General features: G+C 64.3%; 56 protein-coding genes and 1 pseudogene. 39 read left to right on the forward strand and 18 right to left on the reverse strand.

The genetic code is table 11. The features are described from left to right. Positions 1 to 122 (forward strand): annotated as a pseudogene (locus NJD74_RS17445) (IS3 family transposase); the annotation flags it as partial. A gap of 20 nt (positions 123 to 142) precedes the next feature. Further along, positions 143 to 994, forward strand: coding sequence for a hypothetical protein (locus tag NJD74_RS17450; protein WP_319624676.1), 852 nt, complete (start codon positions 143 to 145; stop codon positions 992 to 994). On the opposite strand, the gene NJD74_RS17455 is transcribed toward NJD74_RS17450, so the two are convergent. Beyond that, the gene (locus NJD74_RS17455) at positions 991 to 1,182 is read right to left on the reverse strand and encodes a hypothetical protein (RefSeq protein WP_319624677.1); all 192 of its coding nucleotides are present in this window, start codon (positions 1,180 to 1,182) and stop codon (positions 991 to 993) included. The genes NJD74_RS17450 and NJD74_RS17455 overlap by 4 nt on opposite strands. A gap of 98 nt (positions 1,183 to 1,280) precedes the next feature. Here NJD74_RS17455 and NJD74_RS17460 point away from each other — a divergent pair, with 98 nt between their 5' ends. The 3 genes from NJD74_RS17460 (at position 1,281) to NJD74_RS17470 (ending at position 4,183) form a co-directional block, all read left to right on the forward strand. After that, positions 1,281 to 2,075 (forward strand): hypothetical protein, encoded by a 795-nt coding sequence (locus tag NJD74_RS17460; protein WP_319624678.1) that lies wholly within the window; start codon positions 1,281 to 1,283, stop codon positions 2,073 to 2,075. A 696-nt stretch (positions 2,076 to 2,771) separates the two neighbouring features. Beyond that, positions 2,772 to 3,221 (forward strand): hypothetical protein, encoded by a 450-nt coding sequence (locus NJD74_RS17465; RefSeq protein ID WP_319624679.1) that lies wholly within the window; start codon positions 2,772 to 2,774, stop codon positions 3,219 to 3,221. Then, positions 3,218 to 4,183 carry a hypothetical protein gene (locus NJD74_RS17470; RefSeq protein ID WP_319624680.1) on the forward strand — a complete coding sequence of 322 codons (966 nt, stop codon included), beginning with the start codon at positions 3,218 to 3,220 and terminating at the stop codon, positions 4,181 to 4,183. The genes NJD74_RS17465 and NJD74_RS17470 overlap by 4 nt, the downstream gene beginning before the upstream one ends. 165 nt (positions 4,184 to 4,348) lie before the next feature. Here NJD74_RS17470 and NJD74_RS17475 read toward each other — a convergent pair whose 3' ends face one another. Continuing rightward, a complete protein-coding gene (locus NJD74_RS17475) occupies positions 4,349 to 4,921 on the reverse strand; it encodes a hypothetical protein (RefSeq protein ID WP_319624681.1) in 573 nt (190 codons plus the stop codon). Positions 4,922 to 5,297: 376 nt separating this feature from the next. On the opposite strand from NJD74_RS17475, the gene NJD74_RS17480 reads away from it, so the two are divergent. Next, complete coding sequence (locus tag NJD74_RS17480; RefSeq protein ID WP_319624682.1) at positions 5,298 to 5,912, forward strand: hypothetical protein; 615 nt, start codon at positions 5,298 to 5,300, stop codon at positions 5,910 to 5,912. A gap of 28 nt (positions 5,913 to 5,940) precedes the next feature. Here NJD74_RS17480 and NJD74_RS17485 read toward each other — a convergent pair whose 3' ends face one another. Both NJD74_RS17485 and NJD74_RS17490 read right to left on the reverse strand, forming a co-directional pair. Beyond that, positions 5,941 to 6,228, reverse strand: coding sequence for a hypothetical protein (locus NJD74_RS17485; protein WP_319624683.1), 288 nt, complete (start codon positions 6,226 to 6,228; stop codon positions 5,941 to 5,943). 34 nt (positions 6,229 to 6,262) lie between these two features. Beyond that, positions 6,263 to 6,742, reverse strand: a complete 480-nt coding sequence (locus NJD74_RS17490) for a hypothetical protein (protein WP_319624684.1) — start codon at positions 6,740 to 6,742, stop codon at positions 6,263 to 6,265. 360 nt (positions 6,743 to 7,102) lie between these two features. Here NJD74_RS17490 and NJD74_RS17495 point away from each other — a divergent pair, with 360 nt between their 5' ends. From NJD74_RS17495 to NJD74_RS17505, 3 genes are all read left to right on the forward strand, one after another. After that, positions 7,103 to 7,756, forward strand: coding sequence for a hypothetical protein (locus NJD74_RS17495; protein ID WP_319624685.1), 654 nt, complete (start codon positions 7,103 to 7,105; stop codon positions 7,754 to 7,756). A gap of 1,358 nt (positions 7,757 to 9,114) precedes the next feature. Beyond that, positions 9,115 to 10,122 (forward strand): hypothetical protein, encoded by a 1,008-nt coding sequence (locus tag NJD74_RS17500; RefSeq protein WP_319624686.1) that lies wholly within the window; start codon positions 9,115 to 9,117, stop codon positions 10,120 to 10,122. A 16-nt stretch (positions 10,123 to 10,138) separates the two neighbouring features. Continuing rightward, complete coding sequence (locus NJD74_RS17505; RefSeq protein ID WP_319624687.1) at positions 10,139 to 10,684, forward strand: hypothetical protein; 546 nt, start codon at positions 10,139 to 10,141, stop codon at positions 10,682 to 10,684. 1,062 nt (positions 10,685 to 11,746) lie between these two features. On the opposite strand, the gene NJD74_RS17510 is transcribed toward NJD74_RS17505, so the two are convergent. Further along, on the reverse strand, positions 11,747 to 12,121 hold the full coding sequence (locus NJD74_RS17510) for a hypothetical protein (RefSeq protein WP_319624688.1): 375 nt from the start codon (positions 12,119 to 12,121) through the stop codon (positions 11,747 to 11,749). A gap of 75 nt (positions 12,122 to 12,196) precedes the next feature. Between NJD74_RS17510 and NJD74_RS17515 the strand changes: the two genes are divergently transcribed. The 3 genes from NJD74_RS17515 (at position 12,197) to NJD74_RS17525 (ending at position 14,428) form a co-directional block, all read left to right on the forward strand. Then, the gene (locus NJD74_RS17515; protein ID WP_319624733.1) at positions 12,197 to 12,403 is read left to right on the forward strand and encodes a DUF4224 domain-containing protein; all 207 of its coding nucleotides are present in this window, start codon (positions 12,197 to 12,199) and stop codon (positions 12,401 to 12,403) included. A gap of 1 nt (position 12,404) precedes the next feature. Further along, a complete protein-coding gene (locus tag NJD74_RS17520) occupies positions 12,405 to 12,629 on the forward strand; it encodes a DUF4224 domain-containing protein (protein ID WP_319624689.1) in 225 nt (74 codons plus the stop codon). Positions 12,630 to 13,735: 1,106 nt separating this feature from the next. Then, positions 13,736 to 14,428, forward strand: coding sequence for an inovirus-type Gp2 protein (locus NJD74_RS17525; RefSeq protein ID WP_319624690.1), 693 nt, complete (start codon positions 13,736 to 13,738; stop codon positions 14,426 to 14,428). A gap of 13 nt (positions 14,429 to 14,441) precedes the next feature. On the opposite strand, the gene NJD74_RS17530 is transcribed toward NJD74_RS17525, so the two are convergent. After that, positions 14,442 to 14,990: a hypothetical protein gene (locus NJD74_RS17530; RefSeq protein WP_319624691.1), complete on the reverse strand. Its 549-nt coding sequence runs from the start codon at positions 14,988 to 14,990 to the stop codon at positions 14,442 to 14,444. 747 nt (positions 14,991 to 15,737) lie between these two features. On the opposite strand from NJD74_RS17530, the gene NJD74_RS17535 reads away from it, so the two are divergent. Together NJD74_RS17535 and NJD74_RS17540 are read left to right on the forward strand one after the other, a co-directional pair. Beyond that, positions 15,738 to 15,920, forward strand: a complete 183-nt coding sequence (locus NJD74_RS17535; RefSeq protein ID WP_070471869.1) for a hypothetical protein — start codon at positions 15,738 to 15,740, stop codon at positions 15,918 to 15,920. An 11-nt stretch (positions 15,921 to 15,931) separates the two neighbouring features. Then, positions 15,932 to 16,282 carry an outer membrane protein assembly factor BamE gene (locus tag NJD74_RS17540; RefSeq protein ID WP_070471870.1) on the forward strand — a complete coding sequence of 117 codons (351 nt, stop codon included), beginning with the start codon at positions 15,932 to 15,934 and terminating at the stop codon, positions 16,280 to 16,282. A 28-nt stretch (positions 16,283 to 16,310) separates the two neighbouring features. On the opposite strand, the gene NJD74_RS17545 is transcribed toward NJD74_RS17540, so the two are convergent. Together NJD74_RS17545 and NJD74_RS17550 are read right to left on the reverse strand one after the other, a co-directional pair. Further along, on the reverse strand, positions 16,311 to 16,874 hold the full coding sequence (locus NJD74_RS17545; RefSeq protein WP_319624692.1) for a hypothetical protein: 564 nt from the start codon (positions 16,872 to 16,874) through the stop codon (positions 16,311 to 16,313). A gap of 68 nt (positions 16,875 to 16,942) precedes the next feature. Next, positions 16,943 to 17,065, reverse strand: a complete 123-nt coding sequence (locus NJD74_RS17550) for a hypothetical protein (RefSeq protein WP_259462124.1) — start codon at positions 17,063 to 17,065, stop codon at positions 16,943 to 16,945. Between the two features lie 193 nt (positions 17,066 to 17,258). Between NJD74_RS17550 and NJD74_RS17555 the strand changes: the two genes are divergently transcribed. Next, positions 17,259 to 18,308, forward strand: coding sequence for a DUF5694 domain-containing protein (locus NJD74_RS17555; RefSeq protein ID WP_319624693.1), 1,050 nt, complete (start codon positions 17,259 to 17,261; stop codon positions 18,306 to 18,308). 32 nt (positions 18,309 to 18,340) lie between these two features. Here the strand turns inward: NJD74_RS17555 and NJD74_RS17560 are convergent, their stop codons facing one another. Further along, a complete protein-coding gene (locus tag NJD74_RS17560) occupies positions 18,341 to 20,542 on the reverse strand; it encodes a TonB-dependent receptor plug domain-containing protein (protein ID WP_319624694.1) in 2,202 nt (733 codons plus the stop codon). 121 nt (positions 20,543 to 20,663) lie between these two features. Here NJD74_RS17560 and NJD74_RS17565 point away from each other — a divergent pair, with 121 nt between their 5' ends. From NJD74_RS17565 to arcD, 4 genes are all read left to right on the forward strand, one after another. Next, positions 20,664 to 21,548 (forward strand): AraC family transcriptional regulator, encoded by an 885-nt coding sequence (locus NJD74_RS17565; protein WP_070471874.1) that lies wholly within the window; start codon positions 20,664 to 20,666, stop codon positions 21,546 to 21,548. 176 nt (positions 21,549 to 21,724) lie between these two features. Further along, on the forward strand, positions 21,725 to 23,191 hold the full coding sequence (locus NJD74_RS17570) for a SulP family inorganic anion transporter (RefSeq protein ID WP_319624695.1): 1,467 nt from the start codon (positions 21,725 to 21,727) through the stop codon (positions 23,189 to 23,191). Positions 23,192 to 23,436: 245 nt separating this feature from the next. Continuing rightward, the gene (locus NJD74_RS17575; protein ID WP_319624696.1) at positions 23,437 to 26,037 is read left to right on the forward strand and encodes a methyl-accepting chemotaxis protein; all 2,601 of its coding nucleotides are present in this window, start codon (positions 23,437 to 23,439) and stop codon (positions 26,035 to 26,037) included. A 108-nt stretch (positions 26,038 to 26,145) separates the two neighbouring features. Then, on the forward strand, positions 26,146 to 27,570 hold the full coding sequence (arcD, locus tag NJD74_RS17580) for an arginine-ornithine antiporter (protein ID WP_102789358.1): 1,425 nt from the start codon (positions 26,146 to 26,148) through the stop codon (positions 27,568 to 27,570). 80 nt (positions 27,571 to 27,650) lie between these two features. Here the strand turns inward: arcD and arsB are convergent, their stop codons facing one another. Both arsB and NJD74_RS17590 read right to left on the reverse strand, forming a co-directional pair. Next, the gene (gene arsB / locus NJD74_RS17585; protein WP_070471987.1) at positions 27,651 to 28,703 is read right to left on the reverse strand and encodes an ACR3 family arsenite efflux transporter; all 1,053 of its coding nucleotides are present in this window, start codon (positions 28,701 to 28,703) and stop codon (positions 27,651 to 27,653) included. 25 nt (positions 28,704 to 28,728) lie between these two features. Further along, positions 28,729 to 29,055, reverse strand: a complete 327-nt coding sequence (locus tag NJD74_RS17590) for a metalloregulator ArsR/SmtB family transcription factor (RefSeq protein ID WP_070471878.1) — start codon at positions 29,053 to 29,055, stop codon at positions 28,729 to 28,731. A 39-nt stretch (positions 29,056 to 29,094) separates the two neighbouring features. Here NJD74_RS17590 and arsH point away from each other — a divergent pair, with 39 nt between their 5' ends. Continuing rightward, positions 29,095 to 29,847 (forward strand): arsenical resistance protein ArsH, encoded by a 753-nt coding sequence (gene arsH / locus NJD74_RS17595; RefSeq protein ID WP_070471879.1) that lies wholly within the window; start codon positions 29,095 to 29,097, stop codon positions 29,845 to 29,847. After that, positions 29,844 to 30,278 carry an arsenate reductase (glutaredoxin) gene (gene arsC, locus NJD74_RS17600; RefSeq protein WP_070471880.1) on the forward strand — a complete coding sequence of 145 codons (435 nt, stop codon included), beginning with the start codon at positions 29,844 to 29,846 and terminating at the stop codon, positions 30,276 to 30,278. The genes arsH and arsC overlap by 4 nt, the downstream gene beginning before the upstream one ends. 30 nt (positions 30,279 to 30,308) lie before the next feature. Here the strand turns inward: arsC and NJD74_RS17605 are convergent, their stop codons facing one another. Next, on the reverse strand, positions 30,309 to 30,698 hold the full coding sequence (locus NJD74_RS17605) for a DUF2628 domain-containing protein (protein WP_019183610.1): 390 nt from the start codon (positions 30,696 to 30,698) through the stop codon (positions 30,309 to 30,311). A 194-nt stretch (positions 30,699 to 30,892) separates the two neighbouring features. Here NJD74_RS17605 and NJD74_RS17610 point away from each other — a divergent pair, with 194 nt between their 5' ends. The 6 genes from NJD74_RS17610 to hemC all read left to right on the forward strand — a co-directional run bounded on the left by NJD74_RS17610 (position 30,893) and on the right by hemC (position 36,992). Beyond that, a complete protein-coding gene (locus tag NJD74_RS17610; RefSeq protein ID WP_019183611.1) occupies positions 30,893 to 31,072 on the forward strand; it encodes a hypothetical protein in 180 nt (59 codons plus the stop codon). 495 nt (positions 31,073 to 31,567) lie between these two features. Beyond that, entirely contained in the window at positions 31,568 to 33,475 is a 1,908-nt protein-coding gene (gene mdoH / locus NJD74_RS17615; protein WP_070471882.1) for a glucans biosynthesis glucosyltransferase MdoH, read from the forward strand. A gap of 75 nt (positions 33,476 to 33,550) precedes the next feature. Beyond that, a complete protein-coding gene (locus tag NJD74_RS17620) occupies positions 33,551 to 34,216 on the forward strand; it encodes a carboxylesterase (protein WP_172838074.1) in 666 nt (221 codons plus the stop codon). A gap of 4 nt (positions 34,217 to 34,220) precedes the next feature. Beyond that, a complete protein-coding gene (locus tag NJD74_RS17625; protein ID WP_046273129.1) occupies positions 34,221 to 35,267 on the forward strand; it encodes a histidine kinase in 1,047 nt (348 codons plus the stop codon). Positions 35,268 to 35,277: 10 nt separating this feature from the next. After that, positions 35,278 to 36,006 (forward strand): LytTR family DNA-binding domain-containing protein, encoded by a 729-nt coding sequence (locus NJD74_RS17630; protein ID WP_019183615.1) that lies wholly within the window; start codon positions 35,278 to 35,280, stop codon positions 36,004 to 36,006. Between the two features lie 74 nt (positions 36,007 to 36,080). Further along, entirely contained in the window at positions 36,081 to 36,992 is a 912-nt protein-coding gene (gene hemC, locus NJD74_RS17635; protein WP_102789364.1) for a hydroxymethylbilane synthase, read from the forward strand. A 102-nt stretch (positions 36,993 to 37,094) separates the two neighbouring features. Here the strand turns inward: hemC and NJD74_RS17640 are convergent, their stop codons facing one another. Together NJD74_RS17640 and NJD74_RS17645 are read right to left on the reverse strand one after the other, a co-directional pair. After that, positions 37,095 to 37,871: a DUF481 domain-containing protein gene (locus tag NJD74_RS17640; protein WP_019183617.1), complete on the reverse strand. Its 777-nt coding sequence runs from the start codon at positions 37,869 to 37,871 to the stop codon at positions 37,095 to 37,097. A gap of 121 nt (positions 37,872 to 37,992) precedes the next feature. Next, a complete protein-coding gene (locus tag NJD74_RS17645; RefSeq protein ID WP_070471884.1) occupies positions 37,993 to 38,604 on the reverse strand; it encodes a hypothetical protein in 612 nt (203 codons plus the stop codon). A gap of 91 nt (positions 38,605 to 38,695) precedes the next feature. Here NJD74_RS17645 and NJD74_RS17650 point away from each other — a divergent pair, with 91 nt between their 5' ends. Then, positions 38,696 to 39,661, forward strand: a complete 966-nt coding sequence (locus NJD74_RS17650; protein ID WP_019183619.1) for a YafY family protein — start codon at positions 38,696 to 38,698, stop codon at positions 39,659 to 39,661. A 113-nt stretch (positions 39,662 to 39,774) separates the two neighbouring features. Further along, positions 39,775 to 40,569, forward strand: coding sequence for a MetQ/NlpA family ABC transporter substrate-binding protein (locus tag NJD74_RS17655; protein WP_070426001.1), 795 nt, complete (start codon positions 39,775 to 39,777; stop codon positions 40,567 to 40,569). 73 nt (positions 40,570 to 40,642) lie between these two features. On the opposite strand, the gene glpK is transcribed toward NJD74_RS17655, so the two are convergent. The 3 genes from glpK to NJD74_RS17670 form a co-directional block, all read right to left on the reverse strand. Then, positions 40,643 to 42,142 (reverse strand): glycerol kinase GlpK, encoded by a 1,500-nt coding sequence (gene glpK, locus NJD74_RS17660; protein WP_070471885.1) that lies wholly within the window; start codon positions 42,140 to 42,142, stop codon positions 40,643 to 40,645. A 47-nt stretch (positions 42,143 to 42,189) separates the two neighbouring features. Next, entirely contained in the window at positions 42,190 to 43,683 is a 1,494-nt protein-coding gene (gene glpD, locus NJD74_RS17665) for a glycerol-3-phosphate dehydrogenase (protein ID WP_319624697.1), read from the reverse strand. Between the two features lie 149 nt (positions 43,684 to 43,832). Next, the gene (locus tag NJD74_RS17670) at positions 43,833 to 44,465 is read right to left on the reverse strand and encodes an OmpW family outer membrane protein (protein ID WP_019183623.1); all 633 of its coding nucleotides are present in this window, start codon (positions 44,463 to 44,465) and stop codon (positions 43,833 to 43,835) included. Between the two features lie 192 nt (positions 44,466 to 44,657). Between NJD74_RS17670 and NJD74_RS17675 the strand changes: the two genes are divergently transcribed. From NJD74_RS17675 to lpdA, 4 genes are all read left to right on the forward strand, one after another. Continuing rightward, the gene (locus NJD74_RS17675) at positions 44,658 to 45,179 is read left to right on the forward strand and encodes a DNA-deoxyinosine glycosylase (RefSeq protein ID WP_319624698.1); all 522 of its coding nucleotides are present in this window, start codon (positions 44,658 to 44,660) and stop codon (positions 45,177 to 45,179) included. A gap of 200 nt (positions 45,180 to 45,379) precedes the next feature. Further along, a complete protein-coding gene (gene aceF, locus NJD74_RS17680) occupies positions 45,380 to 46,783 on the forward strand; it encodes a dihydrolipoyllysine-residue acetyltransferase (RefSeq protein ID WP_019183625.1) in 1,404 nt (467 codons plus the stop codon). An 81-nt stretch (positions 46,784 to 46,864) separates the two neighbouring features. Beyond that, positions 46,865 to 47,062: a hypothetical protein gene (locus tag NJD74_RS17685; protein ID WP_102789368.1), complete on the forward strand. Its 198-nt coding sequence runs from the start codon at positions 46,865 to 46,867 to the stop codon at positions 47,060 to 47,062. A 17-nt stretch (positions 47,063 to 47,079) separates the two neighbouring features. Beyond that, positions 47,080 to 48,891 carry a dihydrolipoyl dehydrogenase gene (lpdA, locus tag NJD74_RS17690; protein ID WP_319624699.1) on the forward strand — a complete coding sequence of 604 codons (1,812 nt, stop codon included), beginning with the start codon at positions 47,080 to 47,082 and terminating at the stop codon, positions 48,889 to 48,891. 336 nt (positions 48,892 to 49,227) lie between these two features. Here the strand turns inward: lpdA and NJD74_RS17695 are convergent, their stop codons facing one another. Next, entirely contained in the window at positions 49,228 to 50,046 is an 819-nt protein-coding gene (locus tag NJD74_RS17695; RefSeq protein ID WP_019183629.1) for a hypothetical protein, read from the reverse strand. A 542-nt stretch (positions 50,047 to 50,588) separates the two neighbouring features. On the opposite strand from NJD74_RS17695, the gene NJD74_RS17700 reads away from it, so the two are divergent. From NJD74_RS17700 to atpA, 6 genes are all read left to right on the forward strand, one after another. Next, the gene (locus NJD74_RS17700) at positions 50,589 to 50,957 is read left to right on the forward strand and encodes a hypothetical protein (RefSeq protein ID WP_026069845.1); all 369 of its coding nucleotides are present in this window, start codon (positions 50,589 to 50,591) and stop codon (positions 50,955 to 50,957) included. A 33-nt stretch (positions 50,958 to 50,990) separates the two neighbouring features. After that, entirely contained in the window at positions 50,991 to 51,785 is a 795-nt protein-coding gene (gene atpB / locus NJD74_RS17705) for a F0F1 ATP synthase subunit A (RefSeq protein ID WP_319624700.1), read from the forward strand. A gap of 66 nt (positions 51,786 to 51,851) precedes the next feature. Further along, positions 51,852 to 52,154: a F0F1 ATP synthase subunit C gene (atpE, locus tag NJD74_RS17710; RefSeq protein WP_017354883.1), complete on the forward strand. Its 303-nt coding sequence runs from the start codon at positions 51,852 to 51,854 to the stop codon at positions 52,152 to 52,154. 111 nt (positions 52,155 to 52,265) lie between these two features. Next, on the forward strand, positions 52,266 to 52,736 hold the full coding sequence (locus tag NJD74_RS17715; protein ID WP_019183632.1) for a F0F1 ATP synthase subunit B: 471 nt from the start codon (positions 52,266 to 52,268) through the stop codon (positions 52,734 to 52,736). 3 nt (positions 52,737 to 52,739) lie between these two features. Continuing rightward, positions 52,740 to 53,267 carry a F0F1 ATP synthase subunit delta gene (locus NJD74_RS17720; RefSeq protein ID WP_019183633.1) on the forward strand — a complete coding sequence of 176 codons (528 nt, stop codon included), beginning with the start codon at positions 52,740 to 52,742 and terminating at the stop codon, positions 53,265 to 53,267. A gap of 44 nt (positions 53,268 to 53,311) precedes the next feature. Further along, complete coding sequence (gene atpA / locus NJD74_RS17725) at positions 53,312 to 54,859, forward strand: F0F1 ATP synthase subunit alpha (RefSeq protein ID WP_019183634.1); 1,548 nt, start codon at positions 53,312 to 53,314, stop codon at positions 54,857 to 54,859. Positions 54,860 to 54,952 lie beyond the last annotated feature (93 nt).

Raw genomic sequence — 54,952 nt, forward strand, 5'->3', positions numbered from 1 at the left:
CCGCGAGGGCGGATGTGTTCGAATACATCGAGCGGTTCCACAACCCGAGGATGCGACGAAGGGTCGCCAGGCAAGACCAGAAGTTCTCAGCCCTTTTACAACCGTCCGTGATTTCGGGGTAGAACCCAAGGTAGGCCACGAGGTGGGAGCGACGTTCCTCACGAGGGATGCCGCGCATGGAGAATGGAAGAAGGTCTATGCCGCCCTCACTGCAGATATGGAATCGGCGGCAACCTCCCCTGAAGCCAAGCGCGCGCTGTCGCGTGCCAACAACTATTACAAGCTTCGCCAGATGAAGCTCGAGCAGATCGGCAAGATCGTGCAGAAAGAAGGCGGGCCGGAGGTCGCTTATCAGGCGATGTTCGCCGGTGCGAAGAACGGAGCGACTCCACTCAAGCGTGTGATGGACGCCCTTCCGCCGTCTGCCCGTGAGGATGTGACAGCTTCCTTCCTGCAGCGCATGGGGCGCGCGACCAAGGCAAACCAGAATGCGGCCGGAGACGCCTTCTCGATGGAGACCTTCTTGAGCAACTGGGCGGACCTGAGTCCTGAGGCTCGGAAGCAGCTGTTCAGCAATGCTCGTTTCGGCTCGGACTACGTCCAGAACGTCAGCAAGCTCGCGAACGTGGCTGAAGCGATTCGGACTGGCGGGAAGGTGTTCGCTAATCCCCCGGGGACCTCCCGCCAAGCCGCGCTCGGGGTGACACTGGGCGGAACTGCACTGATCTCTGGCCAACAGGCACTCCAAGGGAATCTTGGCCAGGCTGCGATCGTCCTGGCGTCGTCCTTGGCTCTAGCAGGCAGTAACAACTTGCTGGCCCGGATGATGACCAACCCCCAGACAGTTCGCTGGCTGGCGAAGAACACGGAGAGGAACACGGGCGACATCCAAGCCCAGCTCAACGGGCTTAGGCAGATCGGCGAGAAAGAAGACGACGATGAGGTTGTGGAATTGGCGAACCGGCTCGAGTCGGAGGTGGGGCAGGCCCGTTAACCGCCGAAGAACTTCAGGACGGAATAGACCAGTCCGACAATCGCCACCAAGGCCAGAGGGATGGCCACGACTGCCAATGCGATCGACCTGGAACCGCCCTTGCCATTCGGATATCTCTTACTGAAAGCCTCGCTCTGGACCGACCGCCAGCCTTGCTGAGGCGCGTACTTGTTGGCTTTCCAGTTCACGTGCTTCCCCAAGTCCAGATCCTTGGCCGGAATCGTAGCACCCCCGCTGCGGGGCCACCTCTTGGGCCGCAGCCTTGCTCAACGGAGTCGTAGACCAGATGAAAAAGGGCCTCAGGGAAAGCCAAGAGGGACCTAGCCACCGCGCAGCAACCCTGGAGGTGCCTGTGGATGGCGGGGAGACCATGGCTGGGAAGTCCGCCCGCTTGATTACCGAGGGGGTGGCCAGCAACGCCTTCGTAAGCATGATGTTCTGCCAGTACTCCGGGGTAAGTGGGGGCGACGAGCTTTCAGAACTCGTGAAGTCCACCCGACAGACTGTGGAGGCCAACGCCAAGGGCGGCACCGAGCAGGCGGAGGCACTGCTAACAAGCCAGGCCATTGCCCTCAACTCCGTCTTTCTAGAGATGAGCCGGCGCGCAGCGATCAACATGGGCTCACACCTCGGTGCGATGGAGACCTACATGCGGCTGGCCTTGAAGGCGCAGTCCCAATGCCGGACCACGCTGGAGTCACTGGCGGAGATCAAGAACCCCCGGGCGGTGGCATTCGTGAAGCAGGCCAACATTGCCAACGGCCATCAACAGGTGAACAACCATGCCCCGGAAAGTCCCGGGCAGGCACCGGAACGGAAGGGGCGCGCGGGAAGAAAAAGACAGCAGAACAAACTATTGGAGGACGTCCAAGATGCGCAGTGGTTGGACCCCAGAGCGGCGCCGGCGGCAAGCGCTGGCGATCCAGAGATGGCGACCGTGGGAGCGATCGACGGGGCCTCGCACCAGCGGGGGCAAGGCAAAGGTCGCCCTGAACGCCTGGAAAGGAGGGGAGCGCCCCGCGCTCCGCGAGCTCGCTCAGGTGCTGGCAGGGCTGCGGCAGTAGGCGGGGGCCAGGAATGAGTTCTCTAGCGGATATCCCAGCACTCCCTGCGGCAGCCGAAGCCTTGGATTCTTGGGACTGGATGGAGCGGATCCTAGCCGCCCATGAGCGGCAGCCAACGGTCTACCAGCACTTCGTGTACCACGAGGGGGGCTGCGGCGCGCCGGAAGGGGAACCCTGCACCTGTGGTCTGATGGCCGCCTTCTATGACGGGCGACACCTTGTAGTCGTGAATCCCGAGCTGCAGTGCTGGACGTACTTCGTCCACTAGCTGCGGCGGGATCAGCGATCGCAACTCTCGGGTTTGCACTGCGCAATTTTGTGCAGTGCTTTGAAATCAACCACTTGGATGGAAGGGAAGGAGGCGCCGGCCTCATCTTTACGGCTATCGCTGGCGCAAGGGCGAGGGAGGTTGATGCTGCTGCCGCTCAGTAAGCGCGTTCACGAACGGGTGGCGGGTCGCCAATGTGGGCGGGTCTCACTCGCTCCAGGCAGTCCATTCGCTGAACTTGCTAACGGCCCTAGCAGGAGGCCACCATTAGTGCTGAACGCGCGACCGATCTGGGGGACGAATTGCTGATTGGCGGACTGTAGATTGCCGGTTAGGATCACCTCGGCAAGGGGTGATCCCCGCGCGGCCGATAAGCCGTGGCGACTGGATCGAAGGACAGACCACAAGATGGAGAGTGCAGAATGGATGCACGAAGGATCAGAGCGTGATTCCTGCGCTGGATGACATTGGATTGCTGCCACCCGGGGTGTGGGAATGCACTTTGGCTGAGGCAGAAGCGGTTTTCGCTACTACGCCACATCGGCGCGAATTGTGGAAAGGCCTCCTCCAGTTCTTGGCCGATGAAGTTGAGCCGCATACGCCCGTTCCCGTCTGGATCGACGGCAGCTTCACGCGGCGTAAAGACCACCCATTGGACATTGACGTTGTGGTGGATTTTTCCGGCCTGCCTGAGGCAGTCGCCATGCCAATGGCGGTCTCTCTATACCTGCGTAATTCGAAGTTGAAGGCTACCTACAACGTAGACGCGTACCCTCGACATCCCGAGATTGCTAACGACTTCGCAGAATTCTTCCAGTACGCAGGGTCTAAGGCCGCGGCAGAATTCCAAATCGACAGCAAACACCCCAAAGGTATTCTGAAGGTCCAATTATGAGTGAGCGCACCCTTACACAAGCATTTCTGCGCGCGCACTTGGAAAATATGGCGTCTATGGCACAAGCGTCGGTCAAGTACGGGCTTGAAGCAACGCCCGCGCAGTTGGTTGACGGAATAGAAGGCGCGCTACTGGATCTCGTGCGGACCAGCCTGCCCTTGGATCACTTGCTTGAGACTTCCGACCTGGTGTTCCATGCCGAGGGGCCAGGTGTGCGGACAAATGCGCCCGCGCTATCGGCGTTCAACTGGCTGTCGCGCGCAACAGAGGCGGCTCTCCGCAAACTGTCTGGCGAGATGTTTGATCTTTCAGATCGCAATGCGAAACAGCTAGGCAGAGCGCTTGATCTGCGCCTAACCGGCATGGCGCCCGGCAGCCTCTATCTGGGGATCGCGCTTGAGTCTCCTCCCGCAGATATGATTCCGGCGGACGATGAGCCAATGTTTGTAAAGCTCCGTTCGACTTTTCGCGGTCTACCGGAAGCTACTACCGCAATTGGCGACGAAAGCATCAAGCCTGAAATTGGGGAAATGATTCCAGATGCTGCAGAGCGTGACGCAGTTCTTGCTGCTTTGCTTCGCCTTTCGCCAACAGGTAGGCAGGGTATTCACACTCTGGATGTCACGTCCCCTGGCCTGGCCCGCGGGACGCTCTCACAACGCGAGCGCGTCGTGCTGCGAGAGGCGATCAACCATCCACTGTTGGTGAATCGGAAAGCCGGGGCATTCGTCGGTGAGGTCCGGGAAGCTGACCTGGACAAGAATAGAATGCACCTTCGGGGTGTTCCGGGCGTCGGTAACCTGCGTTGCGTGTTGCCGGTAATGGATAAGTCACTCTTTGGGGAGACAGTGAGGGTGAGCGGGGAATACGAGTCGGACCGCACCGGAAGACCGCGTCTGATGCTGGTTAACCATGTGGAGATAGTGCGGCCGTTAAAGGAGCAAGTCGAGTTTCCTGCTTAGGCTCCGGTCTTGGATATTGTTCGGCCACCGCCCGACGGCGAGTCGTATCGGAACGGATTCTCGGTAGCTCCTCAACTGTCTGATATGAAAGAGCTTCCCGTCGCGACATCACCCTTACGTCAAGGCACCGATCTAAAACTGCCTTGCGAGTAGCTGGGTGATTTTTCAACTTCCAGTCTTAGTACTTTCGTAAGTGCTGGTCACCTTCTCAGCATTGAGTTTCGCCGGATTTGAGTGCCGCCAGAACTTGACTGTCCAGCCACTAACTTCTGTGAACTGAATGTACTTGCCGACTCGGCTCTCCAGCTCTTTTAGCAGGCCTTCGTACGCCTCTAGGTGTTGTGACTTCTTCTGGCGATTCAAAGCATCATGCATCTTGCCTGGGCCACCATGACCCTCGTGCTTTTGGATCTCTTCAAGGTGGAACTTGGCCGTATGTCCATGCTGCTGGATCTTCCCAAGTATCGAATAGACTCCGTCCTTTGCGTCAAATAGAAACTGGGACTCTCGATAAGCTTTCGTGATCGCGATGGAACGCTCCTTGACCTTTTCATGCTCATGCCAAAGTGCTTGGTAGTAATCGAGCGCAGCCTCGTACACCGCGAATCGTTTGTTGTACAGGTCGAGCCGAGCCTTTGCGCTTGAAATCCTCATCTGGGCGAACGCTACCCCGAAGGTGACAAGGCTGACCGCGAGGGCCGCGCCGCCCAGTAACACCGTTATCGAATCCTTGTCCAAAGCGATCATCCGTAGTGCCGATATCTACAATCTAGGGGCTGACATTCTGCTTGGCAACGGTCAAGTCTAGCTGTAAGGCGTTTGGCGACTGGCGCGAAGTCGTGGCTATCGATTCCCTGCCGCGATCGACCGATCGATCCAGGCCCTTTCGACATGTGGGTGACGTGGGAACCGTTGGCAGACGGATCGGAAGCCTTTTGTTGCGGGCTGAGCGGAGTGACGTCACCGTTATGTCACGCACTGCGCAACGAGTAGGGTGGCGCGCCGCCTGCTGGGAAATACTCGGCGATTCCCCTCTCCCCGATCTCGGCGACTTCGTTGGACAATGCCGCCCAATGCGGGCGATAGTCCGGCGACCTAGTCCTTGCGGCGACCCATGAGCATTCTCAATGTCCTAATGACGCCGGAGCGAGCATTCGTGGCGGTCGACACCCTTGCTCAGGACGCCGTCACTGGCGAGACATCTGAGGGGGCCAAGCTGCTGCTGATCCCCCAGCACAACATCGTCGTTGCCGCGCGTGGGTCCGGGCAGTTCTTCCTTCGTGTGTATCAGCTGTGCCTTGAGGCCAGCTTCCGGAACGCCTTCAGCATTGAGCAGATCATGCGGGAAGTCGGCCCCGTCATGGACCAGTTGTGGCCCAAGTACGTCCGGGCTGTTCGGGACGCCAACATGGACCTGGGTCAGCTTCAGTCCGAGATCGTAGTGGTGGGTTGGTCGAAGGCCCAGGACCGGATCGTCGGCACTGCCTACGCGAAGTCAGGGGTCGAACAACACGCACTTGTCGCCGAGCTGGTGGGGGGTATTGCCGCGCCAGGTCAGCCGCTGCGCGATCTCCCCGATAGCTTCCATCCTGACGCGATCCTCGCCGCTGGGTGCCGGCAAGCCGAGTACGTCAACGCTGAAGAAGGACGGCACGTAGCCGGGGGGCGACTCATTGCAGCCTACTTGCAGCGGGGCGAGGCCGTCGTGCGGGATCTGGGCGCCATCTAGGATCGATTGATGAGCCCGAGACTGGCGCCTACGCATCGCCTTGGGCATTGGGGTAGGGGCGCACTTCCGAAAGGGGCATCGGAACACTCTTTAAGCCGTCCGTAACCTTCAGTGCTCCCCTGGTTTCAGGGCGCACAATTTTCAGTAGTGCTTGGAAATCAATGACTTGGCGAATGGCAAGCCTGAGCCAGTGGTGCAGATGGCCAAGGACGGATTCATGTTTCTGGGCGCCTCTACGCGCGAGCCTCGAACGGTCGAAGGAGTTTTGCCAGGCCCGAAAGTAGGCGGATAAAGATGCCTCGAGCCTTTCAGCCATGACTGCCTTCGGCGTCTAGGCGACTTTGCCAGTCCTAACCCAACACCCCCTGCAGAAGCGGAAACGCCTTCTGCCAGTTGGCCAAGCCGGCATCCACCAGCTTCAGAGCGAGGTGTTTGGTAGCATCGGCGGGCAGCTCGCGAAGCTTGTACATGAAGGCCTGCTTCTTCTCCGGCGAAAGGTCTGTGGCCTCAATTTTTGCTGCCACAAGGTCCTTGATAGTGTCTTCGTGGACCCTGATGGTGACCACTCCGAGGATCGCGCCTAGACCTCCGTCATCTGCAAGGAAATCCATGCCTTTCGCAGTGACGGTGGCCTCAACCAGCATGTTGCCCTGATCTAGGGATCCGTACCATTTCCCTCGGACCAGGCCGTGTTCGTGAAGATACGCCACGTTTACGCGGACTGCCCCCGGAGCCTGTTGCTCTAAGAAGTCTGCGGCCACCGACGACGGGTAGTGAGCAGCCAGCTCAATGAGCAGGCGCCTCTGATACTCGCGATTAAGCAGCTCCATGCTCTCAGCCTAAGTGGTCGACGGTTTGACTATCCTTTCCGCTAGCTCGTTCAAGGGCGTCTTCGCCGGCGGTGCTCAACTCTCCGCATCAAAGACAGATGGCTCTAGTCGTTCATTTAAGCAGTTGATTTATAAGCAAAACTCAAAATTGAGTTTTGCGCATCACCGGACGCCTCCGCTACATCCCGCTCTAGCGCCTCAGAACTTGCCGCCCATTTCGCGACATGTACGCGCACGCGTACAGCGCTTTCGGACTGCGGCTTTATAGGATCCATCAGACGGAAACGTTCTAGTGACGTTCCTGACTGGCCCCACTCTACGATAGGATCGGGTCACAACGGGCGCCAGGAACGCTGAGCAATGTGGACACACTCAGTCGCCAAGGAAGAGTTTTTGGCTGGTAGCAAAGTTGCAGCGCAGATACTGTTCGACGCGATCAAGCAGCAAAGTAAGTCCTCGCAGACTAAGGCGATAGCTGCGCTTTGCCAGCCAACGCTAAGTTTGGATGACTTCAGTGCTGCGTCGGTCGAACACGTAGCATGCGAAATGCTCGCGGGATCGCTGATCGTGCTTGCCTACAAGATCATCGATCTGCATGGTGTCGCGCAAGCGAAGGGCCCAGGGGCCTTGCATTTCGAATCAGAGATCAACCGTTTAATCCGAGAGCACCCCGATGCTCGGATCAAGAAAGAGTTCAAGATACCTCCCCGACTATGCGTCGGCAGAGAAGTAGGTCACCTGCCGCTAGGTGTAATCGTCCATGGCGCAAGAAATCAGTACTGCCACTTTGGTGAGCATCGCCGCCTTGACCCACTGAACGAGCTCGTCTTCAACCATTTGCAGCAGCTCTATGCAGATGCAGAGTGGTTGAACTTCGATGCGAAGGACGGAGGCAGGATCCTCGCGTTTACCGCAACCTCTGCGCTGCACTGGACCGCCAATGGGAACGATGGGAGCACTGGGTTCGAGAGGTTCTGTGAGGACATGTCAGAGGTTATTGGGCAGCCTTATTGAGCTATGCCCATAGCGCATGACGCGTGGGGCACCTGTGAAGCTCTGCCGTCGACGCGTCTTTGTATAAGGCCCAAGCGAGCAGTCTGGATATGAAGATCGCGGCTGGCGAGTCAGGGGCAGGGCTATCGTCCCACCCCGAGGTCACCGCGGCCGGTCTTGACCGGACCACCATCAACATTAGGCCTGAACACGTCGATGCCTAGCTCAACCCGAACCCGGCCGACCTTGGCGCGCTCTACGCGATCTTCGACGACAAGCGGCACCCGTTCTACGAGAGTCGGCTGGCGGCGTGAAGCAGGCCCGACGCTGCTTTGCGCAGTTGGCCTATGGTCCCCGGGTGCGGCGCGGCCCATGATCTAGATGCTGAATCCGGGAGAGGCAGGCAGCTCAGCCCGCCTGCTGGGGCGCCTGAGCAGCGCCCCGCCGGCACCTTTGCATCCGCCTGACGCGCCGTCGCGAAATCTGAGACCCCGGTCCGTATCCTGCGCGCATGCTTCCGCCCTGCGACTTCACCGTCTTCAAGACTGCCCTTCAGCCGCAAGGCTGGGTGCAGCACGGCGAGCACTGGGGGCTGTGGTGGCGAAATCGTCAGATCGCCGGCGTGCAGCCAGACGTCCGGGGCGTACGGGTCGTGTTGGCCTGCAGGAAGCTGTGGCAGGACAAGGAGGTCCGAGCAGCCAGCATCGCCCAGGGTAAGCGCTACGCCGAACGGTGGTGTGCCGCCCGGGTACTGGAGGGCGTGCCACTGAAGGAGGCTGTAGCGCAGCTGGTGGCGCAGGATCGACCTCCCAAGCCCAGCCGAACGGAGGTGCAGCAACAAAGACGACTAGACGCGATCCCCAACCCGGAGCTGTAGCGGTGCCAGTCAGCCTGCGTTGCCTCCGTATCGGCGCGTGCGACCGTCGGCGGCGACAGTAGCAGCATGGGTCAGAAGAGCATCGGCAAGGCACACTGGGCGCGAGCGCGAGCGGCTTCGCTATGGCAGCAGGCCGACGACTTGGACAGGAATCACAGCGGCGACTGGCGGGCGAGGGCAACTCGGAGGCGGGGCGCCGCTCGACTGCGGACTGAGGCTCATCGGTTCGAATCGATCGCCCTCAGGCTGGACCCCGAGTTGGCCGAGCAGGCAGCCTAAGACTCTTCGATTGGCATTGGGATACGTAAACAAGCCTCGGCACATCCAGTCCCCGGAAAATATGGAAGTCTTCGGACGGGGCTGGACCAACAAGGACGCAATCTACCCATTGGCTGGCGGGCTCTGCAGAGGTAGCATCTCCCCTGGATGGCGGGCGCGCGCGGCCAGTAGGCGTGTTCAGCGGACGGCGGCCGGGTTAAAACAAGGATTACGGGGGAAATGGATGAAATGTAAGTCGTCAGTTCGCTGGTACGACGTCACGTCGTGCGGCTATTACAAACATGGGGAAACCGCAGCGCCTGTCTTTGGTGACATCTCTTCAATGCTCGCCGAGCTCGTGCATTTCGCTAAGGGCAAGAAACTTGCTCAAACGCGACTGCTTGGTAGTGACGATACACTTGGCACATATTTGGCTGGAATCTCCAGTCATGATGGTGTGTACGTGATATCTCTTTGGAATCAGGTGAGCGGAGACACGTCGAACGCGGTGAAGTCGCTTCCCGAGGACGCACTAGTGGGTCAAGCAAAAGCCGTCAAAACTAAGATCGCAAAAGGCAACATTCCAGGATATCCAACATACTTCGTTGTGCTTCCTGCCGAAGGAGTTGTGGGGACATTGAAGGTTCGGGATAATGTGCCTGGTCTTGATGCGTTCAAGCGATACGCGAATGAATTCCTATCCACTTCTACTCGGCAGACGGTAACGAAGCTGGCCAAAGGTGAGGTTGAGATTCTTGGTTATCGTCAGAGCAAGAAAGACGAGATAGCAAAGCTCCATCCGCGCATGGTGCTGCAGGTCCGCCGCGACAAGGATCGGGCGGCTTACATTCGGGAAAATGCCGAAAAAGTCAGGAAAGTGGTTCGCTCGCGTACTCTCAATGTCCTGGCCAACCCCTCGGACTTTACACTCTGGCAGAGTTTTCTCAAAGCAGTCGGCATGTCTTCAAAGCATGCAGGTAAGCACGAAATGCACGTTAAGCATCAGGTGGATGTGAACAATGATGCTCCCGCGATCATCGCGCTCGTGGACGAACATGAACACACAGTGGTTCCTAAAGACAATGATTTCGGGTTCGTCTTCACTGGACAAAGCGAGCCCCACTGGCTCAGCAACGCCCTTTGCAACACATCTTTTGAAATCGACGTCCCCGCAGTGAACGGCGTCTTTTTGGCGAGCGACCTTGCCGTGAAGATCGCAGCCAAGAAGGCTGCCATAATCGCAACCTTGTGAGTACGGGGATGCCCCCATGAATGCCACCGTCCGGATCGCGTTGGTCGCACTGTGCATTGTGACGGCGTGCGCAGGCTTTCTAATAGGTCGGGCAATACCATTTGCCCAGCAGTGGCCAGTATTTGAAGGGTTGCGAACAACTGCGTCCATCGTTTTTGCCGTAGTCGGGGCATGGATGGCGATTGCTTATCCTGAGCGTTTGAAGCTCAGCTTGCGGGGTGAATCTAAGGCCCAAGCGCCTATGCCGCGCATGTCGGCGTTGCTGACCCCGATTACACATTCGACGATCATCTTGGCAATTGTTCTCATGGTGAGCATCGCGGCCCCAATTGCCAAAGGGCTTCCCATGATGATGAGGACGCCTGAGTTGTGGCGGGGGATTTCGTTCTGCATCGCGGTTATGTTGACGCTATGGCAAGTAGCAATTGTCTTACTCACCCTCCGTCCTGCGGATACGCTGAAAGCTGCAGATGATGCTGCTCACGCCACGCAAGAGCGTCTGACTAGCGTCTTTGGCAATACGGACGTAGTTGAGGACGATCAGACTGAGCGTCGCGAATAGTCCATGGAATCGGTCGTGTTGTATTCCGCTTTTCGAGGCTGCCTTAGCTCGTCTTCTATTGACAGCTCGCGAACCTATTTGAATGAGGCGCTCACGTCACCGTGACGTCACCTCCCTTTGGCCTTCCGTCGCGCCGCAGGCCTGGCTTTGGAGGCTGATCGCGGCAGGATGCGTGCGGATCTGATCGTCCTCCGTTTCGAGCGTCGGTGAAGCGATCGGCAAGCGGATAGGCGGTACAGCTGCGAGCCTCGACTGGGCCCAGCAAGTATCAATTTCGCCGTCTCCATGGACTGAAGGCCACGAAGCCACCGATGATTCGCTGAGCGCGTGAGGGGAACGCCGTCGCAGGTCTCCATAGAGGAAGCCGGGATCGAGTCTGCGGCTGCGCAGGCCGGGCAACTTGCTCCTAGCAAGGTGCAAGTCGTGCCTGCGCCTGCGGCTGTACCTGATCCTCAGGATCCCGACACTTCCGCGCCCGCCGATGAGCCTCAGCTAAGCGCGGAGGGGGCTAAGCCGAGCCAGGCGTCCATCGAGGATGGGCCTAAGGCATCAATTCCGGGCGTGAGGAAGCTGAAGCTCTAACGGGAGCTCTTAAGACCAGGCCGCCTCTCGTAGCGCGCCAGCTTGGTCACCTGCTGTTGCGCGACACCCGGACCGCTGAGGAAAAGCTGGCCGCCTCGTTTAAGGAGTCAGCCAGGCGCAAGGGCAGTGGACGGGCGAAGTGGTGGGAGAAGGGAGCAAGCGGCTAAGTCGCGGGCTTCCTTTTAGCTGCAGGCTTCTTCTTGCCTTTCGAAGGGCCAAGTAGCCGGTCTAGTCTTTCATCTACCGTGTCGAGCGGCACTGGCGGGTGTGCGTATGGGAGGCTAGGGAAATGCACTGGCTCCAGCCGAGATGCAGCCCACCACGCATCCAGATCGACCGGGTGGATGCGATCAGACTTTGCGCCTTGGCCCAGACGGTACGCGGTCAGCTTCCCGGCATCGATGGCCCGGCGTAGCGTTTTGGTAGAACAAGCTGAGAGTTCCGCCGCTTGCGCAAGGGTCAGAAGCTTCCCGCCGTCACTCACTTTCGTCTCCCCATGGTCGGGTCCTCCTTCCTTTCATACCGCGCCAGCCTGGCCAACGCCTCTGCAGGGCCCGGCGAGCTGGGAGCGGGCGCGAGCCCGGAGGTGGCAGTTGTTGCCCATGGCCTGGCGTCGTGGATGGCGCGGTGCAGGCCGGCCTCCTCGTAGAGTTTCTTGCCCATGAAGTTGCGCGGCTCGATTCCGTATTTCGCGATGTTTGAGTCGAACTGGCTCCTGGACACCCCACAGTAGTGCGCGGCCTCTTCGACGGTTAGCCAGTCCTTGCCGGACAGGTCGAATCGCAATGCTGCCAATTGCTGCCTTAAGGTGGCAATCTCTGCCGCCAGCTGGGCCAAAGGTGCTGGTGTGTTCATCAGGTGTCCCTTATCGCTCTGGCCGAGAGTACCTCCCTGCGGCATGATCGGCACTGGTCGCTTAGGGGGCATCCGATGTCATGGGAAGTGCTGTCGCGCGCTGAGGTTGAGGAAATCAGTAGAACTCCGATTAGGTCTAGACAGCTGGACTTCTTCCGCCAGAACGGCATCCAGCATCACGTTGACGAGTACAACAGGGTCATCGTCCTACGCAAGGCGGTTGGGGCACCATTGACGGCTGACTCGCCCAGGCCGGCATGGCGGTCCAACAAGGCGGTATGAAATGTCAGAAAAGCTCTGCTTGACCCGCGACGAGATCAAGGCGCTGACGCGCACGCCCCAGAAGGCTCGGCAGCTGATGTTCCTGCGCCAGAACGGCATCCGGCACTACATCGATGGCCATGGGTGGCCCGTAGTCCTGCGGGCCGCAGTGGGCATCATTGAACCGGCTCCAGTGGCCAAGGTGCCTGAGTGGCGGTCTAACAAGACCGTCTCAGACCTGGACTGAAGCGGCGCCAGTCAAACAGATTTCAAACCCATAACACGATAGGGAGGGGCATCAGCCTCTCCTCTATGCCGGCGCAATGCCGGCTCCCTACTGACTAGGAGCCTATCGTGCTGATCGAACGATCCAATTCCCCTCTCGACTACCTGGCCGCCTTCGCGGTCGTCTTCATGGCTGGGGTCCTTTGCCGCGGCCGTCTCAGCTGAGGGCTGTAGGGAGCCTCCCATGGGGCTCCCGTCTCTGCAATCTGATTCCTCCCTCCGCGAAAGTTGGTTCCTTGGAGACTTGTGGTCCAGATAAATCAATGGGTTGCAGAAAGTTTTTTTTTACAGGGTCTACGCGTCTTCGTCAGGTTCGCGCCGGCAACTAGTCTTTGCCCATCGTCAACCGAGGACACCGCGGTGCAGCAAAATCAGCAAATGGCCCTACGCGTTCTACGAAGGGAGGAGGTGCAGAGGCGCCTGGGAATCGCCCGCTCAACTATCTACGCCTACTTGAATCAGCGTTCCGCGACCTACCGACCGGAGTTCCCCAAGCCGGTCTATCAGGGCACCTCTATGGGCTTCATCGAGCAAGAAGTCGATGAGTACGTTCTTGGCCTGATGCGTGCCAGAGGCAGCTAGCGCTACGACTCTATTTTTCAGTCGGCCACGGCCGGCTTAGCTCCTCCGAGTAGCACGTGAGGCCAACATGGCTTGGCGATCTGATGCTTTCGCTCGGTAAGGAATGAACGTTGTTTGTAGCAATCGGAGGTAGAGGTGCTCCAAATGGGAACAGCAGCAAACAGTACGGGATTGACCCGTCGGTCCTACATATGGACAAAAGACGGGTCGGTCCTACGCAGTGCTCAGAGTCACGCAACGTACGAGCTGAAGAACATCGTTGACACAATGGGCAAGTTGATGCGCTCGAAGGCGCCACTCTTCCAAGTTGTCCAACATCGCAAGGATTTCGTAAAGGAATCTCCACTGGGGATACGACTTCGTGGGTGCCTTAACGCCGATCTGGATCAGATTTCCAGGATCTTTCCTTCCCATCGACACAGCCCGCTGTACACGATCTTCAAGCGTTTTACTGCGCCGCTGCGACGTGCGGGCTTGGGACGCACGATGTTCGTTGAGGACGTTGAAATCATCAATGAAACGGTCGAAAGGATGAGGGCCTTCTTGAAGGGAGATGCCCTAGGCAAGGCGCTTGGGAATCTTAGGCGTTGTGAGAGGGCGAACCTGCGCACTAGCCGCCGTCTGCTGGCGGAGCTACGAGTCCGCTACTCAAAGGTCTTGGTGCTTCGCGTGGACCTTGGCTACTACTCCACTCACTCACCTGGCAAGCATATTCAGGGGCTGCCAATAAGCCTGGAGCAGGCTCAACTGCACCGAAACCGGCTACTGACCTACCTGCGGAGAGGCCCCCTCTCTGATCATCTGGCTGGCTACATCTGGAGGTTGGAGTTTGGAGTAGAGAAAGGGCACCACTACCATCTCGCGGTCTTCTTGAATGGGCAGGCTGTCGCTAAGGACATCGTCATTGCCGACATCATCGGTGCCTACTGGAAGCGTGAGGCTACTGGTGGGCAAGGCATGTACTACAGCTGCAACAAGAGCAAAGAGGCATACGCCCGGTGCGGGATTGGCATGGTGTGCCGAGTCGAGGATGAGAAATGGACCCACGTCGAGGAGGCAATCTCCTACCTGACTAAGCAGGATTTCTATTTGAGGTTCCGTCCGGGACCGAGGGTGCGGACATTCGGGGCAGGAGGGCCGTACGGGGGAAGCCGCCTCCACGCTGCACGAGATGCATGAGGGATGGCATTCGCTACTTGTTCGGCAGTTTGCTGTAAATCTCATCCAGTTCCGGGACTGCCTTTTTCACTCGATAGATCCAGCCTTCTCCTTGATCAGCTCCTTCCGCCAACGCATACAAGGCGTCCTTGAACGCTTGTTTTGATCTGAAGGGGCTTACCTTGTGTGCCCTCAACATCTGGGCGCGGACGGCCTCGTTCGTGGCCACTACCGATTTACGGGGAGCCCTTCCGCCCTTCGCGCCATTGACCTCACCTGCCCGTCTAAGGACGGCAGCCTCAGAACCCTCGTAAGCGGCCGATGCCACTCCAATCCGTTGGGCCAATGTGTCCTGCGCGCGCACTAGCAAGTACCAGGTATGCTCGATCGTGCCGGATGAGTGCAACTGTCCTGCGTGCTCGATCAATGACCGAATGCGATCGACTTCAAAGGGCTCCAGGAACACCTTGTAGGAGTGGGGGCCGTCATCCTCAATGTGAAACCGCAGTTCTGCCAAGACCTCTTGAAAGGACCACGGGAAAATTTGCTCTGCATGACCCTGTAGCTCCGCAACGGGCGCCATGGTGTCCTCCTTTTTTCTAACCATGTTCAGTCTCGCCCCTACGCGGTGTCCACTGGGGCCCAAGTCAGCAAGTGGGAACAGTGCGACTAAAGTGAGTCCGAAAGCGAGTCAATCCTTGGGTGTCTCCTAATGCAAGATATATATATCAATGGGTTGCAGTTCGATTGCGGTTGCTGGTGGGCCACCAATTCAACCGGGGTGCGGTAGTTCTCGTTGTCTTCGCCATCCTTGGCGGGTTTTTCGTCTGCGTTGCGGACGTTGTCTCTTCCGTCTTGACGGTCTTCCTCGCGCCGGCCGCTCCTGAGCAGTCTTGCCACTGCCACTGCCGTTGCCAGTGCCGCTGCGGCTGCCGCTGCCGCTCGTCGGAGGATTCATCTGATCAACTCCCACCAAACAGTGCTCAGCGGTAACTCTGGCGCAAAGTGATTTTCTCGCTCTGTCGTAGTGATCGGCCGGCACCAGAAACGTCTATTGCCTAGTGCGTACAGCGCAGCTGGGATCGCATGGAAGAAGGCGCCCTCATGGCGTCTGCGCTTGAGCAACAATAGGAATATACAAAAACAGAAATGCCGCGCATTCTGTTTTTGTTAAGTGCGCGTCAACTATCGTTCCGCCCCGTTTGACGGCGCCATGAGTGGCTTTGCCGATTTCGCGATGTGGTTTTGCGCATCGCTTCCTGTGCGCGTGGCGGTAGTGCAGCGCAGTTTTCCATCGGCCATATGTGGTGGCTGTCAAAGAGGTTGATTCATGAAGTTTCTCACTATCCCGGCAGCCCTTGCCGCGACATTGCTTGTGTCCGGTTGCACAACCAGCAGCTGGATCCAGGCGGCCGGTGGCGTGATGCAGGCAAAGGATGACTATGACAAGCAGGCGCGCAACCAGCGCATCCGCGACGCCAACGCGGCGGCAGCGCGTGCGCGCCGGCAGTGAGCGCCGCCCCCATGACCAAGGCGATCCTGCTGGCGTGTGGTGTCTGCGCGGGTCTGTCCGCATGCATGCCCAGCGTTCTTCAATATGACCGCGGCAATCCGGTCGTGATCAGTTCGCTGCAGCAGGGGGCGACCCGCGAGTCAGTCCTGAGCGCCGCGGGACGGCCGCTGGATGCAATGGTGGTGCCCGGCATCAACGGCGTCTGCTACAACTATCTCCTGCGCAACCGCGGCAACACCTCGCCCTACTATGTGGTCTTCAACGCGCAGGGGCGCGTCGTCAACGCAGGCTATATCGCCTGCGAGAAGGCTCTCGCCGCGGGGTACCTGGATTCCAGTGAGCCAATCAAGCCGCGCTACTGATTGAACGACAACGCGATGCGCACGCGCGTCATCGCAACAGCGATGGCGCTTGGTCGATCCGCCACGCACCATTCAACGCGAGCACCACCGCGAACCTTCCGCACAGCAACACGTCGGCCTCGTTGTTCTCGCGCAGGTAGCGATCCGCCCCCGGCAGCATGAGTACCTCCACATCGCCGATGAAGTCATACCGCTCGTGATGCCGGGCGCGCACCATCACGCGATACGGCCCGCGAAGTGTGCGCACTACCGGCCGGGTTCCTGCGGCCTGCGCCGCCTTGATCAGGTCGATCACGTTGCCGCGCGGCATGCGCCAAACGATGCGCTCGGGTTGGCCGAACCACTCCAGCGCTTTCACCTCGCGGGTGTGCAGTGCGCGCGTGGGTGGCATGCGACCTAATGCCAGTGCTGCGCGGCGGCTGCGCAACGCACTCCACAGCATGCTGCCCACGATGAACAGCGCGGCCGCCATCAGGTACACGAACACCAGCCCGAACCACGGTGAGCTGTTGGGGATACCGAACAGCATGGCAAAGAAGATGAGCAGCATCACCCCCGTGATCCACTCGACCGTGTTGTTTCTTGTCGCCATGCCGGATCCCTTGAGTCACCCCGCAACACCCGGGGAGCCGGCCATTCTGACCCGGCAGGGGGCGCTCGTCAGCGGTTGGGTGACTTCTTTCGCAGGCTGAGGACGACGATGGCGATCACCGCTGCGATGGCGACCGGGATGAGCATCAAGCCGCCGATGATGATCCAGTGGTAGATACTGAAACTGCCCATGCGTAAGACCTTCCGTTGGTTGCTTCAATCCTACTATCTTTGTCCGTAGGCGGCATCGGGAACTGGGTGCTGGAGCCCATAAGCCGGAAAGGACGCTCGCATAACGCCTTTGGACCCCTATGCCATCCGGCACGTGGCCGGCGCCGCATCTGCCTGCTAGAAAGGCTGTCACGGACTTCCCCGGGGGTGATGCATGAAGCAACGCGTGTTGTCGGCCTGCGTGATGGCCCTGATCCCGTTCTGCGCCCAGGCGCAGATCGACCTGGCAAACCTGGACAAGGACATGGTCGGCCCACGCACCCAGGTCCTCGTGCTGGGCAGCGTGCACCTGAGCGAGCACGAGGCCTTCGATCCCAAGGCGCTGGATCCGCTGCTGGACAGGCTGGCGGCCTTCAAGCCCGGCTACATCACCATCGAAGCCATCAGCGGCGAGCAGTGCGATCTGGCCAAGCGCCATGCGGCGGTCTACGGCGATGACTACTGCGCCAGCACGGACACCGCGAAGACGGCCACGGGATTGGAGGTGCCGGCGGCGATCGTACAGGTCAACAGGACGTTGGCGGCCTGGCCGGCTGCCCCCACCGCCGCGCAGCGTCGCCAACTGGCCGCCCTGTTCCTTGCCGCTGGCGAACGGGCGTCTGCCTACGTGCAGTGGCTGCAGCTGCCCGTGGCCGAGCGACGCGCGGGCGACGGCCTGGACGGCAGCCTCGTCGAGCTGCTCAAGCAGATTCAAACGCGCAAGAACGAGAGCTACCAGATCGCTGCGGTCCTGGCCGCGCGGCTCGGTCTGCAGCGCGTGTACGCCGTCGACGACCATACCGGTGACAATCACCAGATCGCCGACCGCAAGGCGTTCAGCGCCGCGCTCCAGCAGGCGTGGAGTGGGTATGGCCCCACGTTCGATGCCATGACGGAACGCGAAGCGGCCTTCATCGCGTCCAACGATCTGCTCTCGCTGTATCGCAGCGTCAACGATCCCGCGGCGCTGCAGGTGCTCGCCGAGTCCAACGTGCGCCCGACACTGGCCGCCGTGTCACCGCAGCACTACCCCCAGATCTGGGTGCAGGGCTGGGAAATCCGCAATCTGCGCATGGTCGCCAACATTCTCGAGGTTGTGCGTGACCACCCCGGCTCCCGCGTCCTGTCCATCGTCGGTGCCTCGCACAAGCCGTGGTTCGATGGCTGGCTGGGGCAGGTCTCGGGGGTGGATATCGTGGACACGCAGGAAGTGCTAAAGGAGTAGGAGGGCACCGCCCGCAGCGCCCTCCACCTGCCTCAGAACCGATAGCCGACTTCCGCACCGACGATGCGCGGGCGGTCGATGGGACCGTAGTAGTTGCCGTCACGGCCGAACGCCAGGTTGTCGAAGATCAACCCGTTGATGCGTCGCTTGTTGGTCAGGTTGTCGACGTACACGCGCGTGCTCCACGGTCCGGTTTCATAACCGAGCTGCACGCCGAGGATGGCCACAGCCGACTCGTAGGCGCGATTGCGTTCGTCCAGCGCCATGCGGCCATTGAACGATGACTCCACGCGCGCGAACAGCCCGGAGCGGTGCTGGTAGCGTGCGGCAAGATACGCCGTGTACTGCGGAGTGAGTTTGACGTCGTTGCCGGCCAGGCTTTCATTGGCGCCGACGAACAGCTTGCGGTACTCGGCGTCCACGTAGCCCGCGTTGGCGGTCAGCGTCAGGCCGGGCAGGACCTCCAGCGCGCCTTCCAGCTCCACGCCGCGCGAGCGGATGGACGCATCCGAGCCTACGTAGTCGGAGGAGATCGGCCGGCCGTTGGCATCGGTGGCCAGCTGGATTTCCTGCCAGTTGTCCGAGGTGATGTGGAACACCGCGCCACCGATATGCCCCCGCCCGCCGAGCACGTTCATCTTGAAGCCGAGCTCGTGGCTCCACATCATTTCCGATTCGTAGCGCAGCACTTTGTCGTTGACGACGTCACTCTGCGCGGCCGCCAGATTGAAGCCGCCCGGAATGTAGCCCTTGGCGGATGCGGCGTAGAACGAGAGCGTGTCGCTGGCGTCGTAGCGCAGTGACACGCGTGGCAGCGTGGCAGTGAAGGTGTGTGCGAGCTCGGCATCGCGATAGAACACCAGGCCGCCCGGGCCCAGATCGAGCGTGCCTTCGCGCTGCCGCGTCGAGCGCTTGGCCTGCTCATGGCGCAGGCCGAGGCTGGCGGTCAGTTTCGGCAGCGTGGGTGGCGTGTAGCTGGCCGTGCCGAACACGCTGTAGTCCTGGCCATCCGAGCCCTGCAGCGGGGCGAGGTCATAGCTGCCCAGGCCGCGAAGCGGGGGGCCGACCAGGGTACCAAGGATGGAATCCTTGTGATGCCGGTAGGTGGAGACGCCGGCGATGTAGGTCAGCGCCTGGTCGCTGGGCGAGCTGAAACGCAGCTCGCCGTTCCAGCTGTGTTGCTTGTCGTAGATGCGGCCGGCCAGCGCGGGTGTGGCGGTCATGTCGAAGTCGTAGCCGGCGGAGGTGTCTTCCTCCTGCCGGTAGGAGAGCGCGGCATCCAGGGTGCCGCCGGAGAGCTGCCACTGCGCGCTGGTGCCGGCGACGGTTTCATTCCTGGTGGTGCGCTTGGGCGCATCGTTGATGTAGGTGAAGTCACCCGCACGGCGGCCGCCGTTGTAGAGATCGCCATAGGTGCGGTTGTACAGCCCCACATCCAACGGCAGGTACTCATACTCGAACATCCCGGGCGCACGCGTGCCCAAGTGGTAGGCGATCGCGTTGATGGCCAGCGTATCGGTCGGCTCCCAGCGCAGCTTGCCCTGCAGGTAGGTCTCCTTGACCTTGCCTTTGACCCCATTGAACGGCGTGAGGTTCTTGAGGTGGCTGTCTTCGTCCGAGGCCATGAACGCGACCGAGCCGAACAGCCGGTCGCTGTCGCCCAGTCCGCCGCCGAGGAAGCCATCCACGCTGCTGCCATGGCCGTTGCCGAAGGAGGTCAGCCCGACATTCACCTCACCTTCGGTCGTCGCCGACGGTGCGCGCGTACGCACCAGCACCAGGCCGGATTCGCTGTTCGCCCCGTACAGCGTGCCCTGCGGGCCGCGCAGGATCTCCACCGACTCGACATGGTTCAACACCGCGTTGCTCAGTTCGCGGAACGGGATGCCGTCGATGTAGACCGAGGCGCGGTTGACCAGGAACGGGTTCGACTCGATCCCGCGGATGGAGATGAACATGTCGCTGAGCTGGCCCATCACGTTGAACTTCACGTTCGGCGCCAGCTTGTCGAGGTCGCGGAACTCGGTGACGTGCGCTTCCTTGAGCGCTTCGCGGTCGAGCACGGTGACCGACATGTCGCTCTTGAGGTACGGGGTATCGCGTTTGCTGCCGGTGACCACGATGCCGTCCAGCTCGGTGGCCTTGGCGGGTGGGGTGGACTGGGCCTGGGCGGGCGCACTGGGCAGCAACTGAAGCGCGGCGAGCACGGCGCCGGCAAGTACAGCGTGTTTCACGAGGAGCCTCTGGGGTGGTGGCGCGCACCACGGTGATGGGGAGGAATCGCAAATGTTATTGTGTAACAATGAGGTGCTGCCGCTCCATTCCCGGCAGGGCGGATCCAGAACTGGACACCTGATGACCTGCGCCACTGCCACGCCAGCGACAGCGGTGGCCGCCCGTGTGGCGGCCGAAGCCGGCCGTCCGCTGGACGCCTGCGTCGGCAGCGCCGACGGCTCGGTGCTGATGCTCCGCCATGCGTTTGCGGCGGCGCAGGGCACGATGGGTGAGGGTGGTGCGCTGCGCATCGGGCTGCTCACGGCGGGCGGCGGCACCCTGTATCAGCGCACGGCGCTCGGACGCATCGCGCAGCCCTGGTGCGCAGGCGCGTTCAATGTTGTGTTGCCGGACTGCCCAGGCGAATTCCGCAGCCCAGCGCTGGCGCTGCTGGGCCTGGCCATCGACGCGCGGCATCTGCAGGGGCACGACGTGCGCTTGGAGCAGCTGCATCGCGCAGCATCGGCGCTGCATGGGGACCCGGTGATCGCCTCGGTGATGGGGGCGCTATGGCACTGCGCTGAAGCGCATGCAGGCTCAGCCGCGTTCTTCGAGCACGGTGTCGATCTGGTGCTGAAGCGGTTGGCGGGACTTCCGGTTGCGTCGCCCCCGACGCGACGCGCGTTGTCGCCGGCGCACGTCAAGCGCGTGCAGGAACTGATCGATGCCCATCTCGGCGACGATCTGGGCGTCGCCCGCATGGCGCAGGAAGTCGGGCAGGAAGCCAGTGGCTTCAGTCGTGGCTTCCGGCTGGCGACCGGCATGACGCCCTACGCGTACCTCACCTGGCGCCGGATGGAAGCGGCCAAGCCGATGCTGCTGGCCGGCCGCAGCGTCACCGAGGTCGCCCTGGCGATGGGCTATGCCAACCCCGGCAAGTTCGCCGCGGCGTTCCGGCGGGTGACCGGGCAGCCACCGTCGCGCTGGGCAGGCAACGCGCGAGGTGAACTGGCTGGCCATGTTTGAGGCCATCGGAGGACTGCGCTATCCTGCGCGCCGCTTCCACTGCCCCGGCAGGACCCTTGTGATGACGCCACCCTGATACCGCGTTGACGACGCGCCGGCCCTTGCGCTGGCTCAGGGAGTGCTTTGTCTTCATCACACAACGCGCCGTGCGCATCGCCGGTGCGTGGAGTCTGTCCATGTCTGTGTCCTATCCGCTGCGCCAGCAATGGCTCGGCAACATCCGCGGTGATCTGCTGTCCGGCGCCGTGGTCGCCCTCGCGCTGATTCCCGAAGCGATCGCGTTTTCCATCATTGCCGGGGTCGACCCCAAGGTCGGTCTGTACGCTTCGTTCTGCATCGCGGTGGTCACCGCCATCGCCGGCGGCCGGCCGGGCATGATCTCCGCGGCCACCGGCGCGATGGCGCTGGTGATGGTCGATCTGGTCCGCGACCACGGCCTGCAGTATCTGCTGGCCGCGACGATCCTGGCCGGGCTGCTGCAGATCGTCGCCGGCGCGCTCAAGCTGGGTGCCCTGATGCGCTTCGTCTCGCGCTCGGTGATCACCGGCTTCGTCAACGCGTTGGCCATCCTGATCTTCCTTGCGCAGTTGCCCGAGCTGATCGGGATGCCATGGACGGTGTACGCCGTGTGCGCGGCCGGTCTGGCGATCATCTACCTGCTGCCGCTGCTGACCCGGGCGGTGCCTTCGCCGCTGGTGGCGATCGTGGTGCTCACCGGGCTGTCGATCTGGCTGGGCCTGGACATCCGCACCGTCGGCGACATGGGCGCGCTGCCGGACAGCCTGCCGACCTTCCTGCTCCCCGATGTGCCGCTCACCTGGGAGACCCTGCGCATCCTGCTGCCGGTCTCGGCCACGCTGGCGGTGGTGGGGCTGCTGGAGTCGATGATGACCGCGCAGATCGTGGAAGACATGACCGACACCCCCAGCCAGCGCAACCGTGAGTGCGCTGGACAGGGCCTGGCCAACATCACCGCCGGGCTGTTCGGCGGCATGGGCGGCTGCGCGATGATCGGGCAGTCGGTGATCAACGTCTCATCCGGGGGCCGCGGGCGGTTGTCCTGCCTGGTGGCCGGCGTGCTGTTGCTGCTGCTGGTGGTCTACGGCGCGGAGTGGGTCCGGCAGATTCCGATGGCCGCGCTGGTCGCGGTGATGATCATGGTCAGCATCGGGACGTTCCATTGGCGCTCGTTCGCCGAGTTCCGGCTGCATCCCAAGAGCTCCTCGCTGGTGATGCTGGGCACGGTGATCGTGACGGTCGCCACGCATGACCTGGCCAAGGGCGTGCTCACCGGGGTGCTGCTGTCGGCGCTGTTCTTCGCCCGCAAGGTCGGCCGGATGCTGGACATCGCCGATGCCGAAGCCGCCGACGGCAGCCGTGTCTACACGGTCAGCGGGCAGGTGTTCTTCGCCTCGGCCGGGCAGTTCGCGGCGGCCTTCGACCTGCTGCATGTGCCCGAGAGCGTGGTCATCGATCTGAGCAACGCGCACGTCTGGGACCTCAGTGCGGTCGGTGCACTGGAGCGGGTGGCCGGCAAGCTGCGCGCGCGTGGCGCTAGCGTGGAGGTGATCGGACTCAATGCCGCCAGCCAGACGCTGGTGGAGCGGCTGGGGCGTGGCGAGCGCGGCGCGGGCGTTCACTGAACACGGTCAGGAAGCGGCGCTAAACATCGGGCCGATCACGCCGTTATCCAGCTGAGTCCCTTCTCTGGGCCGGCGCCGTCAGGGTGCCGGCAGGTGGTATCTCCACAGAGCAGGGCGGTGGCATCGATCCCTGCTGGCCGCGCCGTGATGACACCGCGCGCGTGCCGGCCCGCAATGGACTGCGTGTTTCCGTGGCGGCGCACGCGTGCGTCCGCCGGTATGCCCTTTTTCCGGAACCGCCCCCCATGCCCGTGTCCCGCCCCACCGCGTCCAAGCGCCCTGGCAGCATCGCCAACCGACTGATGCTGGGTACTGCGTTGATCGCCATGCTCTGCTTCGGTGTCACCGCCGCGATCAGCTATCGCGAAGCCAGCGCGTCGCTGGTCGATGCCTCACGCCACACCATGCAGAGCGAGGCCCAGGCCGAAGCGCTGCGGGTGAGTGGTGATCTCTCCAGCGCCTTCGCCACCAGCCAGGCGCTGGCGCAGAACCTGCTGGTGCAGCGCGCCGCGGGTACGCTGTCACGGGCGACGGTCGCCGCCGTGATCCACCAGCAGGTGCAGGTACACCCGGAGTGGGTCGGGTTCGGCACGCTGTGGGAGCCGGAAGCCTTCGATGGCAAGGACACCGAGTTCGTCGGTGCCGAGGCACACGATGACACCGGCCGGTTCATGAGCTACTGGGCCTGGCACGACGGTGCGCCGATGCAGGATGCGCTGAAGGGCTACGACGTGCCCGGCGACGGCGACTGGTATCTCAAGCCAAAGGAGTTGAAGCGGCAGACGGTGGCCGAGCCTTATACCTACGAAATCGGCGGCCAGAAGGTGCTGATGACCACGCTGTCCACCCCGGTGATCGATGACGGCACCTTCCTCGGCGTGGTGACGGTGGATTTCGCGCTGGCCGCACTGCAGAAGCACCTGGCCGCGTTGCGCCCGATGGGCGAAGGCCACGTTGAACTGATCTCGCCCGGCGGCATCGTGCTGGCTGCGGAGGACCCGAACGAGATCGGCAAGCGTCGCGAGGATGCGGTGACCACGCAGGTGTTGGCCGCGGTGAAGGCGGACAAGACCTTCGATGCCTTCGAACCGGATGCGGCCGGCAACGTAAAGGCCTATGTGCCGCTGCGCATCGGTGGCAGCCAGGAGCATTTCGCGCTCGGTGTGATCGTGCCGCACGCGCTGATCACCGCGCAGGCACGTGCGCTGCTGTGGATCATTCTCGCCGTTGGCCTGGGCGCGGCGCTGGTGCTCAGCGGCAGCGTGTACGTGCTGCTGCGCCGCCAGGCGATCCGTCCGTTGGCCGATGCGGTACGCCTGTCCGCCGAGGTGGCCGAAGGCCGTCTGGACACGCCGCTGCCGCCCGCGCGCAACGACGAAGTCGGGCGCCTGCTCGAATCGATGCAGCGCATGCGCAGCCAGCTGCGCGCCGTGATGGCGGCGCAGGGCGAGATGGCCCAGCGCCACGACGCCGGTGAGTTGAGCTACCGCATGGACGCGCAGGCCTTCCCCGGCGAGTACGGCAAGATGGTGGAAGACACCAATCAGCTGGTTGGCGCCAACATCGCGGTCACGCGCCGTCTGGTCGAGGTGATGCAGCGCTACGCGGTCGGTGACCTGAGCCAGGACATGGACCGCCTGCCCGGCGAGCAGGCCGCGTTTACCGCGGCGATGGATACCACCAAGGCCAACCTGCGCGCCATCAATACCCAGATCGGGGACCTGGCCGGCGCGGCGGCGGTGGGCGATTTCAGCCAGCGTGGTGACGTGGTGCGCTTCGACCACGACTTCCGCGCCATGGTCGAAAACCTCAACACGATGATGCAGGTCAGTGATGACAATCTGCAGCAGATTTCCGCGCTGCTGCGCGCCATCGCAGCGGGTGATCTCACGGCACGCATGCGCGGTGAGTTCCATGGCGTGTTCGCCCGGATGCGTGACGACGCCGATACCACGGTCGCGCAGCTGACCGATATCGTCGGCCGCATCCAGCAGGCCACCGGCAGCATCAACCTGGCCGCCGGTGAGATCGCCGCGGGCAACAGCGATCTGTCGCGCCGCACCGAGCAGCAGGCCGCCAGCCTGGAAGAGACCGCCGCCTCTATGGAGGAGCTCACCTCCACGGTCCGGCAGAACGCGGACCATGCGGTGCAGGCCAACCAGCTCGCCGCCGGTGCTGCCGAGGTGGCCTCGCAGGGCGGTGTGGTGGTCGGCCAGGTGGTGACCACCATGGCCGGCATCGAGGCCTCGTCCAAGCGTATCGCCGAGATCATCTCGGTGATCGACGGCATTGCCTTCCAGACCAACATCCTGGCCTTGAACGCCGCCGTCGAAGCAGCCCGGGCCGGCGAGCAGGGCCGTGGTTTCGCGGTGGTGGCCACGGAAGTGCGCGCGCTGGCCCAGCGCTCGGCGGGCGCCGCCAAGGAGATCAAGACGTTGATCGACGACTCGGTGACCCAGGTCAGTGCGGGCTCGGCACTGGTGCAGACCGCTGGCCGCACGATGGAGGAGATCGTCACCGGCGTGCGTCGGGTCAACGACATCATGGCCGAGATCTCGGCCGCCTCGAAAGAGCAGTCTGCCGGCATCGAGCAGGTCAACCAGACCATCACCCAGATGGACGAGACCACACAGCAGAACGCCGCGCTGGTGGAGGAAGCCACGGCGGCGGCGCGTGCGATGGAGGAGCAGGCCCAGCAGCTGGGTACTGCGGTGGCGATCTTCCGCCTGCAGTCCAGTGCTGGCGCGGCCAGCACATCGGCACGCCGGGCCGCGCCCGCGCGCAGCACCGCGCGGATGCCGGCAGCGGCCGTGGCCGGAGACGGGGACGACTGGCAGACCTTCTGATCCTGCCCGGCGTGCCACATCCCATGGCGCGCCGGGTCGCGTGATTCACCGGATGCTCACCGCGCTGCATTGGTAATCGGCGCTATCCTTTGCAGGCATGGTGAGCACATGACCTCCCGTTCCGACCGGCTTGGCCTGACCGCGCTGACTGCCCTGGTGGTCGGGTCGATGATCGGTGCCGGCATCTTCTCGCTGCCGCAGAACATCGCGCGCAGCGCCGGCCCGGGCGTGGCATTGATCGGCTGGATGATCAGCGGGCTGGGCATGTTGATGCTGGCCTTCGTGTTCCAGAACCTGGCCAACCGCAAGCCCGAGCTGGATACCGGCATCTATGCGTACGCGCGGGCCGGGTTCGGCGATTACATCGGCTTCTCGGCAGCCTGGGGCTACTGGGTCTGTTCGCTGCTGGGCAACGTCAGCTATTTCGTGCTGATCTTCAGTGGCCTGGGCTATTTCGTGCCGGCCTTCGGTGAGGGCAATACCTGGCAGGCGGTGGCGTGTGCGTCCGTGCTGCTGTGGTCGATGCACGCAATGATCCTGCGCGGCATCCGCCAGGCCGCGCTGGTCAATGCCGTCGTCACCGTGGCCAAGATCGTGCCGATCGTGGTGTTCCTGATCATCGCCGCGGTCGGTTTCAAGGCCGATATCTTCACCGGCGACTTCTGGGGCACGGCAGAACTTGGCAGCGTGGGCGAACAGCTGCGCGGCATGATGCTGATCACGGTGTGGGTGTTCATCGGCATCGAGGGCGCCAGCATCTACTCGCGGCGTGCGGCCAGGCGCTCGGATGTCGGGCGCGCGACCATCATCGGGTTCCTGTGCGTGCTTGCGCTGCTGATGCTGGTCAATCTGCTCTCGATGGGGGTGCTGCGCCAGGACGCCCTGGCCCATGCACGCAACCCCTCGATGGCCTTCGTGCTGGAAGCCATCGTCGGGCCCTGGGGCGCCACCTTGATCATCATCGGCATGATCGTCTCGGTGCTGGGGGCGTTGCTGGCGTGGGTACTGCTGTGCGCCGAAGTGCTGTACGCAGCGGCGGGGGATGGCACGATGCCCGCCTTCCTCGGGCGTGAGAACGCGCGCCAGGTGCCGGCCAATGCGCTGTGGCTCACCAACGGGCTGATCCAGCTGTTTCTGATCATCACGCTGTTCAGTGCCGGCACCTATACCAGCCTGGTGCTGCTGGGCGCGTCGATGAGCCTGGTGCCGTATCTGTTCTCGGCCGGTTACGGCGCCCTGCTCGCACTGCGCGGGGAAACCTATGCCGGGCAGCGCGGGCTGCGGGCCCGCGATCTGCTGGTGGCCGGGCTGGCAACGCTGTACGCGCTGTGGCTGGTCTATGCCGGCGGGCTGTCCCAAGTGCTGCTGTCGGTACTGCTGTATGCGCCTGGCATCGCCATGTTCGCCGCCGCCAAGCACCAGCATGGGCAGCGGATATTCACCCGGGCCGAGCAGGTGATCGTGGCGGGCGTGATCGTTGTTGCCTGCTGGGCGGCGTGGGGTCTCTACCAGGGTCATCTTCACCTGGCCTGAGCGCGCCGGATCGGCTCAGCCTTCCCGGTTGCCGCGCGCCCCCCGTTCGGTCAGCAGATCGATCTGCTGTTGCTGCTGTTTCAGGTGGTGTCTGGGAAACCGCGACGTCCCAGCCGCAGCGCGAGGTGGACCAGCACGATCAGGACCGGCACTTCCACCAATGGCCCGATCACGGCGGCGAACGCGACCGGTGAGCCCAGCCCGAAGGCGGCGATCGCCACCGCGATGGCCAGCTCGAAGTTGTTGCCGGTCGCGGTGAAGGCGATCGCCGTGGTGCGCGGGTAGTCGCGTGCGATCCAGCGGCCCATGACGAAGCTCATCAGGAACTGCACGAAGAAGTAGATCGTCAGCGGGATGGCGATACGCACCGCATCCAGCGGAATGCGCAGGACGTCACCCCCCTTGAGGCTGAACATCGCCACGATGGTGAACAACAGCGCGACCAGCGTGATCGGGCTGATCGCGGGCAGGAAACGGGTTTCGTACCACGCGGCCCCGCGCAGCCGCAGCAGTACCCGTCGGCCAAGGTAGCCCGCTGCGAAGGGAATGCCCAGGTACACCAGCACCGCGCCGGCGATGGTCCATGTGCTGACATCGATCACGCTGCGCTGTAGCCCGAACAACGGCGGCAGCACGGTCAGGAACAGCCACGCATAGACGCTGAAGAAGGTGATCTGGAACAGCGAGTTGAACGCGACCAGGCCGGCCACGTACTGATTGTCGCCGCGCGCCAGCTGGTTCCAGACCAGCACCATGGCGATGCAGCGGGCCAGCCCGATCAGGATCAGCCCGGTCATGTATTCCGGCCGGTCGTGCAGGAACAGCGCGGCCAGCGCGAACATCAGCACCGGCCCCACCACCCAGTTCTGCAGCAGCGACAGCGCCAGCACGCGCTTGTCGGCGAAGACGGCGGGCAGGGCCTCGTACTTCACCTTGGCCAGCGGCGGGTACATCATCAGGATCAGCCCCGCGGCGATGGGCAGGTTGGTGCCGCCCAGGGTCATGGCCTCCAGCGCGGCGGGCAGGCCGTCGAACAGCGTCCCCAGCGTCACGCCAAGCGCCATCGCCGCGAAGATCCACAGCGTCAGCCAGCGGTCCAGGAATGACAAGCGGGAAGAGGCGGGCGTCGTCATCGCAACAGGCGCGGTCATCTAGGTGTCAGCGCGGCGGCGCGCATTGGCCGCCTGGGCCACAGTCCGCCTCGCCGGCGCAGCAGTTTTCGGTCAGGTAACCGATCAGGCCATTCATCGCCTCGAAATCGGCGCGGTAGCAGATGCTGCGTCCGCGTGGCTCGGCGTTGACCAGTCCGGCTGCGCTCAGCTCCTTGAGATGGAACGACAGGGTGGCACCGGGCAGGCCCAGTTCGGTGGCGATCTCGCCGGCCAACCGGCCGCCGCGGCCGGCCTGGACCAACAGACGGAAGACACTGAGGCGGGTGGCATGGCCGAGCGCGGCCAGGGCGTGGGTTGCGGTTTTATGTTCCATGTTTCTAGAATAATCGAACAAATCATCCGGAGCAACCCGATGTCCCGCTTGCCATACCTGACCGCTGCGGCGGTCGACATCCCCGATCCCGCGCGGTTGTCGACGCGTGCCAGTGACCATCCGCCGCGCATTCTGGTTCTGTTTGGCTCACTGCGCCCGCAGTCGTACAGCCGGCGGCTCGCCAGGGAGGTGGAACGTCTTCTGCAGCACTTCGGCGCCGAGGTCCGCGTGTTCGATCCGCACGAGCTGCCGATGGTCGACGCGGTGGATGCCGACCACCCCAAGGTCCAACAGCTTCGTGCCTGGTCGCACTGGTCCGAAGGCCAGGTCTGGATCAGCCCGGAACGTCACGGCACCCTCAGTGCGGTGTTCAAGAATCAGATCGACTGGCTGCCGTTGTCCGAAGGCAGCGTACGCCCCACGCAGGGCCGCACCCTGGCGGTAATGCAGGTGTGTGGCGGCTCGCAGTCCTTCAATGTGGTCAACGCATTGCGGGTGCTCGGGCGCTGGATGCGGATGGTGACCATCCCCAACCAGTCTTCGGTTCCCAAGGCTTGGCAGGAGTTCGATACGGACGGCCGGATGAAGCCCTCGGCGTACTACGACCGCGTGGTGGACGTGGTCGAGGAGCTGGTGAAGTTCACCCTGCTGGTGCGTGACCACAGCGACTACCTGACCGACCGATACAGTGAACGCAAGGACGACGTGTACGCGGCGCAGTTGGCCCGTACTGCCGGCGTGGTGGAGCCGGTCCCGCCACCGCCGCCGCTCGCCGTGGGAGACCGCGCATGAAGGCGGTCATCTATCACAACCCCGCCTGCGCGACCTCGCGCAATGTGCTCGCGCTGATGCGCCATGCCGGCGTCGAACCGGAGGTGGTGGAGTACCTGCGGACCCCGCCGGATCGCGCGCGTTTGATCGCACTGATCGCGGCGGCGGGGCTGCAGGTGCGCGATGCGCTGCGGGAGAAGGGCACGCCCTACGCCGCACTGGGCCTGGCCGATCCGGCGCTCGACGACGCGCAGTTGCTCGATGCGATGTTCGCGCATCCGATCCTGATCAACCGGCCGTTCGTGCAGACAGATCGCGGGGTGCGCCTGGCGCGGCCCTCGGAGACCGTGCTGGAGATTCTGCCACCGGTGCATGCTCCGTTCCGCAAGGAAGACGGCGAGGTGGTGATCGACGCCCAGGGCCGGCGCCCCACAAAAAAGCCCGGTCAATGACCGGGCTCTTCATCCACGCCTGCGCGCTGCTTACCAGCGCATGCCGGCGAAGGGGTTCCAGCTGGTGTCGCCCTTCACTTTTTCCAGGTAGTACGAATAGTTGGTGGTCAGCGCGATCAACACCGACCAGGCCACCCCGATCGCACGGCCGACCACGTCCGGCAGGAACGCCACGACGACCATCAGCACCAGAGTGATGCCCAGGATGGTCAGCGCCTTGCGCCACATGCCCACGATCAGCAGGTAGATCCAGCTGAAGAACAGGGCGTAGAAGTTGAAGTTGACCTTGATCTTCTGGCCGAACGGCAGCGTCTTGTACGCCGCCTTGAAGGTCGGCGTATTGGGGGCGCCGTGCTGTTCGAAGAAGTTGAAGCGGAACTGCCACTTGGGGCTGTAGGGGGAAGCAGTGTTGGAATCCATATCCGAATCGTTTGTTGAAAACGATTACATGATACCGACAAGCTCTTGATTGGCACCAATTTTTCGACGCTTCCGGCGACGCATGGAAGGGACCGCGGGCACCGTCACACATTCGTCCCGGTTTTCCGATAGGGTGCGCAATCCGCGCGGCCGGAAGCCCCGCGGGTCATGAGAAGTCAACGAGATGCCAGACCATGTCCATTGATGTGATGTCCCCCGAGCGCCCTGTGGCAGGACCGCAGATCACGCCGTGCCCGGTCGCCACCCAGGCGCAACACCTGCTTGCCCAGCTGCAGTTCTCGCAGGTGAGCGCGCGTGCGCTGTCGCGCCCGCCGGTCGACACCGACCTGGCCATCGCCGCCACCGTCGCCTGAGCCCAACGCGCCACTGCACGCCGGTGCGCCCGGTCGTCCAAACGCACGCCCGTTCCCCCGCCCACGGGATGGAAAACCGCGCAACATCGGCCCATCCGGCCCCGCACCCGGGCCGTTGGAACGGTGTCCATCGCCATGCGGGGCCTGGACCGGCCGCCTGCAAGATGAATGGGCAGAGGCCCATGGCACAGGGCCTGCGCGGCGGTGCCTGTGCGGGGCGCTCCACTTGTCTCGATCCAAAAGCTGAATGCGGAGAAATGCCCGGTCAGCCCTTCGCGCGCACCTTACATTTCGCGCCATAGACTGAGCCGCATTTTTCGTCTCAAGTCGGTTTGGAGAGTTCGTGGGTTCCGGTAGTCACAGACATACGCTGCGTGCCGGTCTCCGGCCCGCACCGACAGGACGCATGCGTGCCAGCGCGCACGCCGGGCTCAGGACGCCCCCTTCCGCACTTGGCACCCCCGGCCTGGCACGCCCTGCACAGGGACACCGCGCATGAGTACCCAGACCCTCAACGCCCCGCTGGATGCCGGCCGGGCGACGTTGCCGGCCGAGTCGCCGTTGCCGATGCCCGAGCAGTCGCTGCGCGAAGGCCGGCTGCAGGTGCCACGCCAGCGCACCTCGCCGCGGATGATCGGGCTGCGCCGTTTCTACATCCTGGGCGGCACCGCGGCGATGACCGCTGCAGCGAGCCGGATGATGTGGAAGGTGCTGGCCGTCAACGGCATCAGCGTGCTCGAGGCCTGCCTGCTGGTGCTGTTCGTGGGCCTGTTCGCGTGGATCGCACTGTCGTTTGCCGGCGCCGTGGCGGGCTTCCTGACCGCCGTGTTCGATCGGGGCTACAAGCTGGGCATCGACCCGGACGCACCGCTGCCGACCGTGCACACGCGCACCGCGCTGCTGATGCCCACCTACAACGAAGATCCGCGCCGGCTGCTGGCCGGCCTGCAGGCGATCTACGAGTCAGTGGCCGAGACCGGGCAGCTGGCGAACTTCGATTTCTACGTGCTCAGCGACACCCGGCGCGATGACATCGGGCAGGCCGAAGAAGCGGCCTACCGCGCCCTGTGCGATGCCGTGGGCGGCCATGACCGCATTTTCTACCGTCGCCGCGGCGACAACAGCGGGCGCAAGGCCGGCAACATCGCCGATTGGGTCCGCCGCTTCGGCGGCGCTTACCCGCAGATGCTGATCCTGGACGCCGACAGCCTGATGACCGGCGACACCATCGTGCGCCTGGTCGCAGGGATGGAGCACAACCCGGATGTCGGGCTGATCCAGACCCTGCCGGCGGTGGTCGGCGGGCGCACCCTGTTTGCCCGCATGCAGCAGTTCGGCGGGCGCGTCTACGGCCCGGTGATCGGCCGCGGCGTGGCGTGGTGGCATGGCGCGGAGAGCAACTACTGGGGCCACAACGCGATCATCCGCACCCAGGCCTTCGCCGAGCAGGCCGGCCTGCCGTCGCTGCCGGGCAAGGAGCCGTTTGGCGGGCATGTGCTCAGCCACGATTTCGTCGAAGCCGCGCTGATGCGCCGCGGCGGCTGGGCCACCCACATGGTGCCGTACCTCAAAGGCAGCTATGAGGAAGGCCCGCCGACCCTTACCGACCTGCTGGTCCGTGACCGCCGCTGGTGCCAGGGCAACCTGCAGCACGCCAAGGTGGTTGGCTCCAAGGGCCTGCACTGGGTCAGCCGCATGCACATGCTGGTCGGCATCGGTCACTACTTCACCGCGCCGATGTGGGCCATGCTGATGTTGATCGGCATCGCGATCCCGCTGTTCCAGGGCGGCATCGACCTCAATGAAGTACTGCATCTCTCGCCGGGCGTTTACTGGCGCCACCAGGACGAGACGCAGGTGATCCGCATGTTCGCGATCACCATGGTGGTGCTGCTCTCGCCCAAGGTACTGGGCTATCTGGCCATGCTGCTGGAGCCGGTGGAACGCCGCGGCTGCGGTGGCACGATCCGCGCCTTCATCTCGATGCTGCTGGAGACCATCCTTGCCGCGCTGATGGCGCCGGTGGTGATGTACGTGCAGTCGCGCGGCGTGGCCGAAGTGCTGGCCGGCAAGGACTCGGGCTGGGATGCGCAGCAGCGCGACGATGGCGGAGTGTCCTGGCTGGCACTGGCACGTGGCTATGGCGGGCTGAGCGTGTTCGGTCTGTTCATGGGGGCACTGGCCTATGCGGTCTCGCCCTCGCTGGCGGCGTGGATGGCGCCGGTGGTGATCGGCATGGTGCTGGCGATTCCGGTGGTGGGCTTCACCTCCTCGCGCACCGCCGGCGTGTGGATGCACCGGCTGGGCCTGATGGAAATCCCGGAAGAATCGGCACCGCCCAAGGTGCTGGTGCGCGCGGCCGAGCTGCGCCGTGCGGCTGTCGAGGCGCACCCGGCCGGCTGAGCCCTGCGTTGCCGCGATCAGCGCCCCATTGCAGCGGGGCGCGGTCATAATGCGGCTTGAACGTACTGGAGCCGCCTGATGCTGGATACCGTGGAAAACGAAACCGGCGCCGACCCGCAGTGGTCGGTGCTGTGGCTGCATGGCCTGGGTGCCGATGGCCATGACTTCGCCCCGATCGTGCCCGAGCTGGTGCGCCCGCACTGGCCGGCGATCCGCTTCGTGTTCCCGCATGCGCCGGTGCAGCCGATCACGATCAACAACGGCGTGCCGATGCGCGCGTGGTACGACATCGTCAGCATGGATTTTCGCTCGCGCGCCGACAGCGCCGGCGTGGATGCCTCGATCGTGGAACTGGAACTGCTGATCGAGCGCGAGATCGCCCGCGGCATTCCGGCCGAGCGCATCCTGCTGGCCGGCTTCTCCCAGGGCGGGGCGGTGATCCTCAGCGCGCTGCTGCGCCGCACCCGTCCGCTGGCCGGGCTGATCGCGCTGTCGACCTATCTGCCCGACCCGGCCAAGGCTGCGGCCGCGCGCGTGGCCGGTGCGATCAGCGTGCCGGTCTTCATGGCCCATGGCACGCAGGATCCGGTGATTCCGGTGGCGATCGCCGAGCACACCGCACAGACGCTGGGCGCGCTCGGCCTGCCGGTGGAGTGGCACACCTATACGATGGCCCACCAGGTCTGTGCCGACGAGCTCGACGCACTGGGCAACTGGCTCGAGGCGCGCTTGGCCGCCTGACGCCATGAACGACCCGCGCCAGCAGTCCTGGTTGCCCGAGCTGTGCCGCCTGCCGCGACTGGCGGCGATGCTCGGGTTGGCCGAGCTGGTGGTCGTGGTGGTGGCGCTGGCACCCGATGGCAGCCGCCACTGGACGCTGCCGGACTTCCTGTCCGCCAGCGGCTTCGCGTTGTGGCTGGCGCTGGCAGTGACGGTCAGCCTGTGCAGCGTGCGTGCCATGCTCTCGCGCCTGCCCGAGGTGCCGGGCATGGTGCTGGTGGTGGTGATGACCGGCCTGATCGCCGGCGCGTGCGCGGCGATCGTGCATGCGTTGTACGGGGTGATCGGCGGCGGCAGCTTCGCCCAGACCGTCGGCTTCTGGCGGTTCACGCTGGGCAGCGCGGCGATGACCGCATTGATCAGCGCACTGGCGCTGCGCTACTTCTACGTCAGTGATCGTGGCAGCGCGCAGATGCTGGCCAATGCACGGGCCCAGGCCGATGCGCTGCAGGCGCGGATCCGGCCGCATTTCCTCTTCAACAGCATGAACCTGATCGCCAGCCTGCTGCGCCGCGATCCGGACGTGGCCGAGCGCGCGGTCCTGGATTTGTCGGACCTGTTCCGTGCCGCGCTGGGTGCCGGCGATGGCGACTCCACCCTGCAGGCCGAGTGCGAACTGGCCGAGCAGTATCTGTCGATCGAATCGCTGCGCCTGGGCGAACGCCTGAAGGTGATCTGGCTGCGCGACGAGCCGTTGCCATGGTCGTTGCCGATGCCGCGGCTGGTGCTGCAACCGCTGGTCGAGAACGCGGTGCTGCACGGCATCTCACGGGTGCCTGCCGGCGGCACGATCGTGCTGGCGCTGTCCAGCGACGGCACCCAGCTGCGCATCCGGGTGCGCAACCCGGCGCCGGATCCGGCCACCCGCGGGCTGCCGCTGCTGCAGGGCGCAGGCCACGCACAACGCAACATCGCCCACCGCCTGGCTTGGCGCTTCGGCCCGGCCGCGCGGATGACGGGGGCGTGGGCCGACGGCTACTATGCTTGCGAAATCACGGTCCCGGTCCAGTGAGGAAACTGTATTGAAGGTGGTGATCGCCGACGACGAACCGCTGGCCCGCGAGCGCCTGCGCTCCCTGCTTGCCGACCAGGCCGGCATCGAGGTGGTGGCCGAGGCCGAGAACGGCGAACAGGCGCTGCATGCCTGCGCCGAACTGCAACCGGACCTGGTCCTGCTCGATATCGCCATGCCCGGCCTGGACGGGCTGGAGGCCGCACGCCATCTGGCGACCTTCGAACCCCGCCCGGCCGTGGTGTTCTGCACCGCGTACGACGCGCATGCGCTGTCCGCGTTCGAAGCGGCGGCCATCGATTACCTGATGAAGCCGGTGCGCCCCGAGCGCCTGGCTGCCGCCCTTGAACGGGCGCGGACCTTCCTGGCCGGCCGCAGCGGCCCGGCGACCGCCGCCAGCCAGCAGGCGCGCACGCTGCTGTGCGCGCGCCTGCGCGGCAGCCTGCGGCTGATCCCGGTCGAGGACATCCATTACCTGCAGGCCGAAGAGAAATACGTCGTCGTGCACCACGCGCGCGGCGAAGACCTGCTGGAAGAATCGCTGAAGTCGCTGGAAGAAGAATTCGGCACCCGATTCGTGCGCATCCATCGCAATTGCCTGGTCGCCCGGCACGAACTGGTGGAGCTGCGACGAAATGGCGCAGGCCAGGTCCAGGCGGTGCTGCGCCATGGCCACGGGCCGCTGGAAGTCAGCCGCCGCTGCGTGGCCAGCCTCAAGCAGGACCTCAAACACCTGTAGGCCACGGGGATCCCATCGGGCCTGGCAGGCGCTCACCGTTGGTCGATATGCCTCCGTGCGTCGATAATGGCGCCATGAAGACCCTGCGCATCGCCACCCGAAAGAGCCCGCTTGCCCTGTGGCAGAGCGAATACGTCGCCGACCGCCTGCGCCAGGTGCACCCGGGGCTGGAGGTGGTGCTGATCCCGATGAGCACCCGCGGCGATGAGGTGCTGGACCGCTCGCTGGCGGCGATCGGCGGCAAGGGCCTGTTCCTCAAGGAACTGGAACTGGCGATGCTGCGTGGCGAAGCGGATTGCGCCGTGCACTCGCTCAAGGACGTGCCGATGGAACTGGACGCGCCCTTCGCGCTGCCAGCCATGCTGACCCGTCATGACGCGGCCGACGGGTTCATTTCAAATCTGTACGCCTCGCTGGAGGCATTGCCGATCGGCGCCCGGGTGGGCACCTCGTCGCTGCGCCGCCAGGCCCAGCTGCGCGCGCTGCGCCCGGATCTGGAGTTGCAGGACCTGCGCGGCAACGTCAACACGCGCCTGGCCAAGCTCGACAACGGCGGTTACGACGCGATCGTGCTGGCGGTCGCCGGGCTGGAACGCCTGGGCCTGGGCCACCGCATCGTGGCGCGCCTGGCCGCCCCGGACTGGTTGCCGGCCCCGGCGCAGGGCGCGGTCACGGTGGAGTGCAACGGCGAGGACGCGGCGGTGATGGGCCTGTTCGCTGCGCTGGACGATGCCGACACGCGTGCCTGCGTGGAAGCCGAGCGCGCCATGAACCGCGCGCTGCACGGCAGCTGCCATGTGCCGGTGGCCGGCTTTGCGCAATGGGAGGGCGAGGATCTGTTCCTGCAGGGCCTGGTCGGCGGGGTCGCCGATGGCCGCATCGTGCGCGCGGAAGCGCGGGGCCCGGCCAGTGATCCGGAGACGCTGGGCCAGCGCGTCGCGCGCGGCCTGCTCGATGCCGGCGCCGGGGAGCTGCTCACGGTGTAGTGCCGGCCGCTGGCCGGCATTCCAGATCGCGCGAGGTTCCCGGGTAGCCGGCCAGCAGCCGGCACTACGTCACGATGGCGGGCGCACCGGCGCCCGCAGCGATTACTTGAACTTGTAGACCACGTTCATCGTGGTCAGCGTGTCGGTCTTGCGCTTGTCATCGGCGACGTCGCTGTTGTGACGCGCCTGCCAGCCGGCCTTCAGTGCCAGATGCTCGTTCATGCTCACCGATACGCCGAAATCGTTCTGCGCGAAGGTGTTGTACGAGCCCGATTCGACCAGCAGCGTGTTCACCAGGTCGGTGTTCGGGGTCAGCGTGTACTTGAGATCGAACAGGCCGCGGCCGATCAGGCCGGTACGGGTCGAGTCGTCTTCGGTGTTGTGGGTGCGGCGCACACCCGGACCGATCTGCGCGTCCATGTAGAACCGCTCGGCGTCGATGATCCGGGTGCCGTAACCGAGACCGAACGAGCTCTGGCGGTCGTAGGTGGCGAAATCGTCGCGCTCGTAACGCACCGTGGCGGTGATCTGGCGGTGTTCGCCCAGCTGCAGCGCACTGCCGGCGCTGCCGGTGTAGCGGTTGGCGGTGGTGTTGCGGCGGCGGATGGTGGTGCCGTCGTCGTTGGTATCGGTGTACTCCGAGCGCGAGCGCAGGCCGAACAGGTCCATGCTGTGCACCCAGTCATCATCGGTGTAGCGCAGGCGCAGACGACCGTTGAAGCTCTCGGTATTGCTGTTGCCGCGGGCCGAGGCAAAGCCCAGTTCGCCGCCACTGCCGCTCCAGGGGGAGGTCATCGCCGCCAGTTCGGCAACGTCCTGTGCATAAACCGCCGGGGCGCAGAGCAGCAGGGGAACAAGCAACGAAACGCGCAGGGACATCAACGGTTCTCCGTGATCGGACAAGGGGGAGGGACAACAAGGGGGGGATGATACTTGATGCGTTCCACGTCACATTCGGCGATGGGCCGGGGCTTTAGGACCCGTTCGGCCTCGCCCCTGTTCAGGGAATATCGATCCGCAGCGAGGCGTCGTCGAAGCGCGAGTAGGTCACGGTGATCCGGAACGGCTGCCCGTTGGTCTGGCCCTTGCGCTCGATCTGCACCGGCAGGCCCTGCACATTGACCCAGTACAGCAGGCCATCGGGCGCTGCAGTGGCGTGGCGCACCTCGTATTTGTGTGCGCGCTGGCCGCCGGCGCGTTCTTCGCCGAGGTCGCGCACCTGCAGCTGCGCCGGCTCCAGATCAGCGGGCAACGGATTGCGCCACTGGGCCAGCATCCCTTCGGGCACCGGGATCTGGCGCACTTCGCCGGCACGCTGCAGGAAGAAGGTGCCGCCGATGATGGTCTGCGGGCCATCCTCGGTGACGAGGCGGTAGCGGTCCGGGGCCACGTAGTCCATCTGCGCTTCCACCGCGCGCGGGCCCTGCATTTTCATCACCGCATGGAAGCTGCGCAGCTGGCCGAAGCGCTGGCTGGCGGCCAGCACCGTGCCGACCGGGTCGGCGGCCGGTGCGGTCGCGGCAGGCACCGCAGCCACGGGCGTTTCAGTGCGCCCGCAGCCGCTGGGCAGCAGGGCGGCGGCGGACAGGGCAAGGGCGGGCAACAGGCGCATGACGGGCGGCAGCAGGCGATGGGGGGCCCCACGATAGCCGAAGATGCAGCCGAAGCCGCCACAACGACGGCGACTCGGACATAATCGGGTCATGGACCGATATGAACGCATCAACGCCCTGCATCGCCTGCTCAAGTCCGCCCGTTACCCGGTAACGGTGGCGGCCCTGCAGGAAAAACTGGAGTGTTCCCGCGCGACTGTCTACCGCGACCTGGCCTTCCTGCGCGATGCGCTGATGGCGCCGGTGGAAGGCGATGGCGAGGCGGGCTTCCGCTACCAGGCCGACGAAAGCGACCGCTTCGAGCTGCCGGGCTTGTGGCTGAGCTCGGAAGAGCTGCACGCGCTGCTGGCCTCCCAGCACCTGCTTTCGCGGACAGGGGGCGGCGTGCTCTCCTCGGTGCTGGCCCCGCTGCAGCAGCGCATCGAAGGGCTGCTGGCGGCGCAGGCCGGTGTCTCCAGCTGGCCGGTCGACCGGGTCCGGGTGATTCCGCACCGCGGGCGCAAATTCGATGAGGCCAGCTTCCGCGCGGTGGCCTCGGCGGTGCTCGAGCGCAAGCAGCTGGCCTTCGAGTACCGGGCCCGCTCCACCGACGAGGCGACCCAGCGCACCGTGTCGCCGCAGCGCATGACCCACTACCGCGACAACTGGTACCTCGATGCGTGGGACCACGGCCGCGAAGGCCTGCGCAGCTTCGCCGTGGACCGCATCTACAAGGCGCGCGTGATCGATACCACCGCGCGCGATGTGGATGAGAGCGAGCTGGACGAGCAGCTCGGCGCCAGCTACGGCATCTTCTCCGGGCCGCCCAAGGGCTGGGCCACGATCGTCTTCAGTGCCAAAGCCGCGCGCTGGGTGGCCGATGAGCATTGGCATTCCAAGCAGCAGGGCCGTTTCCTGCCCGATGGCCGCTACGAGCTGAAACTGCCCTACAGCGTCTCGCGTGAGCTGCTGATGGACGTGCTGCACTACGGCTCGGACGCGGAGATCGTCGAGCCGGTGATGCTGCGCGAACAGGCCAAGGCCCTGCTGGCCCTGGCGCTGACCAGCTACGAGTAAGCCGGCCCGGCCGGCATCGGCTCATGCCGTGGGGTCATATGCCCCGGATTCCGCAAGGGCCGGGGCGTGCGGTATCGTGGGGCGTTGCTGCCCCTACGGATTCCGCTGCCCCCATGAAAAAGTACCTGCTGCTCCCGTTGCTTGCCGCCTCGCTGGCCCTGTCCGCCTGTGGCAAGCCGGCCCATGATTCCCAGAAGCTGGTGGTCGCGGCCACTGCGGTGCCGCACGCCGAGATCCTGGCCGTGGTCAAGCCGATCCTGGAGAAGGAGGGGCTGACCCTGGAGGTGCGCGTGTTCAACGATTACGTGCAGCCCAATGACCAGCTGGTGCAGAAGCAGGTCGACGTGAACTACTTCCAGACCGAGCCCTACCTGGACGCCTACAACCGCGACCGCAAGACCGACCTGGTCAAGGTGATCGGCGTGCATATCGAGCCCTTCGGTGCGTACTCGCGCCGCTTCAAATCGCTCGATGCGCTGCCCAACGGCGCCGATGTGGTGATCCCCAACGACCCGAGCAACAACAGCCGCGCGCTGATCCTGCTGCACAAGGCCGGCGTGATCACGCTCAAGGACCCGACCAACGCGTTGGCGACCCAGCGCGACATCACCGCCAACCCGAAGCAGCTCAAGTTCCGCGAGCTGGACTCGGCGATGCTGCCGCGCGTGCTGGACCAGGTCGATCTGGCCCTGATCAACACCAACTACGCGCTGGATGCCGGGCTCAACCCGACCCAGGATGCGCTGGCGATCGAGAGCAAGGATTCTCCGTACGTGAACTTCCTCGTTGCCCGCCCGGACAACAAGGACGATGCCCGCGTACAGCAGCTGGCCAAGGCCCTGACCGGCCCGGAAGTGAAGGCCTTCATCGCCGAGAAGTACAAGGGCGCCGTCCTCCCCGCGTTCTGACCGGCACCCGCGGTAGCGCCACGCCATGCGTGGCTGGCCGCGCCCCGCGCGGCAATGATCGCCGACGCGGGCGTCACCCCACGCGGAAGCCCATCGTCGCTTCCACCGCCTGCTGCCAGCCGCGGTACAGCGCCTCGCGCTGATCCGTCGGCATCTGCGGGGTGAAGCGGCGGTCCACCGCCCACTGTTCGGCGATCTCCGCCCGGCTGCTCCAGAAGCCGGTGGCCAGCCCGGCCAGATACGCGGCGCCCAGCGCGGTGGTCTCGGCCACCTGCGGGCGCAGCACCGGCACGCCCAGGATGTCGCTCTGGAACTGCGCCATGAAGTCATTGGCGATCGCACCGCCATCGGCGCGCAGTTCCTTCAGCTCGATGCCCGCATCGGCCTGCATCGCCGCCAGCACATCGCGGGTCTGGTACGCCATGGATTCCACCGCCGCGCGGATGAAGTGTTCCTTGGTGGTGCCGCGGGTCAGGCCGAACATCGCGCCACGCACATCGCTGCGCCAGTACGGTGCGCCCAGTCCCACGAACGCCGGCACCAGGTACACGCCACCGTTGTCGGCGGCGCGCTCGGCGTACGCTTGGCAATCGCTGGATTTGCCGAACATGCGCAGCCCGTCGCGCAGCCACTGCACCACCGAGCCGGCGACGAAGATCGAGCCTTCCAGTGCGTATTCCACGCGGCCATCGATGCCCCAGGCGATGGTGGTGAGCAGCCCGTTCTCGGATACCACCGCCTTGTCGCCGGTGTTCATCAGCATGAAACAGCCGGTGCCGTAGGTGTTCTTGGCCATGCCCGGCTCGAAGCAGGCCTGGCCGAACAGCGCGGCCTGCTGATCCCCTGCGATGCCGGCGATGGGCAGGTGCTGGTCGAAAAAGAACTGCGCCTGGGTGGTGGCATACACCTCGCTGGAGCTGCGGACCTGCGGCAGCATCGCGCGCGGAATGTTGAACAACGCCAGCAGCTCATCGTCCCACTGCAGCGCATGGATATCGAACAGCAGCGTGCGCGCGGCATTGGTCACGTCGGTGACGTGCGCCTGGCCGCCACTGAGGTTCCAGATCAGCCAGCTGTCGATGGTGCCGAACAGCAGCTCGCCGCGTTCGGCACGTGCCTGCGCGCCCTCGACGTGATCGAGGATCCAGCGGATCTTGGTCGCGGAAAAATAGGCATCGATCAGCAGCCCGGTCCTGCGCCGGATCAGCGGCTCGTGGCCGTCGGCCTTGAGCTGCTCGCAGATCGCATGGCTCTGCCGCGACTGCCATACCACCGCGTTATGGATCGGCTGGCCGGTGGCCTTGTCCCAGACCACGGTGGTCTCGCGCTGGTTGGTGATGCCGATCCCGGCGATCGTGCGCGGGTCCACCTGGTGGCGGTTCAACAGTTCGGTGATCGTGGTGTAGACGCTGGTCAGGATCTCGCGCGGATCGTGCTCGACCCAGCCCGGCTGGGGGAAGATCTGGGTGAACTCGCGCTGCGCGCTGCCGGCGATGCGCCCGGCACGATCAAACAGCATGGCGCGCGAACTGGTCGTGCCCTGGTCGATGGCGAGCACGTAGTGCTTGTCCATGGTCTGCTCCGTGGAATCGATGCCGTGAGGCGTGACAGACATACAGCCTACGGCATCGAAACGCGCGCCTGCACGGTGGCCGCCAGGGCCTCGCGCTGTGCAGCGTCCAGCCGCAGGCCGAGATGGCTGCGGCGCCACAGCACGTCCTCGGCGGTGCGTACCCATTCGTGCGTGATCAGGTAGTCCAGCTCGCGCTCGTGCAGGCCGCCGCCATGGTCCTGGCCCAATGCGTCGCGTGTCTGGGCGCCGGCAAGCAGGCCGCTTGCGCGCGTGCCGTAGCTGGTGGCCAGGCGCTGGAGCATGGCAGGGGACAGGTGAGGATGATCGCGCTGCAGGGTCTCAGCCACCTGTACCGCGTCGCCACCGTCGCCACCGGGCAGCGGTGGCCCGCCGGCCGTCCAGGCCGGTCCCATCGCCGGCAGCGAGGGTGACAGGCGCCCAAGCGCTTCCTCGGCCAACGCGCGGTACGTGGTGAGTTTGCCGCCCAGCACGCTCAGCAGCGGGGCGCCGGCGGTATCCAGCTCCAACCGGTAATCGCGGGTGACCTGCGATGCAGCGCGATGATGATCGGCCAGCAGCGGGCGCACGCCGCTGTAGCGCCAGACGATGTCCTCGGCCTCGACCGGCACGCGCAGGAACCGGTTCACCGCATCAAGCAGATAGGCCTGCTCCTCCGCGCGCGGTTTGACCCACGCCGGATCACCGTCGTAATCGGTATCGGTGGTGCCGATCAGGGTGAAGTCCTGCTCGAACGGGATCGCGAACACCACGCGCTGGTCGGGCTGCTGGAACAGGTAGGCGCTGTCATGTGCGAACAGGCGCGGCACCACCAGGTGGCTGCCCTGCACGAGCCGCAGCCCGAGCGGTGCATCCAGCCCCGCGCGCTGCAGCACCGTGCCGGCCCAGGGGCCGCTGGCGTTGACCACGCAGCGGGCGCGGATGCGCTGCACGTCGCCGCTGGCCGTACGCAGCACCGCCCACCAGTGGTCGCGGTGGCGGATCAACTGTTCGCAGCGGGTGCGGGTGCGGATATCGGCACCGCGCTCGTGTGCATCCAGTGCGTTGAGCACCACCAGCCGGGCATCGTTGACGCGGGCGTCCGCATACGTGAAGCCGGTCCGGTAGCCCGGCTGCAACGTCTCGCCGCGGGGATCGCGTTGCAGGTCGATGCGCTGCGAGGGCGGGAAATGCGGATTGGGGCGGCCCAGGTGGTCGTACAGCCACAGGCCGGCACGCAGCATCCAGGCCGGGCGCAGATGGCGCGCATGCGGCAGCACGAACGTAGTCGGGGCAATGAGGTGCGGGGCGAGCTGGCGCAGCGTTTCGCGTTCGTTGAGCGCCTTGCGCACCAACGCGACTTCACCCTGCTGCAGGTAGCGCAGGCCACCGTGGATCAGCTTGGTGCTGGCGCTGGAGGTGTGGGCGGCCAGGTCATCCTGCTCGCACAGACATACCGAGAGCCCGCGCCCGGCCGCATCCCGCGCGATCCCGGCGCCATTGATGCCGCCGCCCACCACCAGCATGTCGAAGGACTCGCGCATCGGTTCCCCGGGGCGGATCGGCGTGGTCCGCCGTGGTGGCCAGTGTCGGGCAGTGGTCGGCAACGCCCGATGAAAGTAGCGGGCCCCACAACGACAACGGGCCCGCAAGGGGCCCGTTGTGCGTACTGCGTGGTGCGGAAGAGGCGTGCTTAGAAGCGCGCGCCGATGCCGAAGCCCACGGTCCACGGATCCAGCTTGGCCTTGTCGCCGGTGCCTTCGCCGTTGACGGTCAGTTCCGGGCGCGAATGCATGTAGCGGGCATCGGCGCGGGCGAACCAGGTGCTGTTGATGTTCATGTCCACGCCGACGGTGCCGATCGCGCCCTTGGCGGTCTTCACACCGATGTGGCCGATGTCGCTGGCGAGGTCTTCATTGCTGAAGTTGGACTCGTAGTAACCGGCGCCCACGAACGGACGGAACACGTTGTCGGCCTGGCCGAAGTGGTACTGGCCGCTCAGCGCGATCGGCTGCTGCTCGACGGTGCCCAGGCGGGCGCCATCGGTGCCGCGCACGCGGTGGTCGAACTTGTCCGCTGCGCCCCACAGTTCCACGGCCCAGTTGTCGTTGATGTAGTAGCTGAAGCTCAGGGTCGGGGCCGGGCCACCGTCCACCTTGCGCACGCCGTCCAGCGGGTCATTCTTCGGCTGCAGCAGCGAGACGCCGCCGACCACGGCGAAGTGCTTGCCGGACGCGGTATCAACGGTGCTGTCCTGCGCGAAAGCAGCCGGCGCAAAAGCAAGAGCAGTCAGGGTAGCCAGGGTCAGAGTACGGATGGAGCGCATGGGGGAATCTCCTCAGGATGTTTTTGTTCTGGGCCCCGGTGTTGTGGGGCGAGGCAACCGTAGTCCCCGCAATATGAATCGCATCCGACGCGCGTTAAATTTTAGTTGTTTCCATTCAGCGATCAGTGCGAAACCGCTGTATTTCCGGGCGATCATGCAACCTCCGACATTCATGCATCTGGTGACCGTGTGATGGAAACAACACGCTGCATCGGCTTTCCTGCGCAGCTGAATGCAGGATGCCGCGTGCTGGTGCTCGGCTCGATGCCCGGCGTGGCGTCGCTGCAGGCCGCGCAGTACTACGCGCATCCGCGCAATCGTTTCTGGCCGTTGATGGGCGTGCTGTGCGGGATCGACGCAACGCTTGCTTATCCCGATCGCATGCATGCACTGAACGCGACCGGCGTGGGCGTGTGGGATGTGATCGGGCAGTGCGAACGGCGCGGCAGCCTGGATGCGTCGATCGTGCGTGGCAGTGAAATCCCCAATGCGCTGGGCGCACTGATCGAGGGGCTGCCCGCGCTGTGCGCGATCGCCTGCAATGGCGGCACCGCCTACCGCGCGTTCCAGCGGTTCATCGCGCCCGCGCTTGTCGGACGGGCGCAGGCGTTGCCGGTCTGGTCGCTGCCCTCCACCAGCCCCGCCAATGCGGCCTGGCCGCTGCCCCTGCTGGTGCAGGCGTGGCAGCCGCTGTTCGATGCCGTGCGCCGCTGAGGCGGGGACAGCGGCGGACAATACGGTACCGACTGGAAAATTCCGCTTTGCACTGTGCCAAGCCGAATGCGGCCAAAGCAGATGCCTGCAACAGCCTGTCCCGGGACAGGGGGGCGGAAAATTCGCCAAGCCGGTTGGCGCTGGCGCGCGATACCCCCACAATAGGCGATTCCCTACACCAGATTGCCGGAGTTTTCCCCATGGCCGAAATCAAGGAAGCACTTGTCCCCGATATCGGTGACTACAGCGATATCCCGGTAATCGAGGTACTGGTCGCCGTTGGAGATACCGTCAAGAAAGACCAGGGTCTGGTGACGCTGGAATCGGACAAGGCCACGATGGAAGTGCCGTCCTCGGTGGCCGGTATCGTCAAGGAAATCAAGGTCAAGGTCGGCGACAACCTCTCCGAGGGCAAGCTCGTGGCCCTGATCGAAGTCAGCGAAGAGGCCGCCGCGCCGGCCGCTGCGGCTGCCCCGGCCCCGGCCGCCAAGACCGAAGCGGCCGAGACCGCGACCAAGGTCGAGCCCGTCGCCGCCCCGGCCGAGCCGGACAAGCTGGCCGCCCGTGACATCGAACAGTCCGCCGCCAAGCCGACCCAGCCGGCCCCGGCCGCTGCTGCCCCGTCGGGCGGCTCGCCGACCAGCCCGCCGGTCGCCTTCAACGCCGACAGCGTGCTGCCGCAGAAGGTGCCCTACGCATCGCCGGCCGTGCGCGTGTTCGCCCGCGAGCTGGGCGTGGACCTGAACCAGCTGAGCGGCACCGAGAAGGGTGGCCGCATCACCAAGTCCGACGTGCAGAAGTTCGTCAAGTCGGCCCTGGCCGGCGGCGGCGCCGCCGCTGGCGGCACGGTGGCGGCCGGTGGCGGCCTGAACCTGCTGGCCTGGCCGAAGGTCGACTTCAGCAAGTTCGGTGAGGTCGAGGTCCAGCCGCTGTCGCGCATCAAGAAGATTTCGGGCGCGAACCTGGCCCGCAACTGGGCGATGATTCCGCACGTCACCCAGTTCGAGCAGGCTGACATCACCGAGCTGGAAGCCCTGCGCGTGGCCCTGAACAAGGAAAACGAGAAGGCCGGCATCAAGCTGACCATGCTCGCCTTCCTGGTCAAGGCCAGCGCCGCGGCACTGAAGAAGTTCCCGGAGTTCAACGCTTCGCTGGATGCCAGCGGCGAGAACCTGACCCTGAAGAAGTACTTCAACATCGGCTTCGCGGCCGATACGCCGAGCGGCCTGGTCGTGCCGGTGATCCGCGATGTCGACAAGAAGGGCGTGGTGCAGATCGCGCAGGAATCCGGCGAACTGGCCAAGAAGGCGCGTGATGGCAAGCTCGGCCCGGCGGACATGAGCGGTGGCTGCTTCTCGATCAGCTCGCTGGGCGGCATTGGTGGCACTGCGTTCACCCCGATCGTCAATGCGCCGGAAGTGGCCATCCTGGGCGTGTCCAAGTCGTCGATCCAGCCGGTCTGGAACGGCAAGGAGTTCGCGCCGAAGCTGATGCTGCCGCTGTCGCTGAGCTATGACCACCGCGTCATCGATGGCGCGCTGGCCGCCCGCTTCACCACCTACCTCTCGCAGGTGCTGGCCGACATGCGGCGCGTCCTGCTGTGAAGCAGGGCCTGGTCCTGGCCGGGCTGCTGATGGCGCTGCCGATGGTGCAGCGAGCGCAGGGCGCCGGTGCTGGACGATAACGTGCGGTCCTCCACCGTGGAGGGCCAGCGTTACAGCGGCACCGGCCTGGCGTGTGGTGCGGGCCGGCGGATGATGAAACAGGTGGCGCTGCCGATCCAGGCCAGCGACACCAGGGAAAAGAAGCTCGACCGTCGCTGGAAAGATCTGGACGAGTCGCTCGAAGAACTGCAGCAACTGCTCGGCGGCAAGGCCGGCTGAGCACCAGGAGAACACGAATGGCCGCAATTGAAATCAAGGTTCCCGACATCGGCGATTACAGCGGTGTGCCGGTGATCGAACTGCTGGTCGCCGTGGGTGACACGGTGAAGAAGGACCAGGGTCTGGTCACGCTGGAATCGGACAAGGCAACGCTGGAAGTGCCCTCGTCGGCTGCTGGCGTGGTCAAGGAAATCAAGGTCAAGCTCGGCGACAACCTCTCCGAAGGCGATGTGGTGCTGCTGCTGGAGGCTGAGGGTGAGGCGGCTGCAGCGGCCGCGCCGGCCAAGGCCGAGGCACCCAAGGCCGACGCACCGGCCAGCAAGCCGCCGGTGACCCCCTCGCACCGCGCCCCGGCCGAACCGGCCGCGCCGCAGCCGGCGCTGTCCTCGGGCAAGCCGGCCGACATCGAGTGCAAGATGGTGGTGCTGGGCGCCGGCCCGGGCGGTTACACCGCTGCCTTCCGCTCGGCCGATCTGGGCGTGGACACCGTACTGGTGGAACGTTATGCCAGCCTCGGTGGCGTCTGCCTCAACGTGGGCTGCATCCCGTCCAAGGCGCTGCTGCATGCCGCCGCAGTGATCGATGAAGTTGCCCATGCCGGTGATTTCGGCGTCGAGTTCGGCAAGCCGACCATCACCCTGGACAAGCTGCGCAGCTACAAGGAAAAGGTGGTCACCCAGCTGACCAAGGGCCTGGCCGGCATGGCCAAGCAGCGCAAGGTGCGCACCGTGCAGGGCCTGGCGAAGTTCGTCTCGGCCAACGAGCTGGAGATCGTCGGCGACGACGGCAAGACCCAGCTGCTGCGCTTCGAGCAGTGCATCATCGCCGCCGGTTCGCAGGCGGTGAAGCTGCCGAACTTCCCGTGGGACGACAAGCGCGTCATGGACTCCACCGATGCGCTGGAACTGGCGGACGTGCCGGGCAAGCTGCTGGTGGTCGGTGGCGGCATCATCGGCCTGGAAATGGCGACCGTGTACGGCGCGCTGGGCAGTGAAGTGACCGTGGTCGAGTTCATGGACCAGCTGATGCCGGGCGCCGACAAGGACCTGGTCAAGCCGCTGGCCGATCGCCTGAAGAAGCAGGGCATCGTGGTGCACCTGAAGACCAAGGCGACCGACGTCAAGGCCGACAAGGCCGGCATCACCGTGTCCTTCGAAGCCGCCGTGGAAGGCGAAAAGCCGGGTCTGGAGGCAACCACCTTCGACCGCGTGCTGGTCGCCGTGGGCCGCTCGCCGAACGGCAAGAAGATCGATGCTGAGAAGGCCGGCGTGCAGGTCACCGACCGTGGCTTCATCCCGGCGGACCGCCAGATGCGCACCAACGTGCCGCACATCTTTGCGATCGGCGACATCGTCGGCAACCCGATGCTGGCCCACAAGGCCACGCACGAGGGCAAGCTGGCCGCGGAAGTGGCCGCCGGCGAGAAGAAGGAATGGGTGGCGCGCGTGATTCCGTCGGTGGCCTACACCAACCCGGAAATCGCGTGGGTCGGCGTGACCGAAACCGAAGCCAAGGCCAAGGGACTGAAGGTCGGCGTAGCCAAGTTCCCGTGGGCCGCCAGCGGCCGCGCGATCGGCATCGGCCGTACCGAGGGCTTCACCAAGCTGATCTTCGACGAAGAGACCCACCGCATCATCGGTGGCGCGATCGTCGGCGTGCACGCCGGTGACCTGCTGGCCGAGATCGGCCTGGCGATCGAGATGGGCGCGGAGGCCGAGGACATCGGCCACACCATCCACGCCCATCCGACGCTGAGCGAATCGGTGGCAATGGCCGCGGAGATCTACGACGGCACGATCACCGATCTGTACATGCCGAAGAAGAAGTAACTGGTCGATCACCGCTGTTGGTGGTGGCTCCCGTTCAACGAAAAACCCCGGCGAATGCCGGGGTTTTTTGTTGCTGGTGTTGTCGATCCAGCTTCGCTCGGGCGCCTGGCGCTCTCCTGCAGGCCACCACCGGAACTTGTCGGGGCGGTACGGATACCCTGTGGGGCGAAATCAAGGAGGAGGTGACGGCCACAGGCCGTCGCCGGGGGACATTCGCCCGACAGGGTATCCGTGCCCGCCACCCGATCACCATGCTGTTGCCCCACCCCGCAACCCAAAAAAAACGCGGCCCCGATATCCCGGAGGCCGCGCTTGGAGAGAGGTGTTGCGAGGGGCTTAGAAGACGAAGCTGACGCCTGCCACCGGACCCTTGAACTCCTGCTTCAGACCGATCGTGCCATCGCTGCCGGTCTGATCGACGTCGAGCTTGAACCAGTCGTAGCCGGCGAACACGCCGAAGTTCTTGGTGAAGCGGTAATCGACGATCGCATTGGCACGGCTCAGGTCGCCGTCGTAATCGTCGAAGTTGCCCCACTTGGTGTTCAGGTACTGGCCCTGGAAGGTGATCATCCACTTCTCGGACGGGGTGAAGCTCAGGCGTGCACCAACCACCGGGGCGACACCGTCGGCCTTCTCGTCCAGGAACTCGCCCTGGTACAGATCACCGACATCCGCGTAAGCCTTGGTGCTCACCTTGGCGTACTCGGCACCCAGCTGCAGGCCGAGGTCGAACTTGTCGGTGTCCACGACCGAGTAGTCGTAGACCAGGCTGGCGACCTGATACTTCAGCTCACCCTTGATGAAGCTGCCGGCCGGCACGTTGGTATCGCCGAAGCTCACACCCTGGTCGAGGGTCTCGCGGCGATCCTTGTCGTACTTGAAGTAGTTGAACAGCAGGCGCTGGCGGTTGCTGATGCGGAACATGCCGTCCACGCGCGGCTCCCATTCCTTGCCACCGAGGCCGAAATCTTCGGAGAAGCCCACATCCTGGCCAGCGATGTTGGTGTTGCCGCGGATCGTGTTGTCCGAATCGATCTGCATCGCACCCAGGCGCAGGGCGAAGCGGTCATCGCCTTCGGCAGCGTGGGACGGAGCGGCGTAGGAAAGCGCGGCCAGTGCGACTGGCACGGCAAGCAGGGAGAGCATCGGGCGCATCGGGGGTCCTTGCGGTGGTTCTAGTGATGTGGCGTCACATTGCCCACTGCGACGTCCACCATTCGTGAAGGTATGGTGGAGGCTGTGTGTACCGTTCATGCACTTTGGCTTACCGAAGGGCGGTTTGCTGGCCGGTTCCCGGGCCAGACCCCGTTACACGCGCTACCCGCCGGCGTTGTTCGACCCGGCCGCCAGCGCCGCAGGCCGCAAAAAGAGGGTGGCCCCGGAGAGGGCTTCGGGGCCACCCTGTACTGGCCTGCGCGCGGGACGCCGACGAGGATTCAACGGCAGGCTGGTCGTTATGACCGGACCGTGCGACCAAAGTTCAATATGCTGCACCGCCGCATCGCGTGTCCCTTTGCGCAGTGGGATTGGCCCGGTGGTGGAACAGGTTCGCAAGAGCCGCCAACGGCGGGCTTACATCCGGGATGAACAGGCAGCGGTTGTCTCTCAAATTGTCCCATTGCTATAATTTGGCGGCTCGACGAGGCGCTAGCTTGCGACCTCGGCCTTTCCTACTCACAACCATGCAGGACATTCACGTGCTGAACTCCGTTGACGCGGGTCGGCGACTGATGCTGCGCGCAGCGGTTTACCCGCTCGTTGCAGTGGCTGTCCTGGCTCTGGCCCTGCTGCTGTGGGGAGGCCCGAAGGCAGCCCTGGGGGCGTTGCTCTCCGGCGTGGCGGTTTCGGCGGCCGGCTGGGTGGCTGCGCGGATGGCGCTGGGGGGTGGGGTGCAGGCCGCAGGCTCGGCGATGACCCGCCTGATTCTGGCGGTCGTGGCAAAGTGGGTGCTCGTATTCGGCGTCCTGATGGTGGGTTTCCTGGTCTTCAAGCTGCCTGCATTGGCGCTGCTGGCCGGTATCGCCGTCGGATTGATGTTCCAGGTCCTGGCTCTGGCCAGGCGCTGATCCAATTTTCATTTAACTCAAGGTTCCGGACACATGGCAGGCGAGGCGCTGACACCCACCTCCTACATCCAACATCACCTGCACAACCTGACGTTCCATATGCAGGAAGGTGGTTTCTGGGCGATTCACGTCGACACCATTGTGACTTCGGTCCTGATGGGCCTGTTGATGGTGTTCGGCTTCTGGATGGCAACCCGCAAGGCCACCGCCGGCGTCCCGGGCAAGTGGCAGGCATTCGTCGAGATCTGCCTGGAATTCGTTGACCGCCAGGCCAAGGACACCTACCACGGCACCAGCAAGCTGGTGACCCCGATCGCGATCACCCTGTTCTTCTGGATCCTCATGATGAATCTCATCAAGATGATCCCGGCCGACTTCATCGCCATGCCGCTGGAAGCCCTCGGCGTGCCGTACTGGAAGCCGGTCCCCACCGCTGACGTCAATGCCACCCTGGGCATGTCGATCAGCGTGTTCTTCCTGATGCTGTTCTTCGCGCTGCGTTCCAAGGGCCTGGGTGGTTTCACCAGGGAATTCCTGACCGCGCCGTTCGGCAAGTGGATGATGCCGTTCAACCTGATCCTCAACATCGTCGAGTGGCTGAGCAAGCCGATTTCGCTGGCGATGCGACTGTTCGGCAACATGTTCGGCGGCGAAATCGTCTTCCTGCTGATCTGGGTGCTGGGCGGTGCGGGTATCGCCGGTGCCATCGCAGGCGGTGCATTCGGCCTGGGCTGGATGCTGTTCCACCTGCTGGTGATTCCGCTGCAGGCGTTCATCTTCATGATGTTGTCCATCGTGTACCTGAGCCTGTCGGAAGACGCTCACTGAGTTTCGCTTCACCCTTCATCCGTTTGTTTCTAAACCCTTAGCTATTCAAAGTTCCAGGAGAAAACCATGTACTTCGCCGTCCTGACCAACCTCGCCCAAGTCCAGAGCTCCACCGTCCTCGCCGTCGGCATCATGATCGGCCTGGCCGCGCTGGGTGCCGGTCTCGGTCTGGCCATCATGGCCGGTAAGTTCCTGGAATCGGCTGCCCGTCAGCCGGAACTGATTCCGGTTCTGCAGGTCCGCATGTTCATCACCGCCGGCCTGATCGACGCCGCGTTCATCATCTCGGTCGCCGTCGGCCTGCTGCTGGCCTTCGCCAACCCGATGATCGGCGAGTTCGTTGCACGCCTGCCGCAGGTTGCTGGTTAATCCAGCAACAGCGAAACGATCAGGCGCCGTGTGCGCCTGATCGCGGATGAAGGATCGGATGCGCCGCCAAGGCGGCCCATCCACCCCGTCACCCCCGATTGAGCGAACCCCATGGATATCGGTTTTACCCTCGTTGCCCAGGGACTGGCGTTTGCCGGTCTGATCTGGATCATCGCGACCAAGATCTGGCCGCCGTTGATGAACGCCATCGAAGAGCGTCAGCAGAAGATCGCTGAAGGCCTCGCCGCTGCCGACCGCAGCCAGAAGGATCTGGCCCAGGCGCAGGAAAAGGTCAACGATGCACTGAAGGATGCGCGCACCAAGGCCAACGAGATCATCGATCAGGCCCACGCACGCGCCAACCAGATCGTTGATGCCGCCAAGAATGAAGCCATCGTCGAAGCCAACCGCCAGAAAGACCTGGCCCACGCCGAGATCGAAGCTGCCGCCAACCGTGCCCGTGAAGATCTGCGCAAGCAGGTGTCCGCCCTGGCCGTGAGCGGTGCCGAAAAGCTGCTCAAGCGCGAAATCGACGCCAACGCCCACAAGGCGCTGCTCGACGAGCTGGCCTCGGAGATCTGATCGATGAGCCAGGCCCTCACGCTTGCACGCCCGTATGCCCGCGCCGCGTTCGCGACCGCGCGCGACGAAGGCACGTTCGCGCCGTGGTCGGACGCGCTTGCGTTCTCCGCCCACGTAGCTGCCGACCCGCGCGTGGCGGCCTTGCTGTCGAACCCGGAACTGGACCGCGACGATGCCGTCGCGATGCTGGTGCCGGAATCGTCCAGCGAGACCTTCGGTCGCTTCCTGGCCATCCTGGCCGATGCGCACCGTCTGCCGCTGCTGCCGGAAATCGCCGGCATGTACGACCAGCTGCGCGCTGAAGCCGAACACGTGGTCAAGGCCACGGTGACCTCGGCCACCGAACTGTCCGGCGCCGAACTGGACGCCATCAAGGCCGCGCTGCGCAAGCGCTTCGGCCGCGAGGTGGACGTGACGACCGCGGTCGATGCGTCGCTGATCGGCGGTGCCGTGATCGACGCCGGCGATGTGGTCATCGATGGCTCGCTCAAGGGCAAGCTGTCGCGCCTGCAGACCGCGCTCGCTAACTGAATTCATTTAACGTCCGGCGTGATTGCCGGCACTAGGACTTGACGATGGCAACCACGCTCAACCCCTCCGAAATCAGCGAACTGATCAAGAACCGCATCGAGAAGGTCAAGCTGGCCGCGGAATCGCGCAACGAAGGCACCGTGACCAGCGTGTCCGACGGCATCGTGCGCATCTTCGGTCTGGCCGACGTGATGCAGGGCGAAATGATCGAACTGCCGAACAACACCTTCGCCCTGGCCCTGAACCTGGAGCGCGACTCGGTCGGCGCCGTGGTCTTGGGTGGCTATGAGCACCTGCGCGAAGGCGACGTCGCCAAGACCACCGGCCGCATCCTGGAAGTGCCGGTCGGTCCGGAAATGCTGGGCCGCGTCGTGAACGCGCTCGGTGAGCCGATCGATGGCAAGGGCCCGATCGCGGCCAAGGCCACTGCGCCGGTGGAGCGCGTTGCGCCGGGCGTGATCTGGCGCAAGTCGGTCGACCAGCCGGTGCAGACCGGTTACAAGTCCGTCGACTCGATGATCCCGATCGGTCGCGGCCAGCGCGAGCTGGTCATCGGTGACCGCCAGACCGGCAAGACCGCCCTGGCCATCGATGCGGTGATCAACCAGAAAGAAACCGGCATCAAGTGCGTGTACGTCGCGATCGGCCAGAAGGCCTCGACCGTGGCCAACATCGTGCGCAAGCTGGAAGAGAACGGCGCCCTGGCGCACACCGTGGTGGTCGCTGCGACCGCGTCCGAATCGGCCGCGATGCAGTACATCAGCGCCTACTCGGGCTGCACCATGGGTGAGTACTTCATGGACCGCGGCGAAGACGCGCTGATCGTGTACGACGATCTGTCCAAGCAGGCTGTCGCCTACCGCCAGATCTCGCTGCTGCTGAAGCGCCCGCCGGGCCGTGAAGCCTACCCGGGTGACGTGTTCTACCTGCACTCCCGCCTGCTCGAGCGCGCTGCCCGCGTGTCCGAAGAGTATGTGGAGAAGTTCACCGACGGCGCCGTCAAGGGCAAGACCGGCTCGCTCACCGCGCTGCCGATCATCGAAACCCAGGCCGGTGACGTCTCGGCCTTCGTGCCGACCAACGTGATCTCGATCACCGACGGCCAGATCTTCCTGGAAACCGATCTGTTCAACTCGGGCATCCGCCCGGCCGTGAACGCCGGTATCTCGGTGTCGCGCGTCGGTGGTGCGGCCCAGACCAAGATCATCAAGAAGCTGTCCGGCGGCATCCGTATCTCGCTGGCCCAGTACCGTGAACTGGCTGCCTTCGCGCAGTTCGCCTCGGACCTGGACGAAGCCACCCGCAAGCAGCTCGAGCGCGGTCAGCGCGTCACCGAGCTGATGAAGCAGAAGCAGTACGCCCCGATGTCCATCGCCAACCAGGCGCTGTCGATCTACGCCGTCAACGAGGGTTACCTCGACGACGTGCCGGTCAACAAGCTGCTGGCGCTGGAAGAAGGTCTGCATGCGCACTTCGCCAACACCCAGGGCGAGCTGATCAGCAAGATCAACGCGACCGGCGGCTGGGACAATGACATCGAAGCTGCCTTCAAGAAGGGCATCACCGAGTTCAAGACCACCGGCAGCTGGTAATACCGGTCCTGTAGAGCGGAGCGTTGCTCCGCTGGGCTGAAAGCAGCGGAGCAACGCTCCGCTCTACGTCAAACGCGGGGCCTGTGCCCCGCG

This window comes from Stenotrophomonas sp. RG-453 (assembly GCF_033843685.1).
Classification (GTDB): domain Bacteria; phylum Pseudomonadota; class Gammaproteobacteria; order Xanthomonadales; family Xanthomonadaceae; genus Stenotrophomonas; species Stenotrophomonas bentonitica_A.

What these genes read in the sequence shown, in the direction of transcription:
- NJD74_RS17480 (WP_319624682.1), top strand. Translation starts at nt 5,298, where the DNA reads ATGAGCATTCTCAATGTCCTAATGACGCCGGAGCGAGCATTCGTGGCG.
- NJD74_RS17675 (WP_319624698.1), top strand. Translation starts at nt 44,658, where the DNA reads ATGGAAACAACACGCTGCATCGGCTTTCCTGCGCAGCTGAATGCAGGA.
- NJD74_RS17550 (WP_259462124.1), bottom strand. Translation starts at nt 17,065, where the DNA reads ATGGGCAGTTTCAGTATCTACCACTGGATCATCATCGGCGGCTTGATG.
- arsH (WP_070471879.1), top strand. Translation starts at nt 29,095, where the DNA reads ATGTCCCGCTTGCCATACCTGACCGCTGCGGCGGTCGACATCCCCGAT.
- NJD74_RS17575 (WP_319624696.1), top strand. Translation starts at nt 23,437, where the DNA reads ATGCCCGTGTCCCGCCCCACCGCGTCCAAGCGCCCTGGCAGCATCGCC.
- NJD74_RS17555 (WP_319624693.1), top strand. Translation starts at nt 17,259, where the DNA reads ATGAAGCAACGCGTGTTGTCGGCCTGCGTGATGGCCCTGATCCCGTTC.
- NJD74_RS17640 (WP_019183617.1), bottom strand. Translation starts at nt 37,871, where the DNA reads ATGTCCCTGCGCGTTTCGTTGCTTGTTCCCCTGCTGCTCTGCGCCCCG.
- arsC (WP_070471880.1), top strand. Translation starts at nt 29,844, where the DNA reads ATGAAGGCGGTCATCTATCACAACCCCGCCTGCGCGACCTCGCGCAAT.
- NJD74_RS17530 (WP_319624691.1), bottom strand. Translation starts at nt 14,990, where the DNA reads ATGGCGCCCGTTGCGGAGCTACAGGGTCATGCAGAGCAAATTTTCCCG.
- atpA (WP_019183634.1), top strand. Translation starts at nt 53,312, where the DNA reads ATGGCAACCACGCTCAACCCCTCCGAAATCAGCGAACTGATCAAGAAC.
- NJD74_RS17650 (WP_019183619.1), top strand. Translation starts at nt 38,696, where the DNA reads ATGGACCGATATGAACGCATCAACGCCCTGCATCGCCTGCTCAAGTCC.
- NJD74_RS17625 (WP_046273129.1), top strand. Translation starts at nt 34,221, where the DNA reads ATGAACGACCCGCGCCAGCAGTCCTGGTTGCCCGAGCTGTGCCGCCTG.
- atpB (WP_319624700.1), top strand. Translation starts at nt 50,991, where the DNA reads ATGGCAGGCGAGGCGCTGACACCCACCTCCTACATCCAACATCACCTG.
- NJD74_RS17610 (WP_019183611.1), top strand. Translation starts at nt 30,893, where the DNA reads ATGTCCATTGATGTGATGTCCCCCGAGCGCCCTGTGGCAGGACCGCAG.
- NJD74_RS17590 (WP_070471878.1), bottom strand. Translation starts at nt 29,055, where the DNA reads ATGGAACATAAAACCGCAACCCACGCCCTGGCCGCGCTCGGCCATGCC.
- arcD (WP_102789358.1), top strand. Translation starts at nt 26,146, where the DNA reads ATGACCTCCCGTTCCGACCGGCTTGGCCTGACCGCGCTGACTGCCCTG.
- NJD74_RS17540 (WP_070471870.1), top strand. Translation starts at nt 15,932, where the DNA reads ATGACCAAGGCGATCCTGCTGGCGTGTGGTGTCTGCGCGGGTCTGTCC.
- NJD74_RS17715 (WP_019183632.1), top strand. Translation starts at nt 52,266, where the DNA reads ATGGATATCGGTTTTACCCTCGTTGCCCAGGGACTGGCGTTTGCCGGT.
- NJD74_RS17490 (WP_319624684.1), bottom strand. Translation starts at nt 6,742, where the DNA reads ATGGAGCTGCTTAATCGCGAGTATCAGAGGCGCCTGCTCATTGAGCTG.
- NJD74_RS17565 (WP_070471874.1), top strand. Translation starts at nt 20,664, where the DNA reads ATGACCTGCGCCACTGCCACGCCAGCGACAGCGGTGGCCGCCCGTGTG.
- NJD74_RS17460 (WP_319624678.1), top strand. Translation starts at nt 1,281, where the DNA reads ATGAAAAAGGGCCTCAGGGAAAGCCAAGAGGGACCTAGCCACCGCGCA.
- NJD74_RS17485 (WP_319624683.1), bottom strand. Translation starts at nt 6,228, where the DNA reads ATGGCTGAAAGGCTCGAGGCATCTTTATCCGCCTACTTTCGGGCCTGG.
- NJD74_RS17605 (WP_019183610.1), bottom strand. Translation starts at nt 30,698, where the DNA reads ATGGATTCCAACACTGCTTCCCCCTACAGCCCCAAGTGGCAGTTCCGC.
- NJD74_RS17515 (WP_319624733.1), top strand. Translation starts at nt 12,197, where the DNA reads ATGTCATGGGAAGTGCTGTCGCGCGCTGAGGTTGAGGAAATCAGTAGA.
- aceF (WP_019183625.1), top strand. Translation starts at nt 45,380, where the DNA reads ATGGCCGAAATCAAGGAAGCACTTGTCCCCGATATCGGTGACTACAGC.
- hemC (WP_102789364.1), top strand. Translation starts at nt 36,081, where the DNA reads ATGAAGACCCTGCGCATCGCCACCCGAAAGAGCCCGCTTGCCCTGTGG.
- NJD74_RS17470 (WP_319624680.1), top strand. Translation starts at nt 3,218, where the DNA reads ATGAGTGAGCGCACCCTTACACAAGCATTTCTGCGCGCGCACTTGGAA.
- NJD74_RS17495 (WP_319624685.1), top strand. Translation starts at nt 7,103, where the DNA reads ATGTGGACACACTCAGTCGCCAAGGAAGAGTTTTTGGCTGGTAGCAAA.
- NJD74_RS17505 (WP_319624687.1), top strand. Translation starts at nt 10,139, where the DNA reads ATGAATGCCACCGTCCGGATCGCGTTGGTCGCACTGTGCATTGTGACG.
- NJD74_RS17670 (WP_019183623.1), bottom strand. Translation starts at nt 44,465, where the DNA reads ATGCGCTCCATCCGTACTCTGACCCTGGCTACCCTGACTGCTCTTGCT.
- mdoH (WP_070471882.1), top strand. Translation starts at nt 31,568, where the DNA reads ATGAGTACCCAGACCCTCAACGCCCCGCTGGATGCCGGCCGGGCGACG.
- NJD74_RS17500 (WP_319624686.1), top strand. Translation starts at nt 9,115, where the DNA reads ATGAAATGTAAGTCGTCAGTTCGCTGGTACGACGTCACGTCGTGCGGC.
- arsB (WP_070471987.1), bottom strand. Translation starts at nt 28,703, where the DNA reads ATGACGACGCCCGCCTCTTCCCGCTTGTCATTCCTGGACCGCTGGCTG.
- NJD74_RS17655 (WP_070426001.1), top strand. Translation starts at nt 39,775, where the DNA reads ATGAAAAAGTACCTGCTGCTCCCGTTGCTTGCCGCCTCGCTGGCCCTG.
- NJD74_RS17520 (WP_319624689.1), top strand. Translation starts at nt 12,405, where the DNA reads ATGTCAGAAAAGCTCTGCTTGACCCGCGACGAGATCAAGGCGCTGACG.
- NJD74_RS17570 (WP_319624695.1), top strand. Translation starts at nt 21,725, where the DNA reads ATGTCTGTGTCCTATCCGCTGCGCCAGCAATGGCTCGGCAACATCCGC.
- NJD74_RS17525 (WP_319624690.1), top strand. Translation starts at nt 13,736, where the DNA reads ATGTTCGTTGAGGACGTTGAAATCATCAATGAAACGGTCGAAAGGATG.
- glpD (WP_319624697.1), bottom strand. Translation starts at nt 43,683, where the DNA reads ATGCGCGAGTCCTTCGACATGCTGGTGGTGGGCGGCGGCATCAATGGC.
- lpdA (WP_319624699.1), top strand. Translation starts at nt 47,080, where the DNA reads ATGGCCGCAATTGAAATCAAGGTTCCCGACATCGGCGATTACAGCGGT.
- NJD74_RS17535 (WP_070471869.1), top strand. Translation starts at nt 15,738, where the DNA reads ATGAAGTTTCTCACTATCCCGGCAGCCCTTGCCGCGACATTGCTTGTG.
- atpE (WP_017354883.1), top strand. Translation starts at nt 51,852, where the DNA reads ATGTACTTCGCCGTCCTGACCAACCTCGCCCAAGTCCAGAGCTCCACC.
- NJD74_RS17645 (WP_070471884.1), bottom strand. Translation starts at nt 38,604, where the DNA reads ATGCGCCTGTTGCCCGCCCTTGCCCTGTCCGCCGCCGCCCTGCTGCCC.
- NJD74_RS17720 (WP_019183633.1), top strand. Translation starts at nt 52,740, where the DNA reads ATGAGCCAGGCCCTCACGCTTGCACGCCCGTATGCCCGCGCCGCGTTC.
- NJD74_RS17510 (WP_319624688.1), bottom strand. Translation starts at nt 12,121, where the DNA reads ATGAACACACCAGCACCTTTGGCCCAGCTGGCGGCAGAGATTGCCACC.
- NJD74_RS17545 (WP_319624692.1), bottom strand. Translation starts at nt 16,874, where the DNA reads ATGGCGACAAGAAACAACACGGTCGAGTGGATCACGGGGGTGATGCTG.
- glpK (WP_070471885.1), bottom strand. Translation starts at nt 42,142, where the DNA reads ATGGACAAGCACTACGTGCTCGCCATCGACCAGGGCACGACCAGTTCG.
- NJD74_RS17695 (WP_019183629.1), bottom strand. Translation starts at nt 50,046, where the DNA reads ATGCGCCCGATGCTCTCCCTGCTTGCCGTGCCAGTCGCACTGGCCGCG.